At 39.1% G+C, this 57,671-nt stretch carries 51 protein-coding genes and 2 tRNA genes (1 of these 53 only partly in view); 33 read left to right on the forward strand and 20 right to left on the reverse strand.

Features of this window, described 5'->3' with window-relative positions; genetic code table 11:
• Positions 1-109: 109 nt before the first annotated feature.
• From F3G98_RS05205 to F3G98_RS05220, 4 genes are all read right to left on the reverse strand, one after another.
• A tRNA-Met gene (locus F3G98_RS05205) sits at positions 110-184 on the reverse strand.
• A 27-nt stretch (positions 185-211) separates the two neighbouring features.
• Positions 212-286: transfer RNA gene (locus F3G98_RS05210), tRNA-Gln, on the reverse strand.
• Positions 287-479: 193 nt separating this feature from the next.
• Positions 480-911 (reverse strand): GatB/YqeY domain-containing protein, encoded by a 432-nt coding sequence (locus F3G98_RS05215; protein ID WP_009293851.1) that lies wholly within the window; start codon positions 909-911, stop codon positions 480-482.
• Between the two features lie 30 nt (positions 912-941).
• Positions 942-1,844: a Ppx/GppA phosphatase family protein gene (locus F3G98_RS05220; protein WP_103608111.1), complete on the reverse strand. Its 903-nt coding sequence runs from the start codon at positions 1,842-1,844 to the stop codon at positions 942-944.
• A gap of 130 nt (positions 1,845-1,974) precedes the next feature.
• Between F3G98_RS05220 and F3G98_RS05225 the strand changes: the two genes are divergently transcribed.
• The 23 genes from F3G98_RS05225 to F3G98_RS05335 all read left to right on the forward strand — a co-directional run bounded on the left by F3G98_RS05225 (position 1,975) and on the right by F3G98_RS05335 (position 25,003).
• Positions 1,975-3,513 (forward strand): inorganic phosphate transporter, encoded by a 1,539-nt coding sequence (locus tag F3G98_RS05225; RefSeq protein ID WP_149725833.1) that lies wholly within the window; start codon positions 1,975-1,977, stop codon positions 3,511-3,513.
• A 181-nt stretch (positions 3,514-3,694) separates the two neighbouring features.
• A complete protein-coding gene (locus F3G98_RS05230; protein WP_021086204.1) occupies positions 3,695-4,918 on the forward strand; it encodes an argininosuccinate synthase in 1,224 nt (407 codons plus the stop codon).
• A gap of 23 nt (positions 4,919-4,941) precedes the next feature.
• Positions 4,942-5,388: a 50S ribosomal protein L9 gene (rplI, locus tag F3G98_RS05235; protein WP_021086217.1), complete on the forward strand. Its 447-nt coding sequence runs from the start codon at positions 4,942-4,944 to the stop codon at positions 5,386-5,388.
• The gene (hslV, locus tag F3G98_RS05240) at positions 5,389-5,922 is read left to right on the forward strand and encodes an ATP-dependent protease subunit HslV (protein ID WP_103608110.1); all 534 of its coding nucleotides are present in this window, start codon (positions 5,389-5,391) and stop codon (positions 5,920-5,922) included.
• Between the two features lie 8 nt (positions 5,923-5,930).
• On the forward strand, positions 5,931-7,253 hold the full coding sequence (gene hslU, locus F3G98_RS05245) for an ATP-dependent protease ATPase subunit HslU (RefSeq protein WP_012001741.1): 1,323 nt from the start codon (positions 5,931-5,933) through the stop codon (positions 7,251-7,253).
• The gene (gene era / locus F3G98_RS05250) at positions 7,250-8,119 is read left to right on the forward strand and encodes a GTPase Era (protein ID WP_103608109.1); all 870 of its coding nucleotides are present in this window, start codon (positions 7,250-7,252) and stop codon (positions 8,117-8,119) included. Before hslU ends, era begins: the two co-directional genes overlap by 4 nt.
• Before the next feature lie 60 nt (positions 8,120-8,179).
• Positions 8,180-9,700: a PilN family protein gene (locus F3G98_RS05255; protein ID WP_103608108.1), complete on the forward strand. Its 1,521-nt coding sequence runs from the start codon at positions 8,180-8,182 to the stop codon at positions 9,698-9,700.
• Positions 9,697-10,344, forward strand: coding sequence for a pilus assembly protein PilO (locus tag F3G98_RS05260; protein WP_103608107.1), 648 nt, complete (start codon positions 9,697-9,699; stop codon positions 10,342-10,344). Before F3G98_RS05255 ends, F3G98_RS05260 begins: the two co-directional genes overlap by 4 nt.
• Positions 10,344-10,754 (forward strand): hypothetical protein, encoded by a 411-nt coding sequence (locus F3G98_RS05265; RefSeq protein WP_103608106.1) that lies wholly within the window; start codon positions 10,344-10,346, stop codon positions 10,752-10,754. The genes F3G98_RS05260 and F3G98_RS05265 overlap by 1 nt, the downstream gene beginning before the upstream one ends.
• A complete protein-coding gene (gene mshL, locus F3G98_RS05270; protein ID WP_149722002.1) occupies positions 10,732-12,258 on the forward strand; it encodes a pilus (MSHA type) biogenesis protein MshL in 1,527 nt (508 codons plus the stop codon). Before F3G98_RS05265 ends, mshL begins: the two co-directional genes overlap by 23 nt.
• Positions 12,251-13,078 (forward strand): ATP-binding protein, encoded by an 828-nt coding sequence (locus F3G98_RS05275; RefSeq protein WP_009293844.1) that lies wholly within the window; start codon positions 12,251-12,253, stop codon positions 13,076-13,078. The genes mshL and F3G98_RS05275 overlap by 8 nt, the downstream gene beginning before the upstream one ends.
• Positions 13,071-13,937, forward strand: a complete 867-nt coding sequence (locus F3G98_RS05280) for a CDC27 family protein (protein ID WP_149725834.1) — start codon at positions 13,071-13,073, stop codon at positions 13,935-13,937. Before F3G98_RS05275 ends, F3G98_RS05280 begins: the two co-directional genes overlap by 8 nt.
• A complete protein-coding gene (locus F3G98_RS05285; protein ID WP_012001749.1) occupies positions 13,934-14,473 on the forward strand; it encodes a hypothetical protein in 540 nt (179 codons plus the stop codon). The genes F3G98_RS05280 and F3G98_RS05285 overlap by 4 nt, the downstream gene beginning before the upstream one ends.
• Positions 14,473-16,224 (forward strand): GspE/PulE family protein, encoded by a 1,752-nt coding sequence (locus F3G98_RS05290; protein WP_149725835.1) that lies wholly within the window; start codon positions 14,473-14,475, stop codon positions 16,222-16,224. Before F3G98_RS05285 ends, F3G98_RS05290 begins: the two co-directional genes overlap by 1 nt.
• Positions 16,221-17,456, forward strand: a complete 1,236-nt coding sequence (locus tag F3G98_RS05295; RefSeq protein WP_103639469.1) for a type II secretion system F family protein — start codon at positions 16,221-16,223, stop codon at positions 17,454-17,456. The genes F3G98_RS05290 and F3G98_RS05295 overlap by 4 nt, the downstream gene beginning before the upstream one ends.
• Positions 17,457-17,483: 27 nt before the next feature.
• Positions 17,484-17,984, forward strand: a complete 501-nt coding sequence (locus F3G98_RS05300; RefSeq protein WP_103597587.1) for a PAS domain-containing protein — start codon at positions 17,484-17,486, stop codon at positions 17,982-17,984.
• A 493-nt stretch (positions 17,985-18,477) separates the two neighbouring features.
• Complete coding sequence (locus F3G98_RS11085; RefSeq protein WP_374220071.1) at positions 18,478-19,242, forward strand: methyl-accepting chemotaxis protein; 765 nt, start codon at positions 18,478-18,480, stop codon at positions 19,240-19,242.
• A 182-nt stretch (positions 19,243-19,424) separates the two neighbouring features.
• Positions 19,425-21,530: a TonB-dependent receptor domain-containing protein gene (locus F3G98_RS05310; RefSeq protein ID WP_223231306.1), complete on the forward strand. Its 2,106-nt coding sequence runs from the start codon at positions 19,425-19,427 to the stop codon at positions 21,528-21,530.
• Entirely contained in the window at positions 21,524-22,351 is an 828-nt protein-coding gene (locus tag F3G98_RS05315) for an alpha/beta hydrolase (RefSeq protein ID WP_103608100.1), read from the forward strand. The genes F3G98_RS05310 and F3G98_RS05315 overlap by 7 nt, the downstream gene beginning before the upstream one ends.
• A 33-nt stretch (positions 22,352-22,384) precedes the next feature.
• On the forward strand, positions 22,385-22,630 hold the full coding sequence (locus tag F3G98_RS05320; RefSeq protein WP_002940508.1) for an RNA-binding S4 domain-containing protein: 246 nt from the start codon (positions 22,385-22,387) through the stop codon (positions 22,628-22,630).
• On the forward strand, positions 22,630-23,028 hold the full coding sequence (gene tsaE, locus F3G98_RS05325; RefSeq protein WP_103572319.1) for a tRNA (adenosine(37)-N6)-threonylcarbamoyltransferase complex ATPase subunit type 1 TsaE: 399 nt from the start codon (positions 22,630-22,632) through the stop codon (positions 23,026-23,028). Before F3G98_RS05320 ends, tsaE begins: the two co-directional genes overlap by 1 nt.
• Positions 23,021-23,749: an LPS export ABC transporter ATP-binding protein gene (gene lptB / locus F3G98_RS05330; RefSeq protein ID WP_009293825.1), complete on the forward strand. Its 729-nt coding sequence runs from the start codon at positions 23,021-23,023 to the stop codon at positions 23,747-23,749. The genes tsaE and lptB overlap by 8 nt, the downstream gene beginning before the upstream one ends.
• Positions 23,750-23,752: 3 nt before the next feature.
• A complete protein-coding gene (locus tag F3G98_RS05335) occupies positions 23,753-25,003 on the forward strand; it encodes an RNA polymerase factor sigma-54 (protein ID WP_223231321.1) in 1,251 nt (416 codons plus the stop codon).
• Here the strand turns inward: F3G98_RS05335 and F3G98_RS05340 are convergent, their stop codons facing one another.
• Positions 25,004-25,762 carry a hypothetical protein gene (locus F3G98_RS05340; protein WP_103608098.1) on the reverse strand — a complete coding sequence of 253 codons (759 nt, stop codon included), beginning with the start codon at positions 25,760-25,762 and terminating at the stop codon, positions 25,004-25,006.
• A gap of 115 nt (positions 25,763-25,877) precedes the next feature.
• On the opposite strand from F3G98_RS05340, the gene F3G98_RS05345 reads away from it, so the two are divergent.
• On the forward strand, positions 25,878-26,612 hold the full coding sequence (locus F3G98_RS05345) for an imidazole glycerol phosphate synthase (RefSeq protein ID WP_103608097.1): 735 nt from the start codon (positions 25,878-25,880) through the stop codon (positions 26,610-26,612).
• On the opposite strand, the gene murG is transcribed toward F3G98_RS05345, so the two are convergent.
• Complete coding sequence (gene murG / locus F3G98_RS05350; protein WP_103608096.1) at positions 26,604-27,626, reverse strand: undecaprenyldiphospho-muramoylpentapeptide beta-N-acetylglucosaminyltransferase; 1,023 nt, start codon at positions 27,624-27,626, stop codon at positions 26,604-26,606. The genes F3G98_RS05345 and murG overlap by 9 nt on opposite strands.
• Complete coding sequence (locus F3G98_RS05355; RefSeq protein WP_009293817.1) at positions 27,623-28,783, reverse strand: FtsW/RodA/SpoVE family cell cycle protein; 1,161 nt, start codon at positions 28,781-28,783, stop codon at positions 27,623-27,625. The genes murG and F3G98_RS05355 overlap by 4 nt, the downstream gene beginning before the upstream one ends.
• Positions 28,784-28,874: 91 nt before the next feature.
• Here F3G98_RS05355 and murI point away from each other — a divergent pair, with 91 nt between their 5' ends.
• Positions 28,875-29,663 carry a glutamate racemase gene (gene murI / locus F3G98_RS05360; RefSeq protein ID WP_149725836.1) on the forward strand — a complete coding sequence of 263 codons (789 nt, stop codon included), beginning with the start codon at positions 28,875-28,877 and terminating at the stop codon, positions 29,661-29,663.
• Between the two features lie 69 nt (positions 29,664-29,732).
• Here murI and F3G98_RS05365 read toward each other — a convergent pair whose 3' ends face one another.
• The 4 genes from F3G98_RS05365 to F3G98_RS05380 form a co-directional block, all read right to left on the reverse strand.
• Complete coding sequence (locus F3G98_RS05365; RefSeq protein ID WP_149725837.1) at positions 29,733-30,323, reverse strand: DedA family protein; 591 nt, start codon at positions 30,321-30,323, stop codon at positions 29,733-29,735.
• 158 nt (positions 30,324-30,481) lie between these two features.
• Positions 30,482-31,261, reverse strand: coding sequence for a MetQ/NlpA family ABC transporter substrate-binding protein (locus F3G98_RS05370; protein WP_103608093.1), 780 nt, complete (start codon positions 31,259-31,261; stop codon positions 30,482-30,484).
• A 76-nt stretch (positions 31,262-31,337) separates the two neighbouring features.
• Positions 31,338-32,120 (reverse strand): MetQ/NlpA family ABC transporter substrate-binding protein, encoded by a 783-nt coding sequence (locus F3G98_RS05375; protein WP_002940462.1) that lies wholly within the window; start codon positions 32,118-32,120, stop codon positions 31,338-31,340.
• 259 nt (positions 32,121-32,379) lie between these two features.
• Positions 32,380-32,715 carry an ArsR/SmtB family transcription factor gene (locus tag F3G98_RS05380; RefSeq protein ID WP_103608092.1) on the reverse strand — a complete coding sequence of 112 codons (336 nt, stop codon included), beginning with the start codon at positions 32,713-32,715 and terminating at the stop codon, positions 32,380-32,382.
• A gap of 102 nt (positions 32,716-32,817) precedes the next feature.
• Between F3G98_RS05380 and F3G98_RS05385 the strand changes: the two genes are divergently transcribed.
• A complete protein-coding gene (locus tag F3G98_RS05385) occupies positions 32,818-33,777 on the forward strand; it encodes a permease (RefSeq protein ID WP_103608091.1) in 960 nt (319 codons plus the stop codon).
• On the opposite strand, the gene F3G98_RS05390 is transcribed toward F3G98_RS05385, so the two are convergent.
• From F3G98_RS05390 to pbpC, 5 genes are all read right to left on the reverse strand, one after another.
• The gene (locus F3G98_RS05390) at positions 33,766-34,440 is read right to left on the reverse strand and encodes a methionine ABC transporter permease (RefSeq protein WP_021086223.1); all 675 of its coding nucleotides are present in this window, start codon (positions 34,438-34,440) and stop codon (positions 33,766-33,768) included. The two genes, F3G98_RS05385 and F3G98_RS05390, sit on opposite strands and share 12 nt — an antisense overlap.
• Positions 34,440-35,396: a methionine ABC transporter ATP-binding protein gene (locus F3G98_RS05395; protein ID WP_103608090.1), complete on the reverse strand. Its 957-nt coding sequence runs from the start codon at positions 35,394-35,396 to the stop codon at positions 34,440-34,442. The genes F3G98_RS05390 and F3G98_RS05395 overlap by 1 nt, the downstream gene beginning before the upstream one ends.
• Complete coding sequence (locus tag F3G98_RS05400; protein WP_149725838.1) at positions 35,396-38,020, reverse strand: valine--tRNA ligase; 2,625 nt, start codon at positions 38,018-38,020, stop codon at positions 35,396-35,398. The genes F3G98_RS05395 and F3G98_RS05400 overlap by 1 nt, the downstream gene beginning before the upstream one ends.
• Positions 38,021-38,139: 119 nt before the next feature.
• Positions 38,140-43,263 carry an alpha-2-macroglobulin family protein gene (locus F3G98_RS05405; protein WP_149725839.1) on the reverse strand — a complete coding sequence of 1,708 codons (5,124 nt, stop codon included), beginning with the start codon at positions 43,261-43,263 and terminating at the stop codon, positions 38,140-38,142.
• Between the two features lies 1 nt (position 43,264).
• Positions 43,265-45,433, reverse strand: coding sequence for a penicillin-binding protein 1C (gene pbpC, locus F3G98_RS05410; protein WP_149725840.1), 2,169 nt, complete (start codon positions 45,431-45,433; stop codon positions 43,265-43,267).
• A gap of 65 nt (positions 45,434-45,498) precedes the next feature.
• On the opposite strand from pbpC, the gene F3G98_RS05415 reads away from it, so the two are divergent.
• The 5 genes from F3G98_RS05415 to F3G98_RS05435 are packed head-to-tail and all read left to right on the forward strand — an operon-like array spanning position 45,499 to position 52,555.
• Positions 45,499-47,532 carry an ATP-dependent helicase gene (locus F3G98_RS05415; RefSeq protein WP_149725841.1) on the forward strand — a complete coding sequence of 678 codons (2,034 nt, stop codon included), beginning with the start codon at positions 45,499-45,501 and terminating at the stop codon, positions 47,530-47,532.
• A 53-nt stretch (positions 47,533-47,585) separates the two neighbouring features.
• Entirely contained in the window at positions 47,586-48,782 is a 1,197-nt protein-coding gene (locus F3G98_RS05420; RefSeq protein ID WP_103608085.1) for an efflux RND transporter periplasmic adaptor subunit, read from the forward strand.
• On the forward strand, positions 48,783-50,711 hold the full coding sequence (locus tag F3G98_RS05425; protein WP_103608084.1) for a MacB family efflux pump subunit: 1,929 nt from the start codon (positions 48,783-48,785) through the stop codon (positions 50,709-50,711).
• Between the two features lies 1 nt (position 50,712).
• Positions 50,713-52,059: a TolC family protein gene (locus F3G98_RS05430; RefSeq protein WP_103608083.1), complete on the forward strand. Its 1,347-nt coding sequence runs from the start codon at positions 50,713-50,715 to the stop codon at positions 52,057-52,059.
• Positions 52,060-52,063: 4 nt separating this feature from the next.
• On the forward strand, positions 52,064-52,555 hold the full coding sequence (locus tag F3G98_RS05435; protein WP_103608082.1) for a flagellar protein: 492 nt from the start codon (positions 52,064-52,066) through the stop codon (positions 52,553-52,555).
• A 784-nt stretch (positions 52,556-53,339) separates the two neighbouring features.
• Here F3G98_RS05435 and F3G98_RS05440 read toward each other — a convergent pair.
• The 4 genes from F3G98_RS05440 to F3G98_RS05455 are packed head-to-tail and all read right to left on the reverse strand — an operon-like array spanning position 53,340 to position 55,872.
• Positions 53,340-53,837 carry a SixA phosphatase family protein gene (locus F3G98_RS05440; RefSeq protein ID WP_103608081.1) on the reverse strand — a complete coding sequence of 166 codons (498 nt, stop codon included), beginning with the start codon at positions 53,835-53,837 and terminating at the stop codon, positions 53,340-53,342.
• On the reverse strand, positions 53,834-54,646 hold the full coding sequence (locus F3G98_RS05445; protein ID WP_149725842.1) for a ferritin-like domain-containing protein: 813 nt from the start codon (positions 54,644-54,646) through the stop codon (positions 53,834-53,836). Before F3G98_RS05445 ends, F3G98_RS05440 begins: the two co-directional genes overlap by 4 nt.
• Positions 54,633-55,208 carry a rhomboid family intramembrane serine protease gene (locus tag F3G98_RS05450; protein ID WP_149725878.1) on the reverse strand — a complete coding sequence of 192 codons (576 nt, stop codon included), beginning with the start codon at positions 55,206-55,208 and terminating at the stop codon, positions 54,633-54,635. The genes F3G98_RS05445 and F3G98_RS05450 overlap by 14 nt, the downstream gene beginning before the upstream one ends.
• Positions 55,192-55,872, reverse strand: coding sequence for an NlpC/P60 family protein (locus F3G98_RS05455; protein WP_103608078.1), 681 nt, complete (start codon positions 55,870-55,872; stop codon positions 55,192-55,194). The genes F3G98_RS05450 and F3G98_RS05455 overlap by 17 nt, the downstream gene beginning before the upstream one ends.
• A gap of 138 nt (positions 55,873-56,010) precedes the next feature.
• On the opposite strand from F3G98_RS05455, the gene murA reads away from it, so the two are divergent.
• On the forward strand, positions 56,011-57,279 hold the full coding sequence (gene murA, locus F3G98_RS05460; protein WP_103607828.1) for a UDP-N-acetylglucosamine 1-carboxyvinyltransferase: 1,269 nt from the start codon (positions 56,011-56,013) through the stop codon (positions 57,277-57,279).
• Between the two features lie 2 nt (positions 57,280-57,281).
• A protein-coding gene (locus F3G98_RS05465) for a molybdopterin molybdotransferase MoeA (RefSeq protein WP_103607814.1) crosses the window boundary here: on the forward strand, positions 57,282-57,671 show its beginning. 771 nt of this gene lie beyond the right edge of the window; only the first 390 of its 1,161 coding nucleotides appear in the window; the start codon lies at positions 57,282-57,284; its stop codon lies off the right edge, out of view.

Raw genomic sequence — 57,671 nt, forward strand, 5'->3', positions numbered from 1 at the left:
TTTTTTAAGGTTAAAAATCTAAAGAAACTATCGAAATTTTAATAAATTCAATTTCAGAATAATTTAAGCATTTTAAAAAGTGGCTCGGAGTATCGATAAAATCGGTATTTGGTTGCGGAGGACGGATTTGAACCGCCGACCTTCGGGTTATGAGCCCGACGAGCTACCACTGCTCTACTCCGCGATAAGAGTTATTTGGGATTTTAAAATGTGGATGGGGTAAGAGGATTCGAACCTCTGAATGACTGGACCAAAACCAGTTGCCTTACCGCTTGGCGATACCCCAATGTTTTTAAGAGTTGTAATTATATAGACTTTAATGCCATTTGTCAAGGTTTTTTAAAAAAATATGTAAATTTATTTTATTTTTCAAAGTAGCTTTTTTAAAATTTAAAAATAAATGAAATGCTTTTATAGTATTTAAAATTTAACTATAACTTTTAAAACCCATGTGAAAATTTGCATGGGTTTATCTAGTTTTACGCCAAAAGCTCTTTTGCGATCATGCTTATGCGTTTTGCTTCAGCACTCGCTCCGATCTCATCTTTTGCCATTTTCATCACAGCGCCTAAATTTTTACCAACCTTTTCAATTATGCTTTTTATCTTCTCTTTTAACTCATCATCACTTAGCTGAGCCGGCAGATATGCCTTGATTAGTTCGATCTCGCTTTGCTCTTTTTTAGCTAGATCTTCTCTTGCTCCCTTTAGATAGAGCTCAACCGAGTCAGCTCTCTTTTTAATCTCTTTTTGAAGTAGCGGAAGCACGACCTCATCGGTCATCTCGATCCTTTGATCGACTTCAACCTGCTTAAGTGCTGCATTTAGCGTCCTTAAGGTGTCTCTTTTAAACTCATCTTTTGCTTTCATAGCCTCTTTTATGTCAGCCAAAATTTGCTCTCTTATGCTCATTTTCTCTCCTTTAAATTTTTGAAATCATAACTAAAATTTTGTGATAATTTCTTGAAATATGCCTTTTAAATAAGCCGCCCCTACGCCCTCTCTAAGCCCATCGTCTATCACTATAAATTTCGCTTTTTGCCCGCTTAAAAGCTCTTTTAAAAGCAGCGTTCCAGCGATGAGCGGATACTTTCTACTTCTTCCAACCACCACATCAGCGCTTTTGTCATCCATCTTTAAAAGCTCATTTACAAACCAAGCAAGATCGTCATTTTTAAGCTCATATCCTCTCACTTTTTTTGGATCATAACTCTCATAGTTTAGCCCAAGCTTTAGTGCTGCGATAGTGGTCGGCACGCCAGAAGTTAGCACGATTAGCTTGTTATCAAGACTTGTTAGAAATTTCCTTGCCTCTTTTGTATAAATTTTTGCATTTTCTTGCATCAGATCAAGCGTCTTAAACCTCTCGTAAAAGGTGATGATGCCAAATTTAAAGCTTATAAATTTTCCATCTTCGCCTATCTCTGAGCTTGCACCGCCGATGTCGATGATGCTAAATTTATCATTTATGCCAAGTTTTTTTAAGGCATTTTGCACGCCTAAAAATGTAAGTTTTGCTTCAGCTTGCCCGTCAATGATATGAAAATTTATGCCAAATTTCTCTCTTATCTCGCTAAAAATTTCTTCGCTATTTGATGCCACTCTAAATGCCTCAGTCGCAACTGCCGCGCATTTAAATTTAGTAAAGTCAAATTTGCTTTTAGCCTCCACTATCGCTTCAAAAAGCCTATTTTTAGCCTCCAAGCCTATCTTGCCACTTTCGTTTAAGCCCCTTGCAGCTCCAACTATTTTTTCATAAATTTGCTCGTTGCTAAAGCCATTTTGCACCTTTTTTATAAGCGCCACGCGAAAGGTGTTTGAGCCAAGATCGATCGCTATAACCAAAATTTATCCTTAATATTTTTGCCAAATTCTAACATATGATAATTTAGTATCATTTAAAGTGAGAAAATTCTAAAAACTTTAATAATTTTCAAGATATAATTTTGCCAAAAACTCTTACAAGGGGGCTTGATTGCTTCGAGATAACTTCTTGGCGTTAGTTATTTTTGCGATTTGCAGCGTTGGATTTTTCGTTTGGGGCTATCAATACATCCCGGCAAATAACTACTTTTTATTCTTAATCGCTGGTATGTTTGGTCTTTTTATGGCGTTTAATATCGGCGGAAATGACATTGCAAACAGCTTTGGCACAAGCGTCGGCGCAAAAACACTCACACTAAAACAAGCTCTTGTCATCGCAGCTATTTTTGAGCTTAGCGGCGCGATATTTGCAGGATCTGAGGTTACAAATACTATTAGAAACGAGATCGTGAAATTTCCAAGCGATCTAAACCCGATGAAATTTGTCATTATCATGATCTCAGCCCTTCTTAGCTCTGGTCTTTGGCTATTTTATGCGTCCAAAAAAGGTCTGCCAGTCTCGACCACTCACTCGATAGTTGGTGGTATCGTTGGCGCAGGACTTGCTATGGGATTTATGATAAAAGACCCTGAGCCATTTAATATGGTCTCTTGGGGCGAGATCGGCAGGATCGCCGTTAGCTGGGTCATCTCGCCACTGCTTGGCGGCGTGATGTCTTACATTATATTTGGCTACGTAAAAAGCAAAATAATCGAGCCAACGCACGAGCTAAAGACAAATTTAAAAGCGTTAAAAGCTGAGAGAAAAGCCTATAAAGAAAGCTTCATAAAAGCGCTTAAAACAAAGCCAGCTGAGGAGCAGATAGCCACTCTTTCAAAGATCGCAGTTATCGATGAAGACGAGATCGAAACCACTGAATACAGCGAATACCGCTCAAAAATTCGCATCATGAAAGATAGCGAAAAAGAGATAGATACCTTTAAAGCGATGAAAAAGCACATCCCTATCATCGCTGGATTTGCCGCAATGGTCATCTCGTCAATGATGCTTTTTAAAGGGCTTGAGCATATAAATTTAGCCTTTAGTATCATCCAAACAGTCTGGATTATCTTTGTCATCGGTGCTCTAGCATATCTTGCAAGCCTTGCTATCATAAACGTCATGAGTAAAAACGATAGCGAAAAGAGCATCAATAGAATTTTCTCATGGTTTCAAATTTTTACCGCTTCATCTTTTGCATTTTCGCACGGTGCAAACGACATCGCAAACGCAGTTGGACCATTTGCTGCTGTGCTTGATGTACTAAAGACTGGCTCTATAAACGAAAGCTCGCCGATACCTAGCATCGCAATGGTAACCTTTGGCATCTCGCTTGTCGTTGGACTTTGGTTTTTAGGCAAAGAGGTGATCACTACTATCGGCTCAAAACTAGCTGAAATTTTACCTACGACTGGCTTTAGCGCGGAGCTTGCCTCAAGTATCGTCATACTTCTAGCTACAAAGCTTGGCATACCAGTTAGCTCGACGCATATCCTAATAGGCGCGGTTTTAGGTATCGGCATCGTAAATAAAAACGCAAACTGGAAAATGGTAAGACCTATCATCCTAGCTTGGCTCATCACGCTTCCAGCAGCTGCTATCTCATCAGCTATATTTTACTTTGCCCTTGCTAAATTTCTAGGCGTTTAGAAAAACACTCTGCTTGTAAATTTAAAATTTGCAAGCAAATTTCATTTAAACTAAAATTTCTAATTTCTACGGATAAAAACTATCAGAAAAATAAAATTTTACTTACATTATTTAATAGATTAATTTATTAAAGATTAATCAATTTAGGCTAAAATACGACCATTTCAACAAAAGGACAGCTATGAAAAAAGATGTAAAAAAAGTTGTTTTAGCATACTCAGGCGGACTTGACACAAGTATTATTTTAAAGTGGCTCCAAGATGAATACAAATGCGAAGTAGTCACATTTACAGCTGACATCGGACAAGGTGAAGAGCTAGAGCCTGCACGCAAAAAAGCCCTAGCACTTGGCGTAAAACCTGAAAACATTTTTATAGAAGACTTAAGAGAAGAATTTGTACGTGATTATGTATTTCCAATGTTTAGAGCAAACGCAGTCTATGAGGGCGAATATCTGCTTGGCACATCAATCGCGCGCCCACTTATAGCAAAACGCCAAAGCGAGATCGCAAGACTTGTTGGTGCTGATGGTGTGAGCCACGGAGCAACAGGTAAAGGCAACGACCAAGTTCGCTTTGAGCTTGGCTACTACGCACTTGGCGACAACCTAACTATCATCGCTCCATGGCGCGAGTGGGATCTAAACAGCCGCGAAAAACTTTTGGCATACGCTGAGAAAAACGGCATAGATATCACCAAAAAACCAGGCAAGAGTCCATACTCAATGGACGCAAATTTACTTCACATAAGCTATGAGGGTCTAGTGCTTGAAGACCCAAGTCATGCACCAGAAGATGATATGTGGAGATGGACTGTAAGTCCAAAAGATGCTCCAGATAAGAGCGAGATCATTGAGATCGGCTATGAAAAAGGCGATCCAGTGAGCATAAACGGCAAAAAAATGAGTCCAGCTGAAATTTTAACCGAGCTAAACCGCCTTGGCGCAAAACACGGCATCGGCAGACTTGACATCGTAGAAAACCGCTCAGTTGGTATGAAGAGTCGCGGCTGCTACGAAACTCCAGGCGGCACGATAATGCTAAAAGCTCACAGAGCGATCGAGAGCATCACGCTTGACCGCGGTGCAGCTCACTTAAAAGATGAGATCATGCCAAAATATGCCGAGCTAATCTACAACGGCTACTGGTGGTCACCTGAGCGAAATATGCTCCAAGCGCTCATCGACAAAAGCCAAGAGCACGTAAATGGCTCTGTTAAAGTTGAGCTTTACAAAGGCAATGTGACTATCCTTGGCAGAAGCAGTAAAAATGATAATCTATTTAGCGAGGCATACTGCACATTTGAAGAAGATAGCGTTTATGATCAAAAAGATGCAGCTGGATTTATCAAACTAAATGCGCTTCGTTTCATCATCGCACGCAAAAATGGGCGAAAATTTGACTAAAAATAAAATTTAAAAGGATAAAAATGAAAGTATTATTAATAAAAGATGTAAAAGCACTTGGCAAAGCTGGCGAGATAAAAGAAGTAAAAGACGGCTATGGCAACAACTTCTTAATCGGTAAAGGCTTTGCAAAAGCAGCCACTCCAGATGTCCTTCGTCAATACGAAGCGGCTCAAAAAAGAAAGGCTGAAGAGCTAAAATATGAGATTGCAAATTTAGAAAAGCTTAAAGAAGAGCTTGCAAAAGTGACAGTCGTCGTCAAGAAAACTCTTGGTGCAAATGGCTCGCTTTTTGGCTCAGTTTCAAAAGAAGAGATCGCAGCAGAGCTTGAAAAGACACATCATTTGGTAGTTGAGAAAAAAGCTATCGATCTGGACACTCACCTAAAAGCAGTTGGTCTTTATGATGTCTCTATAAAGCTTGGACACTCGATAAATGCGACCTTAAAGGTTGATGTGCAAGGAGAGTAGATGTTTCATGCGACAACCATCTTAGCCTACAGAGGCAAAAATAAAGCGGTCATCGGCGGTGATGGACAGGTGAGCTTTGGCAACACCGTCTTAAAGGGCAACGCCGTAAAAATCCGCAAAATTCACAACGGCAAAGTCTTAGCTGGCTTTGCTGGCAGCACTGCTGATGCGTTTAATCTCTTTGACATGTTTGAGAAAAATTTAGAACATACAAAGGGCGATTTGCTAAAGGCAGTGATAGAATTTAGCAAAGAGTGGCGCAAAGACAAGTATCTAAGAAAGCTTGAAGCGATGATGCTTGTGCTTGATAGGGATAAAATTTTCTTACTTAGTGGCACTGGAGATGTTGTTGAGCCAGAAGATGGTAAGATAGCAGCTATCGGAAGTGGCGGCAACTACGCTCTCTCAGCGGCCCGTGCCTTAGATAAATTTGCCGATATCGACGAAGAGGAGCTAGTCAAAGAGAGCCTCAAGATCGCTGGCGAAATTTGCATCTATACAAATACAAACATCAAAACTTATGTTTTAGAATAAGAGAGAAAATGAACTTAACACCAAGAGAAATTGTTAAATTTTTAGATGACTATGTGATCGGTCAAAAGGACGCCAAAAAGATCATAGCGATCGCACTTCGCAACCGCTATCGCCGTATGAAGCTTGAAAAGAGCCTGCAAGATGACATCATGCCAAAAAATATCTTGATGATCGGCTCAACTGGCGTTGGTAAAACTGAGATCGCAAGGCGCCTTTCAAAGATGATGGGACTGCCATTTATAAAGGTCGAGGCTAGCAAATATACCGAGGTTGGCTTTGTTGGTCGTGACGTTGAAAGCATGGTAAGAGACCTTGCTATGGCGTCATATAATCTCGTAAAAAACGAGCAAAGCGAGAAAAATCAAGACAAGATAAATGCCTACATCGAAGAAAAGATCGTTTCAAAGCTACTTCCACCACTTCCAAAAGGTGCTAGCGAAGAGAAGCAAGCAGAGTACGCTAAGAGCTATGACAAGATGCTAAATAGGCTAAGAAACGGCGAACTTGACGAGCTAAGTATCGAGATCGAGGTGCAGCAAAACCCACTTGAAGCTGGCTCAAACGTGCCACCTGATATGGCGCAGATGCAAGAGAGCTTTATAAAGATAATTGGCATCGGTGGCAAGAATATCAAAAAAGAGATGAAGGTAAAAGACGCTAAAAAAGCCCTTCAAAGCGAAGCAAATGATAAAATTTTAGACCTTGAGAGCGTAAAAACAGAGGCTTTAAGAAGAGCTGAAAATGAAGGAATCATCTTTATAGACGAGATCGATAAAGTAGCCGTTGGTTCAGGTAGCTCAAACAGGCAAGACCCAAGCAAAGAAGGCGTGCAAAGAGACTTGTTACCTATCGTTGAGGGATCAAATGTAAATACTAAATTTGGAAATTTAAAGACAGATCACATTTTATTTATCGCAGCTGGCGCCTTTCACATAAGCAAGCCAAGCGATCTCATCCCAGAGCTTCAAGGCCGTTTTCCACTAAGGGTCGAGCTTGATAGCCTTGATGAGGATGCGCTTTATCAAATTTTAACACAGCCAAAAAATTCGCTTTTAAAACAATATATCGCGCTTCTTTCAACTGAAAACGTCGAGCTAGAATTTGACGATGAAGCGATAAAAGAGATAGCAAGGATCGCTCACGCAGCAAATGAAAAGATGGAAGATATCGGTGCTAGACGCCTTCACACGGTGATCGAGCGCGTGATAGAAGATATCAGCTTTGAGGCTAGCGAAAAGAGCGGCGAGAAGATAAATGTGACAAAAGAGCTTGTAAAAGAGCGCCTAAAAGACGTGGTCGAAGATCAAGATCTAGCGAGGTATATACTTTGAAATCAGGCTTTGTTAGCATCATAGGACGCACAAATGCTGGCAAAAGCTCGTTTTTAAATGCTTTATTAAACGAAAAGATCGCCATCGTCTCGCACAAGCAAAACGCAACTCGCAGAAAGATAAATGGCATCGTGATGAACGGCGAAGATCAGGTCATATTCACCGACACGCCAGGGCTTCACGAGAGCAACAAAGCGATAAATCAACTGCTAATTAGCCAAGCTATAAAATCGATGGGAGACTGCGATCTTATCGTATTTTTAGCGCCTATCCATGATGACACAAGTGACTACGAGAAATTTCTAGCTCTAAATCCTGAAAAACCACACATCTTAGTGCTAACAAAAGTCGATGAGAGCTCAAATGCAAAAGTGCTTGAAAAGATCACAAAGTATCAGAAATTTCAAGATAAATTTGCAGCACTTCTTACTTTTAGCACCAAGCAGCCTACCTATAAAAAGCCACTTCTTGATGAAATTTGCAAGCTTTTACCAGAGCATGAGTACTTTTATGATCCAGAATTTCTTACGACGACAAACGAGAAGGAAATTTTTAGAGAATTTATACTTGAAGCGATCTATGAAAATTTAAGCGACGAGATACCATATCTTAGTGATGCGATCATAAAAAGCGTAAAAGAAAAAACAGGTATAACTGAAATTTATGCGAGCATCATCACGGAGCGTGACATCCATAAAAGTATGATCATCGGGAAAAATGGTGAAACTATTAAACGAATAGGAATTTTTGCAAGAAAGTTAATACAAAATTTAACCAATACAAAGGTCTTTTTAAAGCTCGATGTAGTCGTTAAAAAAGGCTGGAGCAAAGAAGAAAAGAGCCTAAATCAGATAATCGGCTATTGATTTTTTATTTTAAAGATATTAAAATACCCGATATAAGCGTTTAGGAAGGTTTTTTGATTCATGATGAATATTAAAAAAAATAGTGAAATTTCTATAGTTGCACTAGATCCGTATGACTATAAAGGATTTCGTTATCACAACAGCAATGTAGAAGCTTTTAACTTTTCAAAAACAGTCAATAAACGCGACTTTTTCATCTCATACATAAAATTTAAAGACTTAAAAACAACAACTATTTTTATCCCTAGAAGCGTTGATAACGACACCCTTTACGAGGAGCTTTATTCAAAGGTCTATGCAGAGCTTTCGCTTGATCCTGCGCTTGATAATAAGATATTTTTCTCAGAAGGCTCTACAAAAGCTCAAGAGAGAATTTTTACTGTTTTTGCTATCACAAATGAAGATATAAATTCGACCTTTAAAGCGGTTGCAAAAAAAGTCCCATATATCGACTACCTTGCACCTGAGCCTTTGATCTACTCTGCTATTTATAAAAAAGGCTTGCTGCCTAGCACTCAAGCAGACTGCTTTATCGCGCTTAGAAAAGATGAATCATTTTTAAGCATATATTTAGATGGTGATTTTTTTACTGCTAGAGAAATTCGCTATAACTTAAACTATCTTAAAGATAAATTCTTAGAGCAAAGTGGCGATCGATTGAGTGATGAAAAATTTATCGAAGTTTTGTCTCAAAGAGGACTTGTAAATAAAGATGATGATGGCTTTAACTACGATTTAAACACAGTTTTTGAAGATTATATTTTTTATTTTAACGATATATTAAATATTATAAATAGCCAAAATGGCATATCTATAAAGAAAATTTACATAGATTGTGACTATGAGATCAAAAATTTTGCAAATTTCATCTCAACTAAACTTGGTTTGGATGCCGAGTATATAAACATAAAAGTTGCAATAAATAATAAAAACTATACTATCAACGAGCGTTATAACGTTATGGCTTTATATGGTAGGTTTTATACCAAAGAGCCATTTTATGAGAATTTTAACCTCTCAAATATGCTTCGTCCAGATCCATTTGTCAAAAGAAAAAGTGGCAAATTCTTGCTCACTTGCGCTACGGCATTTGCGCTAAGTATGTTATATCCAGCTTACAACTACATAGCTGGTCTTGTTTTAGAAAAAGACAGCGCAAGACTAAATGACGAATATAGCGTCTTAAACGCACAAGAGATGCAGATAAAAGAGACGCTAGCTAAAATTTCAAGAGAACAAGAGGCGGTAAAAGAGCAGACTCAAAAAGAGAATGAAAAGCTAAATTTTAGAAAAGGTCTGCTTGCTGAGATCGAAAATAAAAAAGATAATTACGCTATGAAGGGTTTAAATCTTTTTAAAATTACCGATATTTTAAATCTAAACGCAGTTCATATTACAAACATCGTAAATAACGATAGAAATTTGACTATAACTGCAGTTAGCGATAATGAAAAAAGGATAACCCAGTTGATCAAAGATATCAGCAAAGATGAAAAATACTTGGTAAATACTAAAAAAATTCGCTCCGATGACGCTAAACACGAGTATGAAAGTAATATAAGCATAGAGATTAGACAATGAGACAAGATATTTTAAGCAAAATGGATCAATACTTTGATAGCAAAAAGCCAAACGAAACAAACCTTATTTTTCTTGGCTCAGCGCTTATCATAGCTTATCTTGTTTATATGCTATGCTTTGATCCTGCGCAAAATTTCTTTGATGAAAAGCTTGATAATCACACGAGAATTTCTACAAAGTTAGAAAACACCAGAAACTATCTAGCCTCAGTGAGCTCCCCTGATGGCGATAGGAATTTCAAGATAAACGAAGAAAATAGAAATTTAAGTAATCTAAAACTTCGCTACACGAATATTTTGAAATTTAATACCTATTTTGATTCAAAGCTTAAAGAGCTTTCATTTTTACTTTTTGACAATCAAAACTGGGCAAACTATATAGATAGTATCGTGCTTTTGGCAAAACAAAATAATATAAAAATTTTAGAGCTTAAAAGCGATATAAAAGAGCCAAATTTCCAAAAGATAGAGCAAATTTTAAATATAGATGTCACTTGCCTTGGAAATTTTAAAGATATGCTTAGCTATATAAACGGACTTGAAGAGTCAAAACTCGTAGTAGATCTTCACAAGATGGATATAAATTCCACTCAAAAAGATCTAGGAGCTAAGCTCTCTATCTCTGTGTGGGGTATGAAGTACTGATGAAAAAATTTGGTTTATTTTTAATCTTAGCTCTAAGCCTATTTGGCAATGAGTTTGAAGGCGAGATGAAAAACTATGATGAAGTTTTTGTTAAGATAAAGGAGCAAAGAAAAGGGCTTAATGGCAGTGAAATTTCTAGCTTACAAGATCCTTTCAAGCTAAATTTGCCAGTTGCTCCAAAAGGCGATCAAAACACTACAAAGTACTCTTCTGCAAGGGGGTTTGTGCTAAAGGCCATTTTGCTAAATAAGGCAAATATAAATGGCAAGTGGTATAAAGTGGGAGATATGATTGATGATTACAATATCACAAGTGTTTATGGCAGCAAGGTTATCATCGTAAAAGATGATGAAAAACAAGAACTAACTCTTAAAAATGGAAGTAAAAATGTTGGTATCAAAATTAAGTAAATTTATTATAACTGCGGTGTTAGCTTCATTTTTAGCTACCCCTATAATGGCAAAACCAAGCACATGCTTGAGTAAAAATTTTAGTATGAAGATCACAGACGATATAAGTCTTGGCGATGTTTTAAACCAGCTCTCTGAAATGTGCGATTTTAGTATCGTTGCAAAAGATGCTTATAGCAAAAAAGAGCTTGATGATAAAGTCTTTGGCGTAAATATAAGAAATATGAGCCTAAGCGAAGTCTTTGATCTGCTTTTAAACGAGAAAAATTTAAGCTATGAGTTTTCAAATAATGTCTTAAAAATCTCATCGCTTCAAACAAAAATTTTTAAAATAGACTATATCACCTCTATCCGTGAGGGCACAGCTATCACAAAAGCTTCAGTTGATGCCTCTCCGTCAGAAGTAGGCAATAGCTCAAGCAGCGATACTAGCTCAAATGATATAAAAAATGAAAACAACTTGATAAGAACAACTGAGAAATTTGACTTCTGGGAGAAGCTTGATGCTGAGCTAAAAGCTATCTTAAATAATAGCAGTGAGCACATCACAGCGCCAGATCCTATCATAAACCAAAATGCTGGACTTATCACGGTTACAGCTACCCCATCACAGCTAAAACGCGTTGAAAAATATATAGCTGAAATGCAAAGAAGACTTAAAAAACAAGTCATCATCGACGTTTCTATCATCGCAGTTGATCTAAATAATGAGTATAAGCAAGGCGTTGATTGGAGTAAATTTGAGCTCGGATTTAACTCATATATCGGCAACCAAGGCTCTAGCACCGGTTCAAGTGCAAGCTGGACAAACAAGGGCAACAGCTTAAGCGATGGCTTTGGTCGCACACTAAATATCGCTGCAAATTTAAACTTTAGCCTTGATGGTATGATAAATTTCCTTGAAACAAATGGCAAAACAAAGGTCGTTTCAAGTCCAAAAGTAACCACTCTAAACAACCAACAAGCGCTAATCTCTGTGGGCGATAATATAAACTACCGCGTAATGGAAGAGACAGATAATGGTAGCAACAATAACAATAACAACAGGCTTACAACAACTTATAAACAATACTCTGTATTTATCGGTATCTTGTTAAATTTACTCCCAGAAGTCTCAGATAACAATAAGATCATGCTTCGCATCAATCCAAGCTTAAGCAGCTTTAAGTATGCAGAAGATGACACAAGATCACAAAATACAGCCATTAGAGAGATCGCCCCTGATACAGTTCAGAAAAAACTCTCAACAGTAGTTCAGGTAAATAGCGGCGATACGATCATACTTGGCGGACTTATCGGACAGACCAAAGATAAGCAAAACACAGCTGTGCCACTTCTAGCCGACATACCTTTGATAGGAAGCGTCTTTAAAAGCACAAGAGATGGCGTAAGAACTACTGAGCTTATCTTTGTCATCACGCCAAGAGTTGTTGATCTTGAAGATCCAAAACCAGTTCAGCAGTCGCTAAAAGATCTAGGATTTTCTAAATCGATCTATGAGTAACGAAAATATTTATACACATATAAAAGATGTTTTCATAGATGAAGACGAGAGTTTAAATTTCGTAAATTTAGACAACTCTATAAGCTGCTACAACAAGATAGTTTTAGCTCTAAAAAAGCCACTAAAGCTCATCTTATTTTATGGCAAGCCAGGTAGCGGCAAGACCTTTTTGTTAAACAAGATCGCAAATGATCTAAAAGAGGATAAAAGTCTCATCTTTTTCCCACATCCATTTTTTAGTGAGGCGACATTTATCGAAGCGCTTTGTGAGCAAATTTATGGAAAAAAGCTTGAAGATATAAACAACTTTGAGAGCTTTATAAAATTTTATTCAAAAGACTTTAGCAATAAAGATGAAATTTTAAAAAATCAAATGACGGTTATCCTAGATGAAGCGCAGCTCTATCCGACTGAGCTTATCGAGAAGATAAGGCTTATGGCTGATACTAGGATGTTTAAATTTCTCTTTACGATACACAAAACCGAAAACGAAGATATTTTGGCAAAAGATTATTTTCAGACTAGAATTTGGGAGAGCATCGAGCTAAGTAGCGCTGATGTAAATGAGATCATCATCTACTTGCAAAGAAAGCTTAGCCAAAAAAACTATGACAAATATCTTAAATTTGAGAAAAAAGATTACGAGTGCGCCTACTCATTTTGCGGTGGGAATTTAAGAACGCTAAACAAGATCATGTATAAATTCTATGAAATTTGCGAATACTACGAGCAGTATCAGCCTTCAAAGCTTAGCGGCGATAAGGCAAACACCATGATACTCACCATGGCTGCACTTGATGCGGGGCTAATCGATGCTTGAACCACAAGAAATTCAAAGATTAGAAAAGCTTTATGAAAGCTACAAGAAAAAAAATGGCGGCTTTTTGCATAAAATTTTTAATGCCAAAAACTCTAAAATTTTAATCATCGAGCTTTTACTTATCATCATTTTGCTGGCTGCATTGATAGCGCTAAGCATAGAGAAAACTCCAAGCCTTGCTAGCAAAAGCGATAAAATTTTAGCCAAAAATGCAACCGCAGTAAAAATGGTAGAAAAAAACGAAACAAATGCAAGCATTCTTAGCGAGCTAAAGCAAAAGAGCGAGGTTGCTAAGGCTAAATTTGAAGAGGGTAAGAAGCAAGATGAGCTAGCTGACAAGATAGCTAAAAAGCTAGAAGAGGTTGTAAAGATAAACGAAACAAACGATACTTCAAAAAATGACCAAAAAAAGCAAAGAAGCTCACAAGGTTGGCTTAAGCTAAATATCCCTGATGAAGAGCCGCTTACCGAGCAAAATGGTATAAGCGTGCCACAAGATGAAGTGATAGATCTTGAGTCAAAACCAGTTAGAAAGCGTGTAAATATACAAGTAACTTCAGCATCAAATGAAGAGAGCGTGCTAAGAGATCAATTTCTAAAAACAAACAATCCAACTATCGCACTTGAGCTTGCTAGATTAAATTTTAGAAACAATAATTTCAAAGAAGCTATAAAGTGGTCGCTTGCAGCAAACGATATAGATAATAGCTTAGAGGAGTCATGGATCATCTTTGCAAAGTCAAAATATAAGCTAAAACAAAGCGATGATGCCGTCAAAGCTCTAAGGGAGTATAATAAAAACTTAAACAAAGCTTCTATAAATGAGCTTATAAATAAGATAAAAAGTGGAACATTATGAAATTTTTTGTTATTTTTTTGGTTTTTGTTTGTGAAGTTTTTGCTGTTAGCCTGACTGAGATAAGGGATGACTTTAATAGCGCAAACTATGCAAAAGTCTGCAACCAAAAGGTTGAGGACTTTTTAAAAACACAAAATAACGAAGAGCAAATTTCTATGTTTGGCATCGCTTGCATAAAGATGAACGATCTAAACAGGCTAGCAACTCCGATCGATAAGCTAGTAAAGAGCGAAAAATCAAGAGAAAATGCTGCCTATTTTGCTGACATCTTGTTTAAGAAAAAGCTCTTATTTCACGCTATGATAGATGGCGTTGATATAAGCTATATCAGGCTTCCAAAGAGTGATTATATACTTTCATTTTTGTTTGATAAATTTGTAAAAAAAGAGTATGTCGAAGAGCTTGGCACATTTATCTTTGAAGAGCCAAATTCTGACACAAGATATGAGATAAGCCCAACAAATGGACAAATACCAAAGCTAGTGCTTAAAATTTTTAAAAATAACGACCTGAAATCACAAATAGAGTATAGATAATGAAAAATGTAGAAAATGTAATCTTAAAAAATATAGAACAAAACAGCAAACTAAGCACATCAGATATAGAAAAGATAAAGCAGATAAGCGAGCAAGAAGGCAAAGGCCTTGTTAAAATTTTAAGAGATGAAAATTTACTAAATGACGATGACTTTATGGAAATTTTGTCTGATATTTATAGGAGAGGGCATGTAAATATCGATGAAATTTCAAACGACCTTGAGCTTGATATCAAGGCTTTTGTTAAATTTATAAGCGAGAAATTTAAGGTTTTATACTTTGACCTTGATGATATCGACATCGACTATCGTATCAGCGAAAAACTAAGCACCGCTCAGCTAAAGACATATAGCGCGATCCCAGTAAAAGAGGATGAGATAAGCGTATATGTCGCTTTTAAAAATCCATTTGACGTTATGGCTCAAGATAAGGTGCAAAATTTATTTAATAGAAAACTGCTAAAAGTTGCCATCGCTCAGCCAACTCAGATAGAAAAATATATAAGCAAGCTAGCACTAAATGAGAGCATAAAAGATGTGATAACAGAGATCAGAAGAGAGCTTTCAAGCTCGGCTAGCCAAGGTCAAAACAGTGAAAACTCTGGAATTTTAAAGCTAATCGAGATCATCTTAAAAACATCTATCCAAAGCAGAGCCAGCGACATCCACATCGAGCCAACCGAGACAAACTGCATCGTAAGAAGCAGGATCGATGGCATGCTAAGCGAGACATTTATATTTGATAAAGATATCTATCCACCGATGGTTAGCCGTATGAAGCTACTTTCAAACATGGATATCGCAGAGCGCCGCCGCCCACAAGATGGTAGATTTTCAGCTCAAATTTTAGACAAAGAGTATGATTTTCGTATCTCGACACTACCTATATTAAATGGCGAAAGTATTGTTTTAAGAATTCTTGATAAGTCAAAGGTCATTATAAATTTAGAAGACCTCGGCATGCACCCAGACAACTTCTCTAAATTTAAAAAGAGCATGAAAGCACCTTATGGTATCATTTTAGTCACTGGTCCAACAGGATCAGGTAAGACTACGACGCTTTATGGCGCGCTAAATGATATAAAAAGTGTAAAAACTAAGATCATCACAGTTGAAGATCCGGTTGAGTATCAGCTAAATATGATCCAACAAGTGCATGTAAATGAAAAGGCTGGTCTTACCTTTGTCTCAGCTCTTCGCTCTATCTTGAGGCAAGACCCAGATGTCATAATGATAGGCGAGATCAGGGATCAAGAGACACTTCGCATAGCGATACAAGCAGCACTTACTGGTCACCTTGTCTTTTCTACACTTCACACAAATGACGCCATTAGCGCGCTTCCTCGTATGATAGATATGGGCATCGAGCCTTATCTAGTAAGTGGTGCGCTCGTTTGCATAGAGGCTCAAAGGCTTGTTAGAAAGCTCTGCCCACACTGCAAACAAAAGATCACTCTATCTCAAAAGGCATTTGACGAGGTTAAGAAATTTGTCCCTGAAAACTACCAGTTTTACAAAAGCGTCGGATGTCCGCAATGCTCACAAACTGGGTATCTAGGACGTGAGATGATAAGTGAAATTTTACCTATTAGCGACCATATAGCAAGCATGGTTGCAAATGGCGCTTCTAAAGATGAGCTTAAAAGCGTAGCTTACGAAGAGGGCTTTATAGATATGTTTCATGATGGCGTCATAAGAGCGGCAAATGGCATAACCACGCTTGAAGAAGTTTATAGGGTTGCTAAGATATGAAATACTTTGAGGTTGAGTATATCCAAAACGGCAAACGCCATAAGATGAGCCTAAGAGCGAACAATAAAAACGAGATCAAAGATAAAGCAAATGTCACTGGCATGATCGTAAAGATCAAAGAGACGCAAACTTCTAGCATAAATAACTTTGAAAATTTACAAAATGTGATCGCAAAGGCTTTTACTAATCCAAAGGTGAAAATCCCAAATTTAGTAGCCACTATAAGGCAGCTTAGCGTTATGACAAATGCTGGAATTTCTATCCACGATAGCATTAAAGAGGTTGCAAACTCTACTGAGGATAAGCGCCTTAAATTTATATTTCAAACGATAGATGAGGAGCTAAATCAAGGCTCAAGTCTTACAAATAGTATAGAAAATTTTAAAGAAGAGCTAGGCGACGTGACGCTAGCGATGATAAGACTAGGGGAAAGCACTGGTAATATGGCTGACGCGCTTGCAAAGCTCGCCTCTATCTTGCAAGAGGTCTGGGACAATCAGCAAAAATTTAAAAAAGCTATCCGCTATCCGATAACAGTCATCTGCGCGATCATCATCGCCTTTGTCATCCTTATGATACTTGTTGTGCCGCAGTTTAGAGAAATTTTCGAGCAGTTAAATGCAGAGCTACCACTGCCAACTAAAATTTTGCTAAATATCGAATACGTCATGACAAACTACGGCTTTTATATCCTTGGAGCACTTGCATTTATCGGATATTTACTTAGAAAATACTACCTTGAGAGTGAAGAATTTCAAGATAAGGTCGATAAATACCTTTTGAAAGTCTATCTCATCGGCAAGATCATATTTTATTCGAATATGAGCAGATTTAACCTCATCTTTACAGAGCTTGTTCGAGCTGGTTTGCCTATAGCAGATGCCCTTGATACGGCTGTGATAACGGTCTCAAACAAAGATATCAAAAAGAAGCTAAGCGGCGTTAAGATACTTGTTGGTAGGGGCGTTAGCCTAACGGAAGCTTTTAGAGATACAAATTTATATGAAAATATGCTCATACAGATGATAAGCGCTGGCGAGCAAAGCGGTAGCTTGGATGATATGACTGGAAAAGTAACTGACTATTACAGGATGAAATTTAACGATATTATTGATAACATCTCAAACTATATCGAGCCTATCTTGCTCGTTTTTATAGCAGGTATGGTGCTTTTACTAGCTCTTGGTATATTTTTGCCGATGTGGGATCTATCAAAAGCCGTTAAAAACTAAAATAATTAAAATCTTAAAGGAGAGAAGATGTCTGAAAACAAAGAACACATGGTCGAAGAGAGCGCCTTTTTGGTCTCAAAGACCGACTTAAAAGGACGTATTACATATTGTAACGAGCCATTTTTAAAGATAGTTGGAGCAAAGCAAGCTGAAGTCTTGGGTAAGCCTCACAACATCATAAGACACCCAGATATGCCAAGAGCTGTTTTTAAGCTACTTTGGGAGCGCATAAAAAATAAAGAAGAAATTTTTGCTTATGTTAAAAACAAAAGCTTTGATGGTGGATACTACTGGGTCTTTGCAAATATCACAACTTCGCTTGATGTACAAAATAATCCAGTTGGCTACTACTCAGTTAGACGCAAGCCAAATCCAAAGGCGATTGAGGTAATAGAGCCTATATATCAAAAGTTATTATCGGTAGAAAAGAGCGGTGGCATGGATGCTTCGATGAAATTTTTAACTGAATTTTTAAAAGAAAAAAATATAAGTTATGATGAATTTGTAAATAACCTACAAAGGCTATAATATGTTTGGAAAAAAACTTGACTCTATAAATGAAATTTTAAGCGTAGTAGGCTCAGCTAGAAACGGTATCTTAGAGCCTAGGATAGTAAATGTAAAAGAAAATGACCCACTTTATGAAGTAGCACTTGGTATAAATGACTTGCTTGATCAAGTTGAGGCACTTCAAAGAGAAATTTCAACCTCAATAGACGCTGCTCAAAGCGGACTAACATATAGAAATATCTTTACAGAGGGATTTCGCGGTATATTTAAACAAAATGCCATTTCTATGAGTAATGGCGTAACTGGCATAAAAGATAGTCACAAAAGTAAAGTAAGAGGTCTGCTTTCAAAAGAACTTGACACACTTGGCAATGGCAACGACGGCATAGAAGATGTTAGAAATGATCTAAATGAGAGTATCAAAAACCTTAGCCAAATGGCACTCATGGCAAAAGATACGGCTAGAATCGCCGAGGATACGACGCAAAGCATCAATGAGCTAAGCGTAAATATGAGCTCGCTTGAGGAGCTGATAGAGGGCTCAAGCCACGCTATAAGCACGCTAAATAGCAGAACAGATGACATCACTTCGGTTGTAAATTTGATAAAAGATATAGCCGAGCAGACAAATTTGCTAGCTCTAAACGCAGCTATCGAAGCAGCACGAGCAGGCGAGCATGGACGCGGCTTTGCAGTTGTTGCTGATGAGGTTAGAAAACTAGCTGAAAACACTCAAAAAGCGACACACGAGATCGGCGTAAATATCCAAACACTTCAGCAAGAAGCCAAAGATATAGATGAAAATTCTAAAAAGATAGATGAAATTTCAAAGATCGCCACAGCAAATGTCGAAAATTTCAAACAAACTTTAGCTAGCTTTAACCAAAATGCAAAAGAGACAGCCCAAAGATCAAAATATGTAGAAGACAAGACCTTTGGCATCATCGCAAAGATAGCTATCATCGTCTATAAAGTGGGTGTTTATTCAGACACTGTAAATGAGCAAGGCTACGGCGATGATATAGCAAAAGACGCGGATGATCTTGTAGCGTGGTATGAAAACGAGTGCGCAAAGAGCTTTAGCCACACTAAAACTTATGAGAAATCACGCCATTTGGTAGATGAGTTTAACAAAAACATCAAAGCCATCTTGACAGAAGCTGGCAAGGGCTATAACGAGAAAAATTTAAAACATTTTGTCACTGAGTTTAGAAAGCTCGAAGATCTTAGCAGAGAGATATTTAACTCATACAACGAAATGGTTGCTTCAAAATAACTTCAAATTTGCTAGACTCGCTTTGGGTCTAGCTCCTCTTAGATTGATTTAAATTTTATTTTCATAAATTTTTTCTACATTGTTGTTTAAAATTATGATAATTAATATTGTTTTTATGCTTGCTTTGTTAAATTTGCGTTTCGCTTTCATTATCAATGATAAAATTTAACAAAAGGATATCCGTGAATAGATCAAAATTTATCGCCATTTGCCTTAGCGCTTGTGTGGCAAATTCTCTCTATGCAGTAGAGAAAGAGAACAACGAAACTAAGCTAGATGGCGTCGTAGTAAGTGCGAGTGGCTTTTCGCAGCAGATCAAAGAAGCCCCTGCAAGCATCAGTGTGATAAGTGGCGATGAGCTTACAAAAGATAGCTTTACCTCGCTCCACTCAATCGCCCAAAAAGTGCCAGGTGTAAATGTCGTTGGTGGCGAGGACGGGGCAGCTAGCGGCATCTCGATACGCGGCATGGAGAAGTCTCAAACGCTAGTTTTGATTGATGGCAAAAGAGTAAATTCAAGCAGTGCAAACCCAAAGGGTGGAGCAGGGGATATGAACTCAAATTTCATCCCACCAGCTGAGGCGATCGAGCGTATAGAGGTCATCCGTGGTCCTATGAGTTCGCTTTATGGTAGCGACGCGGTTGGAGGCGTTATAAATATCATTACCAAAAAGGACTTTTCAAAATTTAGTGGTAACGTCGGCATCTCAACTACGATAAATGCGCATAAAGGCATAGGAGACGGCAGACAGGGCGACTTTTATCTAAATTTACCTCTTTATAAAGAGCTTTTTGCGCTTCAGCTTTGGGGATATAAAAAGCTAAGAGATGAGGATAATTACGTTGGTGGCTATCAAAAGAGCGATAAGAGAAATTTAAGCGCAAAGCTTTGGATCACGCCAGATGAGCACAATAAATTTTTCATCCTTGGTTCAAACGAAAGGCACGACTACTCGCGCACAGTCGGCAAAACAGCCACTATAAAGACAAATAAGGTTTTAAACGCTTATGACTACGAGAAAAAGAGCTATGGCGTGGGCTATCTTGGCGAATTTGATAGCCTAAATGCCGATATCAGCTACATTTATGACCAGACGCAAAGAACGAGCCTTTTTGACAGCCTCATACCTGCAAAAGCTAAAAATCACAACTTTAACTCAAAATTTACAACATTTTTTGGCGCACACACTCTAACTTTTGGCTATGACTTTAGTAAGCAAAATGTCGGTACAACCTTTATCGTCTCAAACGCTTCAAGAAACGGCTTAAAAGACCCAAAGACCTACTCGATGAGCGAGCATGCGGGATTTATCGAGGATGAGTGGCAAATTTTAGATGAGAAGCTCTTTTTAACGCTTGGCTCAAGGCTCACGCACAATGAATTTTTTGGCAACCACCTCTCGCCAAGAGCTTACCTAGTCTATAACGCCACAGATACGCTAAGCTTAAAAGGTGGCGTAGCAACTGGCTATAAAACCCCTGATGTCAATCAAATTTCACCAGAAGTAGGCACTATCCAAGGTGGCTGGAGGATAGTTGATTTTGGTAACAAAGATCTAAAACCAGAAAAGAGCACGACTTATGAAGTTGGAGCTTATTATGACAATCAAGCTGATCTTAGAGGCTCGGTGACGCTTTTTAGAAATGAATTTAAAGATAAAATCCTAGACACCGACGGCAGTAATGTAAATAAAATTCCAGCCTTTGGTCCTTGCCCGCCAAGCGCAAAAATCCCAAGTGTGGGTTGCCCTGGCTGGGGAACTTACTTTAACATTGAGGGTGCAACCGTTTGGGGCGTAGAGCTAAGTGGCGACTATGACATCCTTTCAAACCTAAATTTAAGCTCAAACTACACCTATAATAAGTCAAAGATAAAAACCGGCAACCCAACGATAAACACGCCAAGAGGCCCTATGAAATTTAGCGAGACAGACCTAGCTAGACTTGATGGCAAAAGCCTAACAGCAACGCCAGAGCACACACTTCACGCTACGCTTACATATAAGCCTGTAAAAAGCGTCAAGACATTTTTTGGCGCAAACTACGAGAGCAAGCTAACAAGCGTAAATTTCGGTGCTGGCAACAGAGTAAGAGAGAACACAAAAGACCTACTCACCTTCGATACAGGCGTCAGCTGGGACGCAAACAAGCACCTAACGCTTAGCCTAAATGCCTACAATATCTTTGATAAAGTAAGATACGATGAGGCGTTAGCAGACGACGGCAACTACTACTGGTATCCGCAAGAGGGCAGGAGATTTTGGTTTAAGGTCGCTGCAAAATGGTAAGAGCGTTTAAATTTTTGCTTTTTACGCTTGGCGTGACGCAAATTTTACAAGCAGCTCCGCAACAAACGCCTGAGCCACTTAGCCAAAAAGCTGCTAGTAAATTTGAAATTTCAACCTTTAAAATGAGCGCAAATGATGAAATTTATAAAATTTTCACAGCCAAGCTAAAGGGGCAAGATAAGTTTAAAAATGTGCTTTTCTTGCTTGACGCAAACGCCCAGTTTAACATGCTCTTAAATGAATTTGATGGCAAGGCTGCCCCATTAATAATAGGCATAGGATATGACAGCAACAAAAGCTACGAGGTAGAAAAACGCACAAGAGATCTCACGCCAAAGGCAGAGGGCGAGGAGTTTAGCAAGGGTGGGGGCGCAGATGCGTTTTACCACTTTTTGACTAAAAATTTAGTGCCACTAATCGATGAGAAATTTAACGTGCAAGACAGCCAAAAGAGCCTTTATGGACACTCTTTTGGCGGGCTTTTTACACTTTACGCCTTGCTAAAAAATGATGGCGTATTTTCAAATTTCTTTATCGCTTCGCCATCTCTTTGGTGGGGCGAGTCTGAAATTTTAAAGCAAAATGTGAGCGAGGGTAAATTTAAAGAAAAATTAAAAGCTAAATTTGTCTTTCTTAGCGTTGGCGAGCTTGAAAAGAGAAAGGGCAAAACAGACAAAGCTGGCACTTTAAAGGCGAGCGATCTAGCCCAAATTTTAAAGCAAAGTGGCGTAAATTCTCACTTTGAGCTTTTTAAAAATGAAACGCACGGAAGCGTCATACCTCTAAATTTAAAAGAGCTTTTAAAATATCTAAAGGATTAAAAATTTAAGGCTATTTTTGTTAAAATCCGCCGCATGAGAGTAGATAAATTTTTAAACGTAGTAAATATCACCAAAAGGCGTGCCGTTAGCGAAGATATGTGTAAAAGCGGCGTTGTGAGCATCAACGGCGTGCAGGCAAAAGCAGCAAAAGATGTAAAGATCGGCGACGTGATCACTATCAAATTTCTAGCTCGTGAGGCGAGATATGAGGTGCTAGCGATCCCAACTACAAAAAGCATACCAAAAAGCGCTCAAAGCGAATATGTAAAAGAGCTTTGATGGTTTTTGAGCTTTTAGAAAATGAGCTTGATCGGCTTGTACGGGTGCTTCCAAAAAGTGGCGTGGTGCTACTAAGTGGCGATCTAGCAAGCGGCAAAACGACGCTTGTAAAGGCGATCATCAAGGCTCACGGGATAGATGAGAGCGTGACGTCGCCGACATTTTCTTTGATGCAAATTTATGGTAAAGATATCTACCACTACGACATTTACCAGATCGGATTTGACGGGATGGCAAAAAACGGCCTTTTTGAAAATTTATTTGAAGAGGGGCTTCATCTAGTAGAGTGGGGCGATGAAAATTTAGAAAAAGCTCTAAAGAAAAACGGCGAGAGCTATACGTTAGTAAAAATTTCTCCTAGCAAAAACGGCAGAAAATACGAGGTTATAAGTGCATAAACTAGAAGTAAAAGATCTAAAAAAGACGATTAAAAAAAGTGAGATCATAAAAGGTATATCTTTAGAGGTAAATAGTGGCGAAGTCGTGGGGCTTCTTGGACCAAATGGCGCTGGAAAGACGACCACTTTTTATATGATCTGCGGGCTCATCTCGCCAACTAGCGGAGATGTCTTTTTAAATGATGAAAAGATCACAAATGTCCCACTTCACAAAAGAGCGCACCTTGGTATTGGCTATTTGCCGCAAGAGTCAAGCATATTTAAAGAGCTAAGCGTAGAAGAAAATTTACTTCTTGGGGCTGAAATTTTAAATCAAAGCAAAGAAGAGATCTCTAAAAGAGTAAATGAGATGCTAAATATGCTAAATATCGAGCCTATCCGCCTAAGAAAGGGCGTCAGTCTAAGTGGCGGCGAGCGCAGACGCTGTGAGATCGCAAGAAGTCTCATCATAAAGCCAAAATTTTTGCTGCTTGATGAGCCATTTGCAGGCGTCGACCCTATCGCTGTTAGCGACATCCAAAGCATCGTTAGAGACCTTAAAAAGCTAGGCATCGGCGTTTTGATAACCGACCACAACGTCCGTGAGACGCTAGCCATTTGCGACAGAGCCTACGTCATCAAAGATGGCTCGCTGCTAGCAAGCGGCAGTGCGAGCGAAGTGGCAAACAATAAGCTCGTTAGAACGCACTATCTTGGCGAAGAATTTAAGCTACTTGAGTAGATGATGCTAAGGCAAAAGCAAACTTTAGCGCCAAAGATCAAACTAAACCAAACGCTAAGAAGCTGGCTTCCTATCCTTCAAAGCGGGCTTGACGAGCTAAAAGAGACGCTTGAGCCTTTTATAAAAGAGAATCCATTTGCTACGATTGAACACAAAAATTTAGAAAAAAGCGAAAAAAAGCGAAATTTTTTCGAGCAGGTTAGCAAAAACTCGGTTAGCGAAAGTATCGAGGCTTTAAGCATATATAAAGAAAGCCTCTATGAAAAGCTAATTAGCCAGATAAATCCACCACTTTTCCCCACGCAAAAGTCCCAAGATATCGCATATAAGATCATAGAGTGTTTAGATGACGAGGGATATTTTTCTTATGATGATGAAATTTTTGCTGGTTTTAATGAGAATGAGGTGGAGCGAGTTAGGGCGAGATTTGCCTACCTTGAGCCCTGTGGCGTGGGTGCAAAGGATGTTAAAGAGAGCTTTTTGTTTCAGCTTGGCGAGGCAGAGGCTAGCGAAGAGATCATAGAGTGCGCGAAAAAGATCATCTTAAATTTTGAAAATATAGAGAAGCTTAGAAAGCTTAAATTTTACGACGACGCGCTAAAGATCATAAAGAAATTTAAAAATCCCCCAGCCATTGAGTATCTTGAAGATGAAAAAGAGGCGGTGCCTGATATCTTCGTGCTAAGCACAAGTAGCGGCATAAGCGTGCAGATAAATGACGATTATTATCCTGAAATTTCTATCGACACCGAGGGACTAGACGAGAAAGAGGCCTTTGTGAGCTCACGCATAAAAGAGGCTAGCGAGCTCATAGACGCCCTTGAGATGAGAAAGGCGACACTTTATAAGATAGGGCTCATGATAGTTGAGTATCAGTATGATTACTTTTTGGGTGGCGACATAAAGCCTATGAAGCTAAAAGACCTAGCTGACGAGCTTGGGCGCAACCCTTCAACCATCTCAAGAGCCATCGCAAACAAATATCTAAGCTCTCCAAGAGGCACGGTCGCACTTAAAAATTTCTTTGCAACTGGCTTTGACGAAGAGACTTCAAACGCCGCAATAAAGGAATTTTTGCTAGAGCTTATCAAAAATGAAGATCATAAAAAGCCTCTTTCTGATCTAAAAATCCAAGAGCTAATCCAAGCTAAATTTAACATCCAAATCGTTCGCCGAACTATCACCAAATACCGCAAAATTCTAAATATCGGCAGCTCAAGCCAACGAAAAAAGATCTATCATATAAACGGCTAGCTACCACTCATTTATGGCAAAAAGAGTGGCTTTATGCATCTGTGTAAAAAGCTCTGCACTAAGCTCATCATATTCTTTGCCTCGTTTTTTATGCTTCGCCCAGCCTGCTGCGTCGTCGTTCCATGAGCCCATACCACCAAAGACATCAGCTGCACTTGCCGCATTAAAAAGAGCCAAATTTAGCTTTGGCATAAGTGGCGCGTTTAGGATATTTTGCTCTATCTTTTCTGGCTCATTTAGCGCTTTTAGCCCTTTTCTAAAGCAGTCGCCAAAATTCTCACACTCTATCTCATCTGCAAATTTAGCGATTTTTGTGAGAAGATCCTTAAATTCCAAAGTGTTATCACTAAATTTTTGAATCTCTGGCATGCCATCTAGACTAAATTCTTTATAGACTATATCCCAGCCCTTTTTGTCTTCTTCAAAGCTCCAGTGAGGCACGAGATAGCTCATTTTATTTTTATAAATGCAAAGAATAGACTTGCAGCTTACGTTTGAAAAGCCTTGCAGCGAGCGCTCCTCTGAAGAGACCGTCAAATTTGTGGCATATCTCACGTCGCTTAGCCCAAGCTTTAAGGCGTGCTTAAACCACTCATTTATGCTAGCTTGCTCTCTTTTTTCTGGCTCATCACCTAAGGTAAAGTCAAAAACTAGGCTTTTTATATGTTTTTCGCTTTTGTAGTTTAGCTCTAAATTTGACTTTAATGCTTGCTTTATAGAGGCTACGATAATGCAAGAGTTAAAAACTTCACCATTCATTTTTGCTCCTTTTTTGAGATATTTTATTAAAAGAAGTATAAATATCTTTTTAAGAATTGCAAGCGAAAACTTCAGTTTTTTATAGTAAAATAGCCAAAAATTTCAAAGAGGCAAAATGGATTTTAATGAGATTGATAAGCTGATAAATACGCTTAAGAAAAACTTGGAAGTTATCGAAAACAACGGCGTTGTCGAGCCTGAGACAAAGATCGATGCGCTTACTTTTAATAAAAATGTCGAAGAGATCAAAAAAAGACTTTACAGCACAACAGATGAGGGCAGTTTTTTTAAAAATGTCTTTAATACTGAAGATTACTACGAAAACATTAGCTCATACCTCGAGCAGACAAACAAAAGCCTATACTACAAGATAGAAAAAGCCGGAGTGAGCCTAAAGACTAATCAAAATTTACAAGAGAGCCTGACAAACATCTCAAACATTATGCAGGTCTTAGTCGCTGAGTATCAGATACAAAACAAAAAAAAGAAGAAGAGTATCTTCTCAAGAAGTGGCGATAAAGCGATGATAAGAGGGCTACTTGCCGAGCTAATGGAACTACAAAATAGGATGAATAAAATTTTACATCTCGACTCTCAAATCGTCTCAAACGTCGTTTTAGAAAATTTTAAAACTATCTACACATTTTTTTATAACTGCATAAGGGTTGCCAAGCAAAGGGGGGATGAGCTACTTTTGGTTGAGATCGCAGGTATCACAGATAGGATCATCGAGATGATAAAGCCAGTGCTTTCAGGCAAGAGCCTAAAGACAAACGAGCTTATCTATCACTACCTCATTTACGAGCTACGAGAGCTAAAAGCCTACGCAATAGGCGAGGATCTAGCTTAAAATTTTATCCATTATCTCTTTTGCCCCATTTGGCAAAAGGATCTCTTTTAGGGCTTTGCTGCTTTTGCTTAGATCAAAGCTCTCGATCATTTTTATGACTTCGTCTTTGTCTAAATTTTCGCCATTTTGCAGGCAAATTTCAGCTATGCCTTTATCTTTTAGAAATTTAGCGTTATAAAACTGGTGATTGCCAGCAGCATAAGGAAATGGCACAAAGATAGAAGGCAGGGCATTTGCGCAAAGCTCCCAAAGCGAGCTAGCTCCAGCTCTTGATATGGCAAGATCAGCCTCGCTCATCTTCTTTTCTATCTCTTTGCTAAAGTCAAAAATTTCTAAATTTGCCTCGCTAAATCCAAGCTCATCATATCTCTTTTTCAGTTCATCAAGGGCGTTTTTGCCGCATTGATGAATGATTTTTATACTTTTTTCTTTAAGATATGGGGCTAAATTTATAGCTAGCTCATTTATCGCTTTTGCCCCTTGTGAGCCACCTAAAAATAGTATAGTTTTTAGCTGATCTCTTGTTCTTTGATTTTCAAAAAATTTATTTGCCACTGGGTAAGGGCAGGGCGAGAGCTCATCATAAGAGCTAAAAAAGCCTTTTGCATACGGCTTTAAAATTTTATTTAGCTTGCCAGTTACGGCATTTTGCTCGTGGATGAAAAGTGGCGTTTTTGAGATGATGGCTGCTATGGCTGCTGGGGCTGCTGAGTAGCCTCCCACGCTGATGACTGCTTTAATGCCATTTTCTTTAAAAATTTGCCTGCACTTTAGAGCTAGGCTTATGATATTTGTTAGTGATTTTAGCTTGGCAAGGCCTCTTTTATTTACGACGCCACTGCTTGGTAAAAAGAATTTCTTTGCAAATTTATCATCATTTTCAAACCAAAATTTATCCTGACCGCTAGTTGAGCCGATGAAAATAGGCTTTATGCCTCGTCTATTTAGCTCCTCACAAAAGCTTCTAGCGATCGCTAAATGCCCTCCAGTGCCGCCACCACAAATAACTATCATAGTTTTGCCTTTTTACTAACCATCAAGACCATGCCGATGCCGATGCATATAGCAAGCACGGAGCTGCCGCCGTAGCTTAAAAATGGCACAGCGATACCTTTTATCGGCGTGATCGATGTGATGCCGTAGCTATTCATCAAAAACGAAAATGACAAGATAAGACCGATGCCAAGTGAGAATAGGTGATAGACCTTGTTTTCGCTCCTAGCTGAAATTCTAAATATCCTATAAAGTAGCGTGATAAAGATCGCTGTGATGCATAAAATGCCAAAAACGCCGACCTCTTCAGCTATGCCAGCTAGCACAAAGTCCGTATGCACCTCGCTTAAAAAGCCAAGCTTAAATATCCCAGCTCCAAGCCCCTCGCCAAAAAACTCGCCGTGTTTAATTGCATTTAGTGAGTGAGAAATTTGATAAGGCTCCGGTGCGTCTGCCACTCTAAGCACGTTTGCCACGCTATCTGGCAAGAAAGAGAGAACCATATTTTGTATCGTGCCCCACCATGACTTTATACGTAAAATCCTGTGCTCTGAGCTAACTATCGCCACCGTCATGACAAAGGCAGCGCCCAAGATACCGATACCAAAGAGCCTAACGCTAGCCCCTGCAAAAAGCGCCATCGTCACAAAAGTAAGTGCCAAAACTACAACCTGACCAAGGTCGTTTTGCATAACGGCGATAAGAAAGATAGCGATGCCAAAAAGGATGATATAAGGCAAAAGTATCTTTAACTCAGCCATCAAAGTCCTCTTGCCGTCGCTAAATTTTCTAGTAAAGCTCCATGCTAAAAAATAGACAAAACCGACTTTGAAAAACTCAACAGGCGCAAGTGAGAAGCCAGGCAGTCTGATCCAGCGTCTAGCGCCTCCAGAGTCAGTCACCATTGAAGCTGGCAAGGCGTGCATGAGCCCCATAGCGATACCGCACGAGATAAGCAGTCCAAAGCCTATCCAAACGAGCGCTTTGTCGGGATTGAGCCTAGAGAGCCACCACATGAGAAAAATTCCTATACAGCCGACTGCAAACTGGCGGATGAAAAAGTGAAATTCGTCGTAGTTAAAAAATAAAACTGTAAAAACTGGCAAAGATAGTGAAAAAATGATGCTTATGGCGATCAAAGTCGCGCAAAGATAGAAAATAACCTTATCAACTGCCAAATTTAGCTCCAACTTTAAAATGAGCCAAAGTATAATAAAAAACGGCTTACAAAGATATTATTTGCTATAATTGCAGGCTTTAAGGATGGGCATGAAGATAGGTATATTTGACTCGGGACTTGGCGGACTTAGCGTCTTAAACGAAGCTTTAAGTAAGCTTAGCGAGCATGAATTTTTATATTACGCAGACGTGAAAAATGTCCCATACGGACAAAAGAGCAGGGATGAAATTTTAAAATTTAGCTTTGACGCGGTTAAATTTCTTGTTAAAAATGGCGCAAAAGCTGTCGTGATAGCTTGTAACACAGCTACAAGCGTGGCGATAAAAGAGCTTAGAGCAAATTTGAGCGTGCCGATCATCGGCATGGAGCCAGCTGTAAAAAAAGCTCACGATCTAAGCCACGATGACGCCCTAAAAACGCTTGTCATCGCCACTCCAGTCACCGTAAATGGCGCAAAACTAAAAGAGCTAATCACAAATTTAAACGCAAAAGATAAAACCGAACTGCTTGCTCTGCCTAGGCTTGTAAATTTCGCTGAAAAGGCTGAGTTTGAGAGCGAAAACGTGAAGTCATATCTAAAAGAAGAGCTAGCTAAATTTGATCTAAGTAAATTCGACTTTTTGGTGCTTGGCTGCACGCATTTTAACTATTTTAAAGATAGCTTAAGAGAAATTTTGCCAGCAAATATAAGCATAATAGACGGCAACGAAGGGACGATAAAGCGCCTTATAAGCGAGCTTGGACTTGCAGTTTCAAATGTAAATTTAACTCCAAATGTGAAATTTTTCTACTCAGGTGAGGAGGTTTGCGAGCAAAGCGAACTAGAGAAAATTTCAAGAAATTTAGCTCGCCTAGAAAAAATGAGAGCGATTAGCTAGGCTAAATTTAGCTATAAATTTGAGCCAAATTTAGCAAAATACACTAAATTTTATGTATTTTCATATGTATTATTTCTTTCTTTGCTTCATTATATAGACTACACTTATTATCGCAACCACTGCCAAAAGAGCAATCGTGATCGTTAGAAGTGTCTGTTTGTCAGGATTTGAGCCTAAAAAGTAGCCAACTCCAAGTAAAACCGCGCACCAAATCCCAGCACCAAGTGTGGTAAATAGGCAAAATCTAAAAATGTTCATCTTAGCAAGCCCAGCTGGTAGGCTTATATACTGACGAATTCCTGGGATGAGGCGTGAGTTAAATGTTGAAATTTCGCCATGTTTATTAAAAAATACTTCAAATTTATCCATCTTTTCGTGAGTGATACCTACAAATTTGCCGTATTTTAAGATGATCTCGCGCCCAAAAAAGTAGCAAAGATAGTAGTTAAAAATGGCACCAAGCAAGCTGCCAAGCGTGCCTGAGATAAAAGCAAGCGCTAAGCTCATCTCGCCTTTGTGAGCTAGATATCCAGCTGGTATCATCGCCACTTCGCTTGGAAATGGAAAAAATGAGCTCTCTAAAAACATCATCACAAATATGCCAGCATAGCCCCAGCTGCTAACGCTTGAGACTATAAAATCAATAATGTCATGTAGCATTTTTACTCCGAAATTTATCTTAAAATGAGGCATTGTAGCAAAGCTTTATTTACTAATAGTAACTAACAAAAGAGATAAATTTTAAAAAAGATAGTTAAAACAAAAAGCTATAAGATTTAAATTTAAAGGCAAAAGTAGGGCGAAAGCTCGCCCCATTTTTAAAATGCAGGTATGACCTCGCCTTTGTAGCGAGTGATGATGAAATTTTTAGTATCTGGGCTAAGCACCGCATCGACTAAAGCTTTGATCTTAGGATTGTTCTCGTTGCCAGCTCTTGTGACGATGATGTTAGCGTAAGGGCTATTGGCGTCTTCAAGTAAAAGTGCGTCTTTTGCCACGCTCATGCCAAGATCAAGGACGAAATTTGTGCTAATAGCAGCGATATCGACATCATCAAGTGTCCTTGGGATCTGAGCGCCTTCTAGCTCGACAAACTGCAAATTCTTAGGATTTTTAGTTATGTCATTTACAGTTGCAATTTTTACGTTTTTATCGATCTCTATAAGGCCAGCTTTTTCTAAAATTCTAAGCGCTCTGTTGCCATTCGACGGATCGTAAGCGATCGCCACTTTTGAGCCATCTTTTAACTCTTTTATATCTTTTATCTTTTTAGAGTAAAAGCCAAGTGGCTCAACATGCACGCTCGCAACGCTTACAAGGTGCAGGCCTCTAGCCTTGTTTTGCTCCTCAAGATATGGTAAATGTTGAAAGAAATTTGCGTCTAAGCTGCCATCTTCTGTGGCGACATTTGGTATCGAATAGTCTGAAATTTCAGAGATAACAAGGTCATAGCCCTTATCTTTTAGCTTTGGTTTTACAAATTCTAAAATTTCAGCGTGTGGCACAGGGGAGACGCCAACAGTGATAGTGTGGTCTTTGTCGGCTGCGTGAAGGCTTAGAGCAACTAAAGATGCGGTTAAAAGTTTGATAAATTTCATTGTTTTTCCTTTTTTGATTTGATTTGAAGCGACGCTAAAAAGGTAAAAGCTTTTACGTCGCTTTTTATAAATTTAATTAAAACGCTGGGATGATAGCGCCGTTATACTTTGTCTCGATAAATTTCTTAACTTCTGGTGAGTTGATAGCTTTATCAAGGGCTTTAGTTTTAGGGCTGTTCTCGTTGCCAGCTTTAACAACTACGTAATTTACGTATGGGCTATCTTTACCCTCGATCACAAGCGCGTCTTTTGTTGGATTTAAATTTGCATTTAGCGCGTAGTTTGTGTTGATAACTGCGATAGTAACGTCATCAAGCGTTCTTGGCACTTGAGCAGCCTCGATCTCTTCAAATTTAAGTTTTTTAGGATTATCAACTATATCAAGCGGAGTTTTTAGCGGGTTGTCATTTAGCTTGATAAGTCCAGCGCTAGCTACGATGTCAAGTGCGCGGCTCTCGTTTGTTGGGTCATTTGGGATAGAGACCACTGCGCCATCTTTTAGCTCTTTGATATCTTTAATCTTTTTAGAATAAACACCCATTGGCTCGAGATGTACGCCAACTGTTTTTACAAGGTGAGTACCTTTGTTTTTGTTAAATTCTTCAAGATATGGGATGTGCTGAAAGAAGTTTGCATCAAGGTCGCCGTCCTCTGTCGCAAGGTTTGGCGTGGTGTAGTCGTTAAATTCTTTGATCTCAAGCGTGTAGCCATCTTTTGCCAAAATAGGCTTTACAACCTCTAAAATTTCAGCATGTGGGATAGGTGTAGCACCGACGATTATTGTTTTTGACTTGTCAGCAGCATTTGCGCTAACGCTAAGGCCTAGGGCAACTAAAGAAGTAAGAAGTAGTTTTTTCATTTATTATCCTTTTTTAAAATTTGCCAAGCACCAAAAAGGATAAATTTAAGCTAGAAGGTTAAATTTCTTTTTAAGCGCTTAAGCTTTTTCTAAGCACTTAAAAAGAAATTCTGTGCTTAGAGATTAGTCTTTCGACGACGCATTTTTTAGTAGGCGGCACATCTGGCACATATCTGATTTCATCTTTTGTCCTTTCAGCTAAAATTAATTTCGCGCATTCTAAATAAATAAAGTTTAAAAAAAAATAAATTTTAGAAATTTATCTTAGACTTTTTATGACACCTCTTGCATTTTTTGAGTTTTTGGCTGCTTTTTCCTCTAAAATATTTTTTAAACATTCCAAAAAATTTGGCAAACAGCAAATATCAACCGAGTAAAAAACATTAAGTCCGGACTTCTCACTTTTTAAAATTCCACCATTTTTTAATACCCCAAGATGCTTTGAAATCGTTGCTTGTTCTTTATTTAAAAGCTCGCAAATTTCACCTACGCTCATCTTTTTATCACCTAAAACCTCAACTATCCCGATCCTAACAGGATGAGCCAAAACTCTCATAAATTCGCTTTTTAGCGCAAGAATATCAACATATTGCATTTTTATACCTTTTTTATGATTTTAACTTAAAAGAACTAAATTTACACTTGACTATATTCCTATATTAGTATATAATCATATAAAAAATTTAAAGGTAAAAAAATGCTCGATCTTTTTAATCAACACAATATATTTGAGTTTATCAAATTTTTTATACTTTATTTTACAGAGATTTCACTACTATTTTTTTGTGTCTCTTTTTTGGTATTTATCGTATCTGAAAAATTTAGTCAAAAACTCAAAAAACACCTTATAAGCACAAAAATTTCAAGCTTTATCAAGGCGTTTTTGGTTGGTGCTATTACGCCGTTTTGTTCGTGCTCTACTATACCGCTTTTAAATGGGTTTTTAAAAAGCGGCGTATCACTTGGCGTTAGTAGCGTATTTTTGTTAAGCTCTCCGCTTGTTAATCCTGTAATTTTAACGCTTCTTTTTATGAGTTTTGGGTTTAAATTTAGCATTATTTATTTTACGGTCATTTTTATCTCATCGCTTGCTTTTGGTCTTTTGTTATCAAAAGCAGATCAAAATCTATTTTTAAAAGATGATTTTTTAAAACCAAAATTTAGCCCAAACAATCCAACTAAAGGCTTTGTTTTTACACCCGTTAATCAGACGCAAGCTTGCTCTTGCAAGGATATAAAAAATAGTAAAAATATTTACAAAATGGCGCTTTTAAACTCGGTAAAAGAGTATAAAAAACTATTTTATTACATACTGCTTGCGATGTTTATCGGTGCCGCTATACACGGATTTGTTCCGCAAAAGCTTATCTCAAACTACCTTGGTTCTAGCGACATCGCCTCGATACTTATTTCGGCATTGTTTGGAATTTTGCTCTATGTTAGAGTAGAAGCGCTAGTGCCAATTGGCTTAGCACTTCTTACCTCGGGTGCTAGTGCGGCCGCATTTGGAGCGTTTGTAATAACGGCGGCAGGGGTTAGCCTGCCGGAAATCATACTTCTTAATAGGTTTTTTAAGCCAAAATTTATGGCAATTTTTATCGCTTTTATCTTATGTGTGGCATTGGCATTTGCAATGTTTTTAAAATCATTTTTTTGAAATTTTATAGAGATAGTTGCCTAAAACTTGGAAAATTTGAACCATAATGATAAGAATAACCACGGTGTAGAGCATGATATCTGGGCGAAATCTCTGGTAGCCGTAGTTTATAGCGACTGATCCTAGTCCGCCACCGCCAACTGCACCAGCCATCGCTGAAAAGCCGATATTTACGATAAGCGTTAGCGTAAATGCTGAGATGATGCCAGGAAGCGCCTCTACAAACATAACGCGAAAGATGATCTGAAATTTCGAGCTACCAAAGCTTTGAGCAGCTTCGATGATGCCTTTATCAACCTCTTTTAGAGCATTTTCAATGAGCCTTGCCACAAATGGAGCCGCTCCGATAGTTAGCGGAACGATCGCAGCTGTGGTGCCGATGCTTGTGCCTACGATCATTTTTGTGACCGGAAAGAGCACGATGATCAAAATGATAAACGGAAAGCTTCTAAGCACGTTTATAACGATATCAAGTACAAAATAAAGCTGTTTGTTTGGCTTTAGTCCGTCTTTGTCTGAAAGGATGAGCAAAACCGCAGGTATGAGGCCTATGGCAAAGGCGAGTAGGGTAGAGACTATGCTCATATATAGCGTCTCGCCGATAGCTGGCAAAAGTATCCTAGAGAAAACATCTGGAAATTTAGAAAAATCAATACCAAACATCAAGCAACCTCCCACAAAACGCCACTTTGCTTGATGTAGTTAAGCACGTTTTCTTTATCTTTTTCATCTATGTTTATGACAAGTGAGCCAAGGACGTTGTCGTTTAGCTTTTCAAGCTTGCCCCAGACTATGTTAAAGTCGATATTTAGGCTTCTTGCCATGTGCGTGATCACGCTGTTTTGAGCCACTTCTTTTGGGAAAAATAGCCTGATATTTGTGCCAGTGCTTGGCAAAATTTCAACTTCACCCAAAAACTCTTTCATCTTCTCATCTGGCTTTAAAAATAGCTCTTCGATACTTCCAGAGCCTATTATCTTGCCGCCTTCTAGCAGTATCGCGCGTTTTGCGATCGATTTTACCACCTCCATCTCGTGCGTGACGATGACGACGCTGATGTCTAGCTCTTTGTTTATCTTTTCAAGCAGCTCTAAAATTTGATTTGTCGTGTTTGGATCAAGAGCCGAAGTCGCCTCGTCGCTTAGTAAAATTTTAGGATTTAAAGCAAGCGCTCTGGCGATCGCCACACGCTGTTTTTGACCGCCACTTAGCTCACTTGGATAGCTCTTTGCCTTGCTTTCAAGACCGACTAAATTTAAAAGCTCCCTCACTCTTTTTTCAGTTTCATCGCTTTTGTAGCCCCAAAATTTAAGCGGAGTAGCGATGTTTTCAAAGACATTTTTTCTAGCCATCAAGGCAAAATGCTGAAATATCATCCCAACATCTCGTCTTAAAATTCTTTGTTGCATTTCATCTAAATTTTTTATCTCTTGATCAAAGACTTTTAAGCTGCCACCTTGATAGCTCTCTAGGCCATTTATGCACCTTAAAAGCGTTGATTTACCAGCACCGCTGTGTCCCACGATAGCAAAAATTTCACCCTTTTTAACCTCTAAATTTATATCAAAAAGGATCTGCGTATCACCATAAAATTTGGTTAAATTTTCTATTTTTATCACTATTTTTCTCCAAGAGCTTCTAACTCTTCGCATACTTTTTTAAATTTAGCCTCAGCGCTCTGCAGAGCCTCTTTATTTGTCTCTATGACCTCTTTTGGTGCGTTTGCTACGAAATTTTGGTTATTTAGCATGCCTGAGAGTTTGGCTATCTCTTTTTCAAGCTTTGTCTTTTGAGACCTTAGTCTTGTGATGATACCGCTCATATCAAGCCCTTCAAGTGGGACAAATGCCTCTAAATTTTCGCTCACATCTCTTATTGAATTTTCGATTTTCTCATCTACAAAGCCGATCTCTTCGCATTTTGCAAGCAGCTTGATGTACTCTTTAACCTCGTTAAGATCGATTTTTTCGTTAAATTTAACAAAGGCTTTTGCGATCTTTGAGTTGCCAAGATCAATGGTCGCTTTTGCACGGCGAATAGCCACGATCGCTTCGATAACTAGTTCAAATTTCTTCTCAACCTCTAAATTTCGCTCTTTTATCTCTGGATAGCTCGTAACCATTATTGATTTTGCATTTTCAAGCTGTGTGCCGCTAAGCTCTTGAAATAGATACTCTGAGAGAAACGGCATAAAAGGATTTAGCAGTTTCATCGCCTCTTTAAATATACTTCCAAGCTCTTTTACACTCGCTTTATCAGCCTTGCTTAGCTCAATGCCCCAGTCGCAAAACTCATCCCAAAGGAATTTATAAAGTGTGTTTGCAGCGTCATTGAAGCGGTAGGCGTCGATGTTTTCGCGCACCTCTCTCACGCACTCGTTGAAGCGGCTGTTCATATAAATTCCAAGCTTTGTTTCAAGCTTGATATCCTCTAAATTTGGAAATTTACTCTCATTTAGCATGAGATATTTGCTCGCATTATAAAGCTTGTTGGTGAAATTTCTTACCTGCTTCATCTTGGCGTCACTTAGCTTGATATCGCGTCCTTGAACGGCTAGAAGTGTCAGCGTAAAGCGCAATATATCGGCACTATACTCATTTATGCTATCAAGTGGGTCGATGACGTTGCCAAGGCTTTTACTCATCTTTCTGCCAAACTCATCTTTTACAAGCGCGTGCAGGTAGATGTCGTCAAATGGTAGCTTACCAAGGGCGTTTTCACCCTGAAACATCATCCTAGCAACCCAGAAAAATAATATATCAAAGCCAGTGATGAGAAGGTTGTTTGGATAAAACTCAGCCAAATCGCCTTCAAACCATTTTTCATTTTTTAGCTCATTTTCATTGCCCCAGCCAAGCGTGCTAAATGGCCAAAGACCAGAGCTAAACCACGTATCTAACACGTCTGGGTCTTGGTGGATGTTTTTACTTTTGCACTTTTTGCACTCGCACGGCTCTCCCTCGTCAGCCCACATATAACCGCACTCGTCGCAGTAAAATACTGGAATTTGATGTCCCCACCAAAGCTGGCGTGAGATACACCAGTCTCTTAGCTCTCTCATCCACGCGTTAAAGCTGTTTATCCAGTGCGGCGGGTAAAATTTAGTAAGGCCCTCTGAGACCTTTTGTATCGCCTCGTCTGCGATCTCTTTTTTGACAAACCACTGCTTTGAGATATATGGCTCGACGACGTTTTTGCAGCGGTAGCAGTAGCCTACTTGATTTTCGTAGTCCTCTATCTTTTCAACATTGCCAAGTTTTTCAAGCTCGGCCACGACGATATCTCTAGCCTCAAGCCTCTCAAGACCTGCAAATTTATCACACTTGTCGTTTAAGATGCCCTTTTCGTCAAATACAGTGATAAACTCAAGGTTGTGCCTTTTGCCAACTTCGTAGTCGTTTTGATCGTGCGCAGGCGTGACCTTAACAAGGCCTGTTCCAAACTCCATATCAACGTGCTCGTCTGCGATGATCTCGATCTCTCTATTTATGATAGGTAGTACAACTTTTTTGCCGATTAAATTTTTATAGCGCTCGTCGTTTGGATTTACCATTACCGCCGTATCACCAAAATATGTTTCTGGACGGGTGGTCGCAACAACAACAAATTCGCTTGGCTTGTCTGCAAAATAGTATCTCAAATGATAAAGCTTGCCTTTATTTTCTTTATGCTCGACCTCGATGTCAGAGAGTGCGCCATCGTGCGTACACCAGTTTATCATGTAGTTTTTCTGAACTATTAGCCCTTTGTCGTATAAATTTACAAAGGCCTTTTTCACAGCTTTTCTTAAGCCTTCATCCATAGTAAATCTCTGGCGTGACCAAGCCGGAGTGATGCCAAGTTTTCGCATCTGATGGACGATCATACCGCCGCTTTTTTCCTTCCACTCCCACACTTTTTCTACAAATTTCTCACGGCCAAGCTCTTCTTTTTTGATCCCTTGTGCTAGTAGCTGCTTTTCAACGACGTTTTGAGTAGCGATACCAGCGTGATCAAGTCCTGGCTGCCAAAGCGTCTTGTAGCCGTCCATTCTTTTGTAGCGAGTCATGATATCTTGGAGCGTGAAGGTTAGGGCGTGTCCGATGTGAAGCGAGCCAGTCACGTTTGGAGGTGGCATCATAATGCAAAATTTACGTCCATCTTTTTGGATATCTTTGTTTGCGTCTATCTCGAAATATCCGCGTTCTTCCCAAATTTTATAAAATTTGTCTTCTATCTCTTTTGCATTGTAAAATTCTGCCACTTTTGTATCCTCTTTCGTTTAAAAAATGCTTAATGTTATCTAAAATTTGTTTAAAAAAATCTTTGCAAAAGTGGGGAAATATGGGCTTGGGGCGGTTAAACGCCCCGAAGTTTAAATAGCTATTTGACGTTAAAGCTTCTCACAGCTAAGTCGTAGTCGTTTTGTCTTTCGTTATACATATTTTCAGTTGTAACTGCACCAAGAGAACATTTACCACCAAGTCTTACTCTATAAGGTGTGTAAAGCACGGCGTCTTTTTCGTCGCTACCAAGCGTATAAAAGCTTAGCACGCGGTCATCTTTTATGCTTTTATACTCAACTTGCAAGCTGTTTTTTAAGCTCTTGCTAAAGTTACTTAAATTTTCATTTATCGGCTCAAAGCAACTGCTTACGATCTCGTTTATCACACCGTTTCTTACCATTGTTTTTGAGTTTATCACCACTTTTGAGTAGATGACGTCATTTACTTTTAGGCTGTCAAGACCTAGCTCTTTGCCTTTTTCATCAACAAAAACGCGGTAGATATCAAGCTCTTTTGGCTCGATCTTATGCCTAATATCAAGCGGCAAGTAAGCGTAGCTTAAGATAGTCGCATAAAGCTTGTTTGAGCCTAGTGGAGCGATGCTAAATTCGCCATTTTTTGTAGTAAATGACGTGCTTAAAAGACCGTCAAATTCTTTACTTGCGCCGTTGTAGCTAAGCTTAAATTTGTTATTTTTCTCGCCGTTATCTTTACCAAAGTATGCATTTAGCGCTCTTAGCGTAAATGCACGCTCTTGCGTTGAGCTTAGCTCATTTAAATTTACTATCAAGAAATTTGCAAGGTCGTCTGAGTAGTCGTTTTTCTCAAAGTATTTTGCGTGCAAGTATAAGATAAAGGCGTTATCTCTTACTTTTGAGCTAAAATCAGATGCATTTTCTTCGCTTGTTTTAGCATTTTTGATATCTTTTAGCGCGACCTTTGCCTCCTCACCTAGTCCGTTTAGCTTTAAAGCTGCTGCCATTAGGTATTTACTTAGTGCTGTTTTGTTGTAGGCTTTGTCGTCATAAATTTTATTTAAAACCGATCTATCGGCCATATTTGCACGTGAGCTTACATAAAGTGCGTAAAGCGCCTCAAGGTCGTTGTTTGCGTATTTTAAAAGAGAGTTTAGAGCATTTTGTTTGACGCCTTTACTTACATCATATCCTGCCTCTTCAAGGTCAAGAAGCACGTCTGTTGCAAAGATGCTTGCAAATGCATTTGTCTCACCTAGATCGCTCCAGTAGCCAAAGCTGCCGTCTGGTTTTTGCATCTTGACTAGCTCATCTATGCCGCTAACGATAAATCTCTTTTGATCGCTTTTTTCAAGCTCATCTTTTGGTTTTAAATTTAAAAGTGCAAGCAGTCTTGAGCTTCTTTGCTCCGCGCATCCGTAAGGATACTCTACTAAATTTTTAGAAGCTGCTAAAAGCACGCTTGAGACCGAGCTTGACGCATCAACGCTTACATCGTGATAGCCTTTTGGTAGTGAAATTTTACTCTCTTTGTCAAAGACGCTGCTCTTTGCGTAGGTGCTGATCGTATAAGGGCTAACGACATCTAGTAAATTTTGAAGCGTTTTTGAGCTATTTTTGTCGCTTATTGTGACATTGTATTCGCCAGCACCTGTTTCAAGGGCTGAAATTTTAAGCACAAACGCCTTGTTTTCAAATGGCTTTAGGTTAGCATTTTCTTGCGTTTTGATGTTTAAATTTTTACTCGATGCTACATTTATAGTAAGGTTTTTGTCGGCATTTGTCGTATTTATAAGCCTTAAGTTTGCGCTTAATTCATCACCTTTTAAAAGATAAAGCAAAGCGCTTGGCTTAATGATCACATCATCTTTTACTTTTATCTCGCTATTTACGGCGTTCATCGCAGTTGCGTCATTTGCCACAGCATCTACTCTAATGGCGCCGTTAAAGCCATTTGGCGTTTTAAATTCGTATGAAATTTCGCCTTTGTCGTCTGCTTGAAGGCTCACTAAATTTGCATAAGTTTTTACATTTTTGCTATCAACTGGGCTTGCATGTTTTGCCATTTTTGCCGCCACTGCCATCGCCGCAGCATCACCGCCAAAGCTTAGCGTTTTGCCCTCGACCTTGTAGTTTGTAAGCATATTATAGATATCGTAGTCAAAGACGCCATCAGGTAAAATTTTGTCAAAAAACTTAAGCGGATCGGCTGGTTTTTGTGAAGTGATATCAAGCACGCCAACATCTGTGATAAATAAATTCAGATAAACTTTTGGCTTTGTTTTTAGTGAAATTTTGATATTTTCATCGCTCTTTGCACTTTTTGGCGCATCTAAACTAAGCTCTATCTTTCTTGAAGATTTATCGCCATTTGCATAGACCTTGCCGTAGGTTCTAAACGGAGTTAGTCCAGCGTCGGTCATGCGGTAGATATTTGCGCTCACGTAAAGGCCGTTAAAGTCAAAGTCTAGCTTAAATTTAACGTTTGCTGAGTTGTTTTTGATCTTGACGACCTTGTAGGCTTTGACACCTGCGTCCTCAAGTGTGACAAGCGCGATACCTTCTTTTATCGCTGAGCTTATGTCTGCGCTTAGTTCGTCGCCTTTTTTATAGACGCTTTTGTTTAGCTTGATTTGAGACTTGCTAAGCTCTTTTGTAGGCGCTAGGGTTGAGTAGTTATAACCGCTCACATCGATGTCTAGGCTCGTGCTCGCGCCACTTACTAAATTTGTAGCAGTGATGACGTATGAGCCACTTTGCGTAAATTTATAGCTAAACTCGCCACTATTTTTATAAAAACTATCCACATCTTCAAGCGTTTGGATCCATTTTATATAGCCGTTTGCGTCCCTTTGATACTGCCATGAGACACGTTTTACATCAAATTTCAAATTTGACTTCACTGCCTTTTGGCTTGGCATATCAACGACGACTGTTCTTATCTTTACATCTTCGTTTGGATCAGCAAATGCCGTGCTAGCAGCGATGCCAACCATATCTTTGTAAGGATAGAGTGTAAAGCTTTTTGCGTCACTTACATTTTTGCCATCGTCATTTACGTTGAAATTTATGACGCCTTTTATTATTGAAGGTGCGTTTTTGGTGTTAAAGCTAAGGTCTATCATTTGGCTTGATTTGCCATCTTTTGAAAGAGTTAGATCATTTTCTATGCTTGGATAAGCAGCCGCTTTTAAGGTGTCATTTTTAAATTTATACTCTTTAAATTCGCTATTTTTATACTCATCATCAAAGAAGCTAACCTGCATACTGCCAGCTAGGTCGCTAGCTGCTCCGCCAAAGAGGTAGCTACTTGTCAAATTTACCTTTACTAGCTCATTTGCAAAGAATTTATCCGCATCTATGGCTATGTCATTTTTTATCTTGTTTGGCACGAAGCTCTCGACGTAAAATGGCACGCTTGTTATCACCTTGCTAGCGTAGATTATCTGCATGTTAAATCTACCGCTTAGATCGCTTAAAATTTCTTTTTCAAAATTTATCATGCCAACATCATTTGTATTTTGCGTGATCTGGGCGCTACTTTTGCCTTGTGGATCGATAAATTTGATCTTAACTGGCATATTTTTAAGCGGGTTAAAGTCCCTATCTCTTAGATAAATTGCTCCTTTTAGGCTCTCGTTTGGTCTTATGATATTTGAGGCAAAATGCGTGTAAGCGTCGATGCTCTCGCTTGGATTTTGGCTGATGAGCTTTGCCTCATTTAGTGCTTCGCCATCTTTTATGATGAGGAAATTTTGCTCCTTGCCAAGTGAGACGACGATCGATGAGACCTCTTTGTAGATATCTTTTTTGTTAAATTTAAATACACCAACGTCATTTGTCGCGCCAACTGCGATCTCTTCGTTTCTTTTGCCATAAATTTTGACATTTGCGTTTGGTAGCATTGTATTTTCGCCAAGGCGGTTTGCAAAGATGAAAATTTCATCCTTGCCAAGCTTTGCATTTATGGCGATGTCGCTTAGATAGACGACCTTTGAGATGCTCTTATCTTTGCCGTAGTTTAAGCTTATCTTATAGACGCCGTCTCCTGCTCCTGCAAAGTCAAGCTTGATCTTGTTTAGTGAAATTTCGTTTAATGCACCTTCTAGCTTGTAGCTTTTGCTTGCTACTTTTGAGCTAAAGTTGCTTAGATCTTCGTTATTGTCGTTGAAATTTAAAAAGTATCTAAAATTTTGATCGCTTAACTTTTCAACGCTCACATTTAGCTCAGGTAAATTTGCACTTCTAATGCCGATCTCACCCACGCTTGAGATGTAAGGTTCTTCATTTGTGAAATTTGCAAATGGAGTGAAGTTGCTAGCGACCACCTCGTAGGTTTTGGCCTCTCTTACAACATTTCTATCATCTCCAAAGCCTGGTTTTATCGTGATCTCATAGCTATTTTGTGGCTTAAACTCATCGCTTATGATATCGATGCAATAATCATACCCCTCAAGCTCAGAATTTGGCGCGCCATTTTCATCATCATTTTTATATGCCACGTCGCTTATACTAAAGCTTTTTACGCCTTTTATCTTTATAAATTTCTTTAGATTATTATCATCGCTTAGCCACTCTTTTAGATAAATTCTAAATGCCAAGATGCCATTATCCAGGCTAGTTGGATAGATTTTAGCTATCTCAAAGCTCTTTGCTTCAGCATTTATATTTACGCTCTCACTGCTTGCTTGCTCACTAAATTTCACCACGCCATCGCCTGCAAGCTTAGCGCCAAATTTACTCTCAAAATTTTCTCCAAACTCAAAAACAGGCTCGCTTATATTTTTATCAAGATCAAGCTCAAAGCTGTTTTGAGAGAGCTGTAAGGCATTAAAGCTTGCACCTTTTACGGCTATTTTTTTCACAAGCTCGTCACTAACTTCGTCATTAAATTTAAGGATAAATTTGCTATCAGTGAGCTTTTCTATCTTCTCAAGCGCAAATTCTTTCGTCTCAAAGCTAGCACTGCTGCCATTTTCTAGCTTACAGCTATACTCTACGCCTGCGTGCATATCTTTTGTAAAAAGCGTAAGACTTTGAGCGTTAAATTTCACCGTGCCGCTTAGCGCTGGCTCGCACGAGATGAGTTTTTTCTCGCTTAGCGTGCCTATGAGATTTTTGCTTACATCATCTTCTAGTCCAAATTCCACGCTTAAAGGCGACTTTACCTCGACATTGCCATTTAGACTTAAAGCATATAAATTTACTGCTCCTAAAAGTGCTAAAAGTAGCGCTTTTTGCTGCATTTTATCTCCTTATTTTTATTGTTATTTCACTTTGATTTGAGTTTTGATCAAGGCATTTTAAAGTGTGCTCGCCAAGAGTTAGATCTAGCCTTTTTTCGCTTGCATTTTCTATCTTAGAAAAGTTCAAATCATCCACTTTCAGGTAAATTTCATCACCTAAAAACGCGTAGCATTTTAGCATAATTTGTGTTACATTTTCATCTGTCACGATCTCTTCGCCATCAAACGGATAGGCAAAAACTGGCTTTTTGTCTTTGAAAACTTCAGCACAAGGGCTATTTTTGACCTCGTTCTTGTCTAAAAAGCCATTTTTTATCAAAAACTCAAGCTCCTCGCCTCTTAAACTCTCGCACTTATCTTGCAGTTTAACTCCAACTATCCTATCATCAAGCGCAGTTTTTTTGCACGTTTCATAGCTAAAAGCATCAAGGCAGGTCGGCACTTTTTCGATGCCCTCTGGCTCGCTCATAAAGCTTAAATTTCTTTTTTGAGCGATGAGCTTAAACATATCAAAAACGATCTTTGAAACGTCATTTAGCCCAGTTAGTTTGTCAGTTTTTTCAGCGTTAAAGTTGCCAACCCAGACAGCGACCGTGTAGTTTTCATTGACACCTATGGCGTAAAGATCGCGTGAGTTTGCACTTGTGCCTGTTTTAAAGGCGATCTTTGGCGTGTTTTGCGCGTATTGCCAAGCATTTTTTAGATATGATCTTGAAGCTTCACTCATCATTTTAGCAGTTAGATAGGCGCTTTGAGGCGAGATGAGGGTTATGTTTTTATCTTCATTTTTATAGTTTTTGCCAGCAAACTCAAGCGGCCTATAAACGCCATCATTTGCGTATATCGTATAAAGATGCGCAAGATCAAGCAGGCTCATCTCAGCACTACCTAAAACTATTGAGGAGCCATAAAACTCCTTGTTTTCATCAACTAAATTTACCTTTTCAAGCAGCTCATAAAGCGAGTTGTCTTTTAGCTTTAAGTCTAAATTTATAACTGGGATATTAAGGCTAAAATTTAGAGCGTCCTTTGCGCTTACAAGCCCTAAAAAGTCGTTACTAAAGTTCTTTGGCACATATTCATTTACATAAATTTGCGTGTCAATTAGCTGCGAATTTGGCGTGATAAGACCGCTATCAAGCGCAAGAGAGTAGATAAAAGGCTTTAGTGTGCTGCCGGTGTTTCGCTTCATATTTAGGGCTGAGTTTTTGCCATCACGTGCGCGCTCATCATGCGAGCCGATAAATGCAACAACGCTCATTGTTTTATTGTCGATGACCACAGCTGCGGCGTTATTTGCGTTTTTAGCCTTTAGCGAAAACATCGCATCTTTTAAAATTTTAAGCATATCTTTTTGTAAATTTAGATCCAAACTTGCCTTTACGATTTGGTTTTTAAAAGCGACATTTGCGTAGTCGCCTGCATTTACGACAGCTCTTATCCTTACATTTTTAAATGGCTCTGCTTGAGCCCTTTTAAAGGCACTAAGGTCGATTAAATTTGCCTTATAAAGCATCTTTATGACCCTGTTTTTTAGGGCGTTTATGTTTGAGACGCGGTCAAGTCTATTTTTATTTGGATTTTTAGGGATCGTGCTTAAAAGTGCGGCCTGAGCGTAGCTAAGCTCGTTTAGCTCTTTGCCAAAGTAAAAGAAGCTTGCCGCCTTTGCACCCTCGATATTGCCGCCATATGGGGCTAAATTTAGGTATAAATTTAAAATTTCATCCTTGCTAAAGTGAAGCTCGAGCTGAAATGCTCTAAAAATTTCTCTTATCTTGTTTTTATAGCTTCGATCTCCAGGCTCCAGCATCCTAGCTACTTGCATCGTGATAGTGCTAGCGCCTATGCGGTTGTCGCTTCTTAGGTTGTGGAAAAATGCTCTAAAAATGGAGGCAAAATTTACGCCAAAATGGTAGTAAAAGTATCTATCTTCAAAGAGAACTACGCATTGTTTTAGCGAGTTTGGGAAGCTTTGCTCGTGAAATCTCCAAATTCCGTCGCTGCTAAGCTTCATATTTATGATCTCGCCATTTTTATCAAGCAAAATTTTGGCTTCGTCTTTTTTGAGCGCATCTAAATTTAGTGGATAAATTTGATCCAGTATCAAAAAAATAGCAACCATTAAAGCCAAAAATAGGGCAAGGAATTTTAGAAATTTAAACTTTTTCATCCGCGTAATTATAGCTGTTAAAGTTTAAGTAGCTATAATTAGGCCTTTTTAAAAAAGAGGAAGACATGCCCTTATCTAGGTTAAACAAAGAACAATACACCGCTGCAACTGCGCCATTTGGACACAATCTCATCATCGCTTCAGCTGGCACTGGCAAGACTAGCACCATAGTCGCTCGCATCGCTCATCTTTTAAATTTAGGCGTTGCGCCAGAGAAAATTTTGCTTCTAACTTTCACTAACAAAGCCGCAAGCGAGATGATAGAGCGCTTAAATAGATATTTTGATAAACAAATCACCTCCAAAATCACCGCAGGCACCTTCCACTCGGTCTCATTTTCGCTTTTAAAAAGCCTTGATAAAGGCGTCACGCTAAAGCAGCCAAGCGAGCTAAAGACGCTTTTAAAAAGTCTTGTTGAGAGGCGTAAATTTTACCATTTAAGCGACGTCAAGCCTTACGGCGGAGCCTATCTATACGACCTTTACTCGCTCTTTCAAAACAGCGAGCAAGGCACCACTTTTGGCAAATGGATAAGCGATAAGAGCGAAGAGCAGGGCGTTTATGCTGAAATTTATGAAGATGTTTTAGAGGAGTTTGAGGCTGAAAAGGCTAAATTTTCTTATGCTGATTTTAACGACCTTCTCATAAAAATGCGTGATGAGCTAAAAAATGGGGCAAATTTAGCTTATGATGAAATTTTGATCGACGAGTATCAAGATACAAACACGCTTCAAGGCAGCCTAATAGACGCATTTAAGACAAAGAGCCTCTTTTGCGTGGGCGATTTTGACCAGAGCATCTACGCATTTAACGGCGCAAATATCGAGATCATTGGCTCATTTAAAGATCGCTTCCCAAACGCAAATATCTATGCTTTAAATGTAAATTACCGCTCAAGCTCAAGCATACTTGCCCTTGCAAACAAGGTCATAAACAACAACCCAAGGCTTTATGAAAAGCACCTCACAGTTAGCCGCGAGGGAAATTTCAAGCCTCCAAGGCTGCTTGTCTATAATGAGCTTTTTGATCAGTATCAAAATATCGCTGATATCATCTCGTTCTCGCCATTTAATAGAGAAAATATCGCCATAATTTTTAGAAATAACTCATCAGCGGACGGCATAGAAGTCGCGCTAAAAGAGCGAGGCATCGGCTCAAAGCGAAAGGGCGGGGTGAGCTTTTTTGAGAGCCGTGAGATCAAGGCGCTCATCGACATCATGGGAATTTATGTCAATCCAAAAGATATAATGGCATTTATCCACATCTGCGAATACGCAAGGGGCGTTGGCAGCGCAGTTAGCAAAGAAATTTTTGATGCACTTCTTAAGCTTGGACATGGAAATTTGATAAAAGGGATAGTTGAGCCAGACGAGAGCGTAAATATCTCATCAAACAAAAGGCGAAACTACCAGCTAGGCCTTTTTGACGATCTTGACGAATTTGCCGAGGTTTCGAGGTTTTCTAAGCTTGGTTTTAGCGATAAATTCCTGGGCCACCCTGTGCTAAAACTACAAAAGCTAAGTGAGAGTGGGGCGCAGTTTTTATATGAAATTTACAACTTTTTAAGAGGCATGAGAAATATCTCAAAGCCAGCCACGATGATAAATGAGATAAAAACTAGCAAAATTTACTCTCTCATCGTCGAAAACATCAGCACAAAAAGGGCAACTCTAAAAAATGGCAACGTCGATCTGTCGCTCAAAGAAGAGGTCAAAGAGCGCATAATGGCAAAAAGTGTGGTGCTAAGCGAGCTAGCTAAAAAGTATCAAGATATCAGCAAATTTTACAACTTCTTAGCCCTTGGAAGCAACGAGATGAGCGAAGGGCAGGGCGTTAGCTTGCTTAGCGTGCATGCGAGCAAGGGGCTTGAGTTTGACCAAGTTTTCATAGTAGATCTCGCGCAAAACCGCTTTCCAAATTTAAAGCTAATGAGCATGGGCGGTAGCCTAGAAGAGGAGAGACGGCTCTTTTACGTAGCAGTAACAAGGGCTAAAGACGAGCTATATCTTAGCTATGCAAAATACGACAAGATAAAGAAGGTGACTTATCAGCCAAGCAGGTTTTTGATAGAGGCTGGCATGGCAAAAGAGGAAGCTTAAAGAGTATTTACTCTTGTGAAGTAGAATTTACCAATTTTTTACAAAGAGAAGCGATGAAAAAAACTAAAATTTTAATAATTCTACTTATTTTAGGCGTCGGTGGATATTTTATCTACGATAAATTTTTTAAGATAAAAGACGAAAAGGTGGAGTTTATCACCAAAAAGGCAAAGAAGGGCTCATTTAGTAAGAAAGTCGATGCGACTGGAGAAATTTTCGCCACCGAGCTAATCGACGTGGGAGCTCAGGTGAGCGGTCAGATAAAAAAGCTCTACGTTAAGCTTGGAGATCAGGTAAAAAAGGGCGATATGATCGCAAGTATCGATAGTTCGACCCAGCAAAATAGCATTGACAACAAAGAAGCTCAGCTTGCTATCTATAAAGCCCAGCTTGAAAGCGCAAAAGTAGCTCTAAATATCGCTAAAACGCAGTTTGATAGAGAAAATGCACTTTTTGCCAAAAACGCCACTTCAAAGCAAGAATTTGAAAGTGCAAAAAACACATATAGTGCAAATAGCGCCAAAATTAAGGAGCTTGAAGCACAGATCAAGCAGACAAATATCGAGCTAAGCACGGCTAAGATAAATTTAGGCTACACAAAGATCACAGCTCCAAGAGATGGCACCGTTGTAAGCGTGCAGGTTGAGGAGGGCCAGACTGTAAATGCCAACCAAACTACGCCAACTATCGTAAATATCGCTGATCTTAGCCATGTAAAGATGAAGATGCAAATAGCAGAGGGCGACATCACAAAGATCAAAGTCGGCACGCCAGTTGAGTACTCGATCCTCTCTGAGCCAACGAAGAAATTTCAAACGACTGTTAGCTCGATCGACCCGGGGCTTACTACGCTAAGTGATGGCAGCTACGGCTCAAGTAGCAGCAGTAAGTCTTCATACTCAAGTAGCTCAAGCAGTAGCTCGGCGGTTTATTACTACGCGCAAAGCATCGTTGATAATAAAGATGGAATTTTAAGAATAGGCATGACCACACAAAACGAGCTTTTAATAGCAAACGTCGAGGACGCCATCATCGTGCCAAGCATCGGCATCAAAAAAGATGAAAACAGCACTTTTGTCTATCTGCTAAAAGATGGCAAGCCAGTAAAAACAGCGGTCAAAACTGGCATAAAAGATAACCTCGATACGCAGATCATCAGCGGCATAAACGAGGGCGATGAGATCATCACATCTCAAGGCTCATCAAGCGAGATCGCTAAGATGATCGCAAAAGAACATAAGAAGTTTTAAGTGATAAGCCTAAAAAACATCACCAAAAGCTTTAAGCTAGGTGACAACGAGATAGAGATCTTGCATGGCATAAATTTAGAGATAAAAAAGGGCGAATTTATAGCTATCATCGGTCAGTCTGGCTCTGGTAAATCAACCCTGATGAACATCCTTGGCTGCTTAGATAGCCCAAGTGGCGGCGAGTATTTGCTAGACGGCAAAGATATATCTAAATTTGACAGCGACGCACTTGCTAAGCTTAGAAGGGATAAATTTGGCTTTATCTTTCAAAGATATAACCTGCTTAGCACGATGAACGCTCTTGAAAACGTAGCGCTGCCAAGCATCTACGCAGGTGCAAACAAGAGCGAGCGAGAGAAAAGAGGGATGGAGATCTTAGACTCTCTTGGTCTTAGCGAAAAAGCGAAAAATTTGCCAAACAAGCTCTCAGGCGGACAACAGCAAAGGGTCTCCATAGCAAGGGCGCTGATGAATGGCGGTGAGATCATCTTGGCTGATGAGCCAACAGGCGCGCTTGATAGCAAAAGTGGGCTAAGGGTGATGGAAATTTTAGTTGATCTTTACAAAAAAGGCCACACCATCATCATCGTCACGCACGACCCAAAGATCGCAGAGTATGCGAGTAGGGTGATCGAGATAAAAGATGGCAACATCGTAAGCGACAATGTCAAAAATAGCAAAATTTATGAAGCTAGCAAGCAAACTCAGCCAGAAAAGAGCAAATTTACCTACTATAAAGACCAGCTAATTGAGAGCTTTAAAATGTCGGTAAATGCGATGCTAGCGCACAAACTAAGATCGCTTCTTACCATGCTTGGCATTATTATAGGTATCACAGCGGTCATTAGCGTCGTGGCCCTTGGCAAAGGCTCGCAGGAGCAAATTTTAGCTGGCATTAGAAAGATCGGCACTAACACGATCGACATCATGCCCGGTAAAGGCTTTGGCGATATGCTTTCAGGCAAGGTAAAAACGCTCTCCATTAGCGACGCAAACATGCTTGCTAAGCAGTCCTTTCTGGACTCAGTCACGCCAAATACAAGCACCTCAGGCGTGCTAACCTATGAAAATATCTCGCTAAGTGCGAGCCTAAAAGGTGGTGGAGTAGGGAGCTTTGACGTAAATGGGCTAAAGCTAGAAGAGGGCAGAATTTACGATGATGACGAGGTTTTAAACTCTGATTCAGTCGCTCTAATCGATCAAAACACCAAAAATAGTATCTTTAAAAATGATGATCCTATCGGCAAAATCATACTTTTTAACAAAAAGCCACTTCGCATTATCGGCGTTTTGCAAAAGGATGATTTTAAGATGGGAGATTCAAGCACGCTTAAAATTTACGCCCCTTACACGACTGTGCTAAACAAGGTCACTGGGGATAAATTTATAAGCTCGATCACAGCTAAAGTAAATGAAGGTGTCAATGCGCAAATCGCCGAAAAGAGCCTAAGCGAGCTTTTAGAGATCAAGCACGGCAAAAAGGACTTTTTTACAAGAAACTCAGACAGTATAAAACAAACGATCGAAGAGACCATCTCCACCATGCGCCTTCTCATCTCAAGTATCGCCGTCGTCTCGCTCGTAGTTGGCGGTATAGGTGTGATGAATATCATGCTAGTATCAGTCACCGAGCGCACCAAAGAGATAGGCATAAAAATGGCGATCGGAGCCAGACAGAGCAACATCTTGCAGCAGTTTTTGATAGAGGCGGTGCTACTTTGCCTAATAGGCGGAGCCATCGGCATCGTCCTATCCTACGCTATCGGCTACGTCTTTAACAACTTCTTAAACGGTTTTAGCATGATCTTTTCAAACGGCTCGATTGTGCTTGCACTTGTCACATCAATGGCGATTGGCATCATCTTTGGCTACATGCCTGCCAAAAACGCCTCAAAACTAAATCCAATAGATGCGCTTTCAAGGGAGTAATATGAAATTTCTAAGCTTAGCTTTAGTGCTCGTTTTAAGCGGCTGCGCTGTTAAAAATATAGATGAAAACTATAAGCAAATTTTACTTGAAGATAATGCAAGCCGTGAGCTAAATTTAGACACTTCTTGGTGGAAGCAGTATGAGCAAAGCTACCTTGATGAGCTTGTAGAACTTGCGCTTAAAAACAACACCGACCTTGCAAAAGCTGCGATAAATGTAAATAAAGCACTCGCTGGGGCTGGCGTTTTGCAGGCAAATTTGATCCCTAGCTTTAACGCTGGCATCGAGGCAACAAGTAGCAAAAACATAAAAGAGGGTGGCGCGGTCACTAGAAGTTTTGGCTCAAGCATAGGGCTTAGCTACGAGCTTGATCTTTGGCAAAAGCTAGCAAACAGCAAAGACGCAGCGATGTTTGAAGCAAGGGCTACTAAATTTGATCTGGAGGCTGGCAAACTAAGCGTCATAAACTCAGTAGCAGATGCCTATTTTCAAATTTTATATCTAAACGAGAGCATAAAAACCTATGAGCAAATTTTAGAAATTTATAACAAACTAAATGAGATAGTTGGGCTTAAATTTAAGCTTGGCAAAGAGGAGGCGCTAAGCCTAAAACAGATAAACTCGCAGCTCTTAAGCGCTCAAAATAAGATAGAAAGTGCCAAAAAAGAGCTAGTGAGTGCTAAAAAAACGCTTAGGATTTTGCTAAATGAGAAGCCAGAATTTGAGCTTAAATTTGAAGGCCTCACGCTAAGCCCTGTAAAAAGTGCGGGCGTTGATCTGGATGTGCCAACAAGCGCCATAGCAAACCGCCCTGATCTAAAAGCGGCCATTTACCGCATAGAAGAGGGCATCTTGAACTACAAAGCGAGCCAAAAAGAGTTTTATCCAAGCATCACACTAGGAGCCAGCCTCAAAAGCAGCACCGACAAAAAAGAGGAAGCCTTTAGTCTTAAATTTATAAATGGAAACATCGCTTTGAATTTGCCATTTTTAAACTACCATAAGCTAAAGTCAAATTTAAAGGTTAGCGAGGCAAATTTCGAGCTTGCAAAGCTAAACTACATAAGCACACTAAATAGCGCGCTAAACGAGATAGACGCATTTTATAAAGGCTATCTAAACGACGAAGCACTACTTACTAACTATCAAGAGCAGATAAAAAACTACGAGGAAATTTCAAAAATTTACGAGCTAAAATACTCCTACGGCAAGGTCGAGCTAAAGCAGTTTTTAGAGGCTAAAAACAGCGAGCTAGAGGCCAAAATAGGGCTTTTAAAAGCAAAATACACGCTTTTACAAGACGAGCTAAATATCTACAAAGCCATGGCAGGTAAATTTAATAGGTAAATTTATGAGCTCAGCTTGGGACTACGAGGCAAATGCGTGTAGCAATGATGGCAATTTTAGTGCCAAATTTGAAGGCTGCGAAGTCGCTATGGGCGCTCCAATCATTGGCGAGCTACGACTTTTTATAAATGGCGAGCACTATCTAAATTTAAAAAACGAGCTCTTAAACCACGCAAAAACGCTACCAAATTTGGATCAAAATTTAGTTAAAGATGGCAGCACTCATCAAATTTTACTTAGCGAGAGAGCGACTGCTTGCTTTTTGTTTTCAAAGGACTCTAAATTTCTAGCTTTTTGTGAATGGACGACAGATAAAATGCAGATCGTAAAGATACTTCGCCTAGCCGATATGAGCATAAAAACTGACAACAAACGCAACAGAGTAGTGGAATTTCTCTCATTTGATGACAGCGTACTTGAAATTTTAGACTCACCAGTTTTTATGCCAAAAAATTACACACTAAATATCCGCATACTTTTTGACGATAAAATTTAAATCGCCCAATATCATACATCAACGTACAAATACAAATTTGGGTTTTTATAGTTGCTTTTAATAGTAAAATTAACCCCTTACTCCAAAATTTAACGCGCAATTTCAATATTTGGCGCACAAAAACAAAAATCATGGATTGTTCTTATTTTTTTATACTGCTCTTAAATTTAGCATGTGTAAGATTGTTCTACTAACTTTTAGAAAAACACTTGCTTTGGATTAAATTTGCCTCCAAAATGCCAGCTTGAGCAAGTGCTTTATTTACATTTATCGCTACTTTTCAAGGGTTGTGCTACTTTTTAGAGCAAGAAGCACAAGTTTTAAGTTATGTATAAGATAAATGCAAATTTCACAATTTTTGAAAAGTGTAAAATTTAACTCATTTTCTTACAAATTTTTTTACACCAAATTTAATGGATAAATTTAGATCACACAAAAGATAAAATGCAAAACCTAGCCAAATATAGCTATTTAAAACTTTAAAAAGAGCAGAATAAATATTTTAAAATATCAATTTGAAAATTACAGTTTTCAATACAAAATATATAAAATATCTTGCATTTTACCTTTTATCATATTTTGGTATTGCAATTATGGTTGATTTTAAATTTGCTTTTATGTCTGGTGATTTGAGCTTGAAATGGTTAAATTTTCAAAACTGGAGTGATAAATTTTAAAATTTGAGTAGAAAATGTTTTTGGTTCAAAAGCAAAACTTGCATTTGAAAAATCAAATCTTTATGCCTGTCAGATCACAATAAATGAATTTGCGTTTTTTCTAAAACTTATCTTTGATGTTTCTTTGGGTGGTCAAAAAATAAAGCTTTTGCACTGCCCTCTTTTAGCTCTTTAAATTCAGACTCAAACTCTATGCAAAAAATGCCTGAAGTTGGGATATTATCAATTGATGAGTCGCTTAGGTATTCGCAAATTTCAGTTATGCTAGGATTGTGCGTGATGATGAAAATTTCATCTAAATTTTCATCTAAATTTCTTACAAACTCCAAAAGATCCTCAAAGCTTATGTCGTAAAGCTCGTCTTTTATCTCTATGGATTTTTCTTTAAATTTTAAAGTTTTAGCGATGATTTTTGCTGTTTGCTCGCATCTTTTAGCACTACTTGAAAAGATAGCTCCTGGCATCACGTCATACATTTTTAGCCTGCTAGCCATAAATTTAGCGTCCTCTTTTCCTTTTGGGCTAAGCTCTCTTGAAGCGTCTTTTGCGCCGTCTTTGTTCTCATCAACTGCTTTTGCGTGCCTCATGAAGTAAATTTTGCTCATGATCTCTCCTTTGAGAAATTCTTTATCCAACTAAGCTCTTTCTCGCTAAAACCTGCCTTTAAGCGGTCTTTTTCGTTGATCTCTCTCATGCTTTTAAATGAATTTGGATATAAATTTAAGATGATGTCAAAGTAGCTTTTCTCATCGACGCCCTCTTTTTTGCAGGCAAATTTAAACCACTTATCGCCCTTATAAACGTGAGAGACTTCCTCTTTTAAGATGACTTTTAGGCACTCTATGAGCTCTTCTTGCCCGCCCTCAGCTTCTAGCCTTTTGATGATGTGAGCGTTTGCATCAAGCCCGTTTGCCTCCATATATCTTGGCAGTAGCGCCATGCGGCTAGTGAGCCTATCTGAAGTCTTTTGAAGTGCGATAAAAAGGCCGTCATGCACGCTTAGCTCGCCGTATCTGCCGCCTTGTTTTGTGAGTAAATTTTCTATCATGCAAAAGTGCCTGATCTCATCCTCAGCCACCTCCAGCCAGTCCTCGTAAAACTCCCTTGGCAGCCCTCTAAATCTATAACAAGCATCAAGCGCGATGTCGATAGCGCTAAATTCGATGTGAGCGACTGAGTGGATGAAATTTAGGTTTTTATCTTTTGGCTTTACCTTTTTGTTTAGCTCTTTCATACTAACGACGTCGCAAAATTTAGCGTAGCATGGCGTAGTTAGCTCATTTGGCGCAGAAATTTCATCAAAACAAATATCCAAATTTGATCTAAATTTCTCGTAAAATAGCTCAAATTTTAAAAATTTAAGCTCCACGTCGCCTTCGTTTAAAATGTCCCAGATCTCATCAAAAAATCTCATCTGCTCTCTTTAAGTAAAATTTAGCATACAAACAGCCAATGCCCCAGCCTATAAAGTGCGCGTACCATGCGACATTTATGCCCATAAGTAGTGGCAAAAAGCTCATAGCGACAACGATGGCAAAGTAGCCAAACCACGCCTTTTTATCGGAGTAAAGCACCGAGGTCGCCAGCATGCCAAAGAGCATACACAAAGCACCGCTTGCACCGACTAAATTTATAAATTTCTCATTTTCAAATGCAAAATATATATAAATAAAGCTTAAAATTTGCGTCAAAACGCCGCCAACAATATAAAAAATGATAAATTTCTTCGTGCCAAGATATAGCTCGCTCATCGTGCCGACTTGATATAAAAAGAGCATATTCATGAGCAGGTGAGCTGTGCCTACGTGTATAAAGATAGATGTGAGGGGCTGAAATAGATAGAGTTTTTCTAAAAAATAGATATTTAAGCCAAGCGCGAGCCATAGCTCACGCGAGTGCAAAAAGGTGAGACTAAAAAATGCAGCTAAATTTAAAATGATAAGCGCAAATGTAGCTGGGCTACTTAGCTTTGCCATATCCAGCAAATCTATTTGCCGCAAGGCAGCTAGCGTTTGAGCACCTTACAACGTAGCTATTTATCTCTTTATCACCCTTTAGATGCGTGTTTTTTTGTTTTAAATTCATATAGCTGTGGATTATCCTGCCACCAGAGTTGTGGATAAATTTCACCGTCTCGTCTGGAAGTATGGCTGTCACGATACCAACGTGAGTGACGTTTTTCTTGTCTTTATTTTTTTGTATGCCTTTGCCAAGGGTGTTTGAAAAGAAGATAAGATCGCCTTTTTTTGGATTTTTATGAGTGATTAAATTTTGGCTTTCATAAAAGTTGTAGATGGCTTTTGATTTTCTGCCACCCTTGCTGTAGTAGTTATTGATGGTTTTTTCATCAAAATACATATTTTTATATTTTGAATTTACGATAGATACAAAGCCTGAGCAGTCGCCCCCTGCTCTAGTGTTTAAGTATTTTTTAAAAAATGAACCAAATTCTTTATCTGCTCTGCCGTCATCTTCGTCTAAAAGCTCACTTGAAGTTTGTCTGCTAAAGTCTTCATTTGTAGAGACGGTTTGATTGTAGTCATTTTGTGGGATTTTAGGCTCATTTGAGGTGAAAGAACAACCTGTAAAAAGTGCGATACAAAGTGCAAAAAATATTCTTTTATTTATTAAACTTAACATATTTTTATCCAAAATAATTAATTTTCGTAATTTTAACTCTTAAATGTAAATAAAGCGAAAATAGCGCCCTGTTTTCTTTACTCTAAGTTTAAAAACAATATAATCGGCAAAAAATATATTTTCTTAAGGCAAAAAATAATGATGCACTATCTAAAAATAGAAGGCAATGCCAAATTAAGCGGCGAAGTAAAGATCAGCGGAGCTAAAAATGCCGCCCTACCTATCATCGCCCTAACCCTACTTGCTAAAAATAAGATAAATTTAACAAATATCCCAAATGTCGCTGACATAAAGACGCTTTGCCAGTTGCTTGTTAATCTTGGAGCAAAGTGTGAATTTAAAGATGAAAACTCACTAAGTATCGACACAAGCAGCGTAAATTCGACCACGGCAAACTACGATATCGTTAGAAAGATGCGCGCTTCTATATTAACGCTTGGTCCGCTTTTAGCGCGCTTTGGACACTGTGAGGTGAGCCTGCCTGGTGGCTGTGCGATCGGACAAAGACCTATTGATCTACACCTAAGCGCACTTGAAAAAATGGGCGCAAATATCGAGATAAAACAAGGTTACGTCGTTGCAACCGCGCCAAATGGCCTAAAAGGCGCAAAGATAGTTTTTGATAAGATCACCGTAACTGGCAGCGAAAACATCATCATGGCAGCAGCTCTAGCGCACGGCACGACAGAGCTTTTTAACGTCGCACTTGAGCCTGAAGTGGTGCAAATTTGTGAAATTTTGGCAAAAAGTGGCGTAAGGATAGAGGGCATCGGCACGAGCGAGCTAAAGATCACTGGTAGCGGTCAAAAGCTACTTGAAATTTGTGACATCGAGGTCATCCCAGATAGGATCGAAGCTGGCACATACCTTTGCGCTGGAGCTATCACAAATAGCAAAATTTCAGTCACAAAGGCAAATGCAGCGCACATGACGGCCATTTTAAATAAATTTGAAGAGATGGGCTTTGGTATTGAAGTGGATGGCGATAAGATCACTATTTTGCCGACAAATGATATAAAACCAGTCGAGATAAGAACGACTGAGTATCCTGGCTTTCCGACCGATATGCAGGCTCAGTTTATGGCGCTTTGTCTAGCAGCAAATGGCGTTAGCACGATAGATGAGAGGCTTTTTGAAAACCGCTTTATGCACGTTAGTGAGCTAGCTAGAATGGGCGCTGATATCCGCTTAAACGGCCATATCGCAAGCGTTTATGCCCCTGCAAATTTAAACGCGGCTGATGTTATGGCGACAGATCTTAGAGCGAGCTCAGCGCTGATACTAGCCGCTCTTATCGCAAATGGCGAGAGCTTGGTGCATAGAATTTACCACCTTGATAGAGGCTACGAGAGGCTTGAGGAGAAATTTAAAAGCCTTGGGGCAAAAATAGTTAGGCTTGAGGAGTAAAAATGCTAGTAAATGACGCACTTGAGGCTTTAAAAGCTAAATTTAGACCAAAAAATAAGAGTGAAATTTTACCTCTTAGCGAGGCTCTTGGCAAAACCTTAGCAAATGACGTGATAGCGGTCAAAGACCTGCCCTGCTTTGATAACTCAGCGCTTGATGGTTTTGCGGTTAAATTTGATGAAAAAGATGAGCCTTATAAGATCATCGCAAGTGCCTTTGCGGGCGATAAAGAGCAGCTAAGTATCGGCAAAAACGAGTGCTTGAAGATAATGACAGGCGCTAAGATGCCAAAGGGCTCTGACACGGTCATGAGGTTTGAGGACTGCGTTGTTGAGGGCGAGTTTGTGAAAGCACCAGCTAAGCTTAAAAAAGGCGAGGCTTACCGCTTTAAA

The organism is Campylobacter concisus (assembly GCF_902460895.1).
GTDB classification, from domain to species: Bacteria; Campylobacterota; Campylobacteria; order Campylobacterales; family Campylobacteraceae; genus Campylobacter_A; species Campylobacter_A concisus_BC.

Excerpts from the sequence above, each read along its gene's own strand:
- pbpC (WP_149725840.1), bottom strand. The coding sequence starts at position 45,433 with ATGAAAAAGTTTAAATTTCTAAAATTCCTTGCCCTATTTTTGGCTTTA.
- F3G98_RS05380 (WP_103608092.1), bottom strand. The coding sequence starts at position 32,715 with ATGCAATATGTTGATATTCTTGCGCTAAAAAGCGAATTTATGAGAGTT.
- murA (WP_103607828.1), top strand. The coding sequence starts at position 56,011 with ATGATGCACTATCTAAAAATAGAAGGCAATGCCAAATTAAGCGGCGAA.
- F3G98_RS05320 (WP_002940508.1), top strand. The coding sequence starts at position 22,385 with ATGAGAGTAGATAAATTTTTAAACGTAGTAAATATCACCAAAAGGCGT.
- F3G98_RS05290 (WP_149725835.1), top strand. The coding sequence starts at position 14,473 with ATGAAAAATGTAGAAAATGTAATCTTAAAAAATATAGAACAAAACAGC.
- rplI (WP_021086217.1), top strand. The coding sequence starts at position 4,942 with ATGAAAGTATTATTAATAAAAGATGTAAAAGCACTTGGCAAAGCTGGC.
- F3G98_RS05450 (WP_149725878.1), bottom strand. The coding sequence starts at position 55,208 with ATGGCAAAGCTAAGTAGCCCAGCTACATTTGCGCTTATCATTTTAAAT.
- F3G98_RS05295 (WP_103639469.1), top strand. The coding sequence starts at position 16,221 with ATGAAATACTTTGAGGTTGAGTATATCCAAAACGGCAAACGCCATAAG.
- F3G98_RS05415 (WP_149725841.1), top strand. The coding sequence starts at position 45,499 with ATGCCCTTATCTAGGTTAAACAAAGAACAATACACCGCTGCAACTGCG.
- F3G98_RS05375 (WP_002940462.1), bottom strand. The coding sequence starts at position 32,120 with ATGAAAAAACTACTTCTTACTTCTTTAGTTGCCCTAGGCCTTAGCGTT.
- F3G98_RS05285 (WP_012001749.1), top strand. The coding sequence starts at position 13,934 with ATGAAATTTTTTGTTATTTTTTTGGTTTTTGTTTGTGAAGTTTTTGCT.
- murI (WP_149725836.1), top strand. The coding sequence starts at position 28,875 with ATGAAGATAGGTATATTTGACTCGGGACTTGGCGGACTTAGCGTCTTA.
- F3G98_RS05340 (WP_103608098.1), bottom strand. The coding sequence starts at position 25,762 with ATGAATGGTGAAGTTTTTAACTCTTGCATTATCGTAGCCTCTATAAAG.
- F3G98_RS05265 (WP_103608106.1), top strand. The coding sequence starts at position 10,344 with ATGAAAAAATTTGGTTTATTTTTAATCTTAGCTCTAAGCCTATTTGGC.
- F3G98_RS05405 (WP_149725839.1), bottom strand. The coding sequence starts at position 43,263 with ATGCAGCAAAAAGCGCTACTTTTAGCACTTTTAGGAGCAGTAAATTTA.
- F3G98_RS05455 (WP_103608078.1), bottom strand. The coding sequence starts at position 55,872 with ATGTTAAGTTTAATAAATAAAAGAATATTTTTTGCACTTTGTATCGCA.
- F3G98_RS05300 (WP_103597587.1), top strand. The coding sequence starts at position 17,484 with ATGTCTGAAAACAAAGAACACATGGTCGAAGAGAGCGCCTTTTTGGTC.
- F3G98_RS05445 (WP_149725842.1), bottom strand. The coding sequence starts at position 54,646 with ATGAGATTTTTTGATGAGATCTGGGACATTTTAAACGAAGGCGACGTG.
- F3G98_RS05275 (WP_009293844.1), top strand. The coding sequence starts at position 12,251 with ATGAGTAACGAAAATATTTATACACATATAAAAGATGTTTTCATAGAT.
- F3G98_RS05335 (WP_223231321.1), top strand. The coding sequence starts at position 23,753 with ATGCTAAGGCAAAAGCAAACTTTAGCGCCAAAGATCAAACTAAACCAA.
- F3G98_RS05260 (WP_103608107.1), top strand. The coding sequence starts at position 9,697 with ATGAGACAAGATATTTTAAGCAAAATGGATCAATACTTTGATAGCAAA.
- F3G98_RS05390 (WP_021086223.1), bottom strand. The coding sequence starts at position 34,440 with ATGTTTGGTATTGATTTTTCTAAATTTCCAGATGTTTTCTCTAGGATA.
- F3G98_RS05230 (WP_021086204.1), top strand. The coding sequence starts at position 3,695 with ATGAAAAAAGATGTAAAAAAAGTTGTTTTAGCATACTCAGGCGGACTT.
- F3G98_RS05255 (WP_103608108.1), top strand. The coding sequence starts at position 8,180 with ATGATGAATATTAAAAAAAATAGTGAAATTTCTATAGTTGCACTAGAT.
- F3G98_RS05365 (WP_149725837.1), bottom strand. The coding sequence starts at position 30,323 with ATGCTACATGACATTATTGATTTTATAGTCTCAAGCGTTAGCAGCTGG.
- F3G98_RS05345 (WP_103608097.1), top strand. The coding sequence starts at position 25,878 with ATGGATTTTAATGAGATTGATAAGCTGATAAATACGCTTAAGAAAAAC.
- F3G98_RS05430 (WP_103608083.1), top strand. The coding sequence starts at position 50,713 with ATGAAATTTCTAAGCTTAGCTTTAGTGCTCGTTTTAAGCGGCTGCGCT.
- F3G98_RS05215 (WP_009293851.1), bottom strand. The coding sequence starts at position 911 with ATGAGCATAAGAGAGCAAATTTTGGCTGACATAAAAGAGGCTATGAAA.
- mshL (WP_149722002.1), top strand. The coding sequence starts at position 10,732 with ATGTTGGTATCAAAATTAAGTAAATTTATTATAACTGCGGTGTTAGCT.
- F3G98_RS05280 (WP_149725834.1), top strand. The coding sequence starts at position 13,071 with ATGCTTGAACCACAAGAAATTCAAAGATTAGAAAAGCTTTATGAAAGC.
- tsaE (WP_103572319.1), top strand. The coding sequence starts at position 22,630 with ATGGTTTTTGAGCTTTTAGAAAATGAGCTTGATCGGCTTGTACGGGTG.
- F3G98_RS05385 (WP_103608091.1), top strand. The coding sequence starts at position 32,818 with ATGCTCGATCTTTTTAATCAACACAATATATTTGAGTTTATCAAATTT.
- F3G98_RS05315 (WP_103608100.1), top strand. The coding sequence starts at position 21,524 with ATGGTAAGAGCGTTTAAATTTTTGCTTTTTACGCTTGGCGTGACGCAA.
- hslV (WP_103608110.1), top strand. The coding sequence starts at position 5,389 with ATGTTTCATGCGACAACCATCTTAGCCTACAGAGGCAAAAATAAAGCG.
- murG (WP_103608096.1), bottom strand. The coding sequence starts at position 27,626 with ATGATAGTTATTTGTGGTGGCGGCACTGGAGGGCATTTAGCGATCGCT.
- hslU (WP_012001741.1), top strand. The coding sequence starts at position 5,931 with ATGAACTTAACACCAAGAGAAATTGTTAAATTTTTAGATGACTATGTG.
- F3G98_RS11085 (WP_374220071.1), top strand. The coding sequence starts at position 18,478 with ATGAGCTCGCTTGAGGAGCTGATAGAGGGCTCAAGCCACGCTATAAGC.
- F3G98_RS05440 (WP_103608081.1), bottom strand. The coding sequence starts at position 53,837 with ATGAGCAAAATTTACTTCATGAGGCACGCAAAAGCAGTTGATGAGAAC.
- F3G98_RS05420 (WP_103608085.1), top strand. The coding sequence starts at position 47,586 with ATGAAAAAAACTAAAATTTTAATAATTCTACTTATTTTAGGCGTCGGT.
- F3G98_RS05435 (WP_103608082.1), top strand. The coding sequence starts at position 52,064 with ATGAGCTCAGCTTGGGACTACGAGGCAAATGCGTGTAGCAATGATGGC.
- F3G98_RS05370 (WP_103608093.1), bottom strand. The coding sequence starts at position 31,261 with ATGAAATTTATCAAACTTTTAACCGCATCTTTAGTTGCTCTAAGCCTT.